This is a genomic window from Methylobacterium sp. C33D (assembly GCF_053345825.1).
Window position 1 is genome coordinate 53589 of record NZ_JBKFAV010000001.1, and the last position, 53754, is coordinate 107342.

Sequence of the window (53754 nt, forward strand, 5' to 3'; positions counted from 1 at the left end):
GAGGCAGAGTGTCGGGCGGTGCACGGAGGGGGTCTCGAGCGGGGACGGCAGGCTTGTGATCCTCGAGTGCGGCGAAATCGAGGGTTGACCTCAGCGATCAGGCCGCTCCATCCACCGGATCAGCGGCATCAGCGGGAAGATCCACGCGATGCCGAGGATCGAGTAGATCACCGCCTGAACCGCCGCCGGTGTCTCCGAGATGCGGCTGTCGGCCAGGGTCATGGCCAGCGGGCCGTAGAGGCAGACGAAGGCCAGGATGGCGAGAGTGCCGATCAGGGTCCGGGTGCGGCGGCGCATGGCTGTGTTCCTGGACCCTGTTCCCGGACTGTGCCCCTCGTTCGCGCCCCAGGCCTGGTGGCCGGCGCTGCGGGCGCGGACGGGGGACGGCTACCGTTCCGGGATCCGGTTGGCAACGCGCCCGCTGACGCGGGCTGCGGCGCCGGCGCCGTTGCTGGCCGGTCGGACATCCCCTAACCCGGGCACGGCGGGGGCATCCCGGCACCCGCGGAAGGGACGTGCATGGACATGAGTGGCGCGGGCGACCGGCGGTCGGGGGCGGTGCGAACCTGGCTCTACGTGGTCGCGGCCCTGGTGGTCGCCATGGTGGCGGTCGGCGGTGCGACGCGGCTGACCGGGTCCGGCCTGTCGATCACCGAGTGGCGTCCCGTCACGGGCGCGATCCCGCCGCTCACCGAGGCCGACTGGGCTGCCGAATTCGCCAAGTACAGGGACACGCCGCAGTACAGCATCCTCAACCAGGGCATGGGGTTGTCCGCCTTCAAGGTGCTGTACGGCTGGGAGTGGGGCCATCGCCTGCTCGGGCGGGTGATCGGCCTCGTGTTCTTCCTGCCGCTGCTCGTGTTCTGGTGGCAGGGCCGGATCAGCCGGCGCCTCGGCCTCGGCCTGCTCGGCCTCGGCGTGCTCGGCGGCCTCCAGGGCGCCATCGGCTGGATCATGGTCGCCTCGGGCCTCCAACCGGGCATGACGGCGGTGGCGCCGCTCAAGCTCGCGCTGCACCTGACGACCGCGAGCCTGATCCTGGCCGGGCTGGTCTGGCTGGCCGCGGGCGAGCGCCGCGGCGTCCTGGCCCCGGCTCCGGCCCGCCTGCGGGTAACGGCCCTGCTGCTGCCGATCCTGGTCCTGGTGCAGATCTTTCTCGGCGGCCTCGTCGCCGGCTCGCACGCCGGTCTCGTCTACAACACGTGGCCGACCATGGACGGCCAGCTCGTCCCGCCGCTGGACAGCCTGTTCGCGATCCGGCCCTGGATCGAGAATTTCGTCGACAACCACGCCCTGGTTCAGTTCGACCACCGGCTGACGGCCTATCTGGTGTTCGTCGTGGCGGTGCTGCACGCCGTCGACGCCCGGCTCACCGGCCCGCGGAGCGAGGCCGGACGGGCCACTGGGGTCGTGATCCTCGTCCTCGCGCAGATGGCCCTGGGGATCGCGACGCTGCTCCTCGCGGTGCCGCTCTGGGCCGCGCTGGCACATCAAGTGCTTGCCATGGCGGTGCTGACGATGGCCACGGTCCATGCCCGGCTCAGCCGTGGATCCGGCTTGATCGAACGCGCCGCCGCCGAGCCGCCTCTGGGCTTCGAAGGGCTCGCCGCCGGCCGGCTCTAGGCTTTCGTGCGGTGCAGCGGTCTCGCTGCGCCGCACGAGACTTTTACCGCTTTTTGTGGAACCTTGGGATAACTCCCCATCAGCAATCTGCACATGGAACGACTAAGACTTCTCAAGCTTTAAGCTGCACGCGTTGCAGGAGGCTTCAAGATGTCTCTCGCGGAGGATGGTCGACCGCTCTCCCTGACCTGGCACTACACGCCGCGGGAGATCATGGCGGATGGCGTGATCCACGGTCTCGGGGTGGTGCTCGGCTTCGCTGGCGCCGTGGCCCTGGTGGCGACCGCCGTCACGGCGCATCTCGGTCTCGGCGAGCGGGCCGCGGTGGTCGTCTACGCCACCGCCCTCCTCCTGATGCTCGGTGTCTCCGCCGTCTACAATCTCTACCCCGTCAGCCCGCGCAAGTGGCTCCTGCGCCGCGCCGACCACGCCCTGATCTACCTGATGATCGCAGGGACCTACACGCCGCTGGTCGCCCTCGTCGGGTCGGGGCCGCGCGCCTACGGGCTCCTGGCGATGATCTGGATCGTGGCGCTGATCGGGATCGCCGTGAAGCTGTTCCTGCCGGGCCGGTTCGATCGCCTGTCGATCGGGCTCTACCTGCTGCTCGGCTGGAGCGGGCTGCTCGCGTACGAATCGGTGATCGCGGCGCTACAGCCCACGGCGTTGTGGCTCCTGGGTATCGGCGGGGCCCTCTACTCGATCGGGGTCGTCTTCCACATCTGGCGGACCCTGCCCTTCCAGAACGCGATCTGGCACGGCTTCGTCCTCGCCGCCACGGCCTGCCACTACGGGACGATCTGGGCCAGCCTGAACGGCTCGCCGATGACGTAGTGTCGCGATCGATTGCGAACTCGCGCGTAAAACTCCGGTTACCGTTCCGAAGAAAAGGTCGAGTGCCGGCAATCGGCTTTAAGTTTCCCGCGACCATGGCTGCACCACAACCTGGGGACTGATATTCCCGGGAGCTGGACCGTGGTCCCGAAGACGATCGACTCTGGCATCGCGCCGCGTTACCGGATCCTGCACGTGTTCCGGGCGCCGGTGGGCGGCCTGTTCCGGCACGTCATGGACCTCGCCCGCCTTCAGGCGGAAGCGGGACATCATGTCGGCCTCGTGTGCGACGCCAGCACCGGCGGTGAGCGCGCCGCGGGCGCTCTGGCCGACCTGATGCCCAGCCTGGATCTCGGCCTGGTCCGGATCCCGATGCGCCGGAACCCGCACCCGTCGGACTGGTCCTGCCTCCGGGCCGTGGCGCAGAGGGCCGCGGAGGTCGGCGCGGACGTGCTGCACGGGCACGGCGCCAAGGGCGGTGCCTATGCCCGGCTCGCCGTCGCGGGTCCGGCGATCCGCGCCTACACGCCGCACGGTGGGAGCTACAATTATCGGCCGGGCAGCCCGCTGCACCGCCTCTACATGGGCGCCGAGGCGGTGCTCGCCCGCCGCACCGACGCGTTCCTGTTCGAGAGCGAGTACGTTGCCGGGCGCCACAGGAGCTTCGTCGGCGGCCCGGAGCGCGTGACGCGCATCGTCCACAACGGCATCGCCGAGGCCGAGTTCGCGCCGCTCGACCGCGTCGCCGAGCCATTCGACCTGCTCTATGTCGGCGAGCTGCGGGAGGCCAAGGGCCTGCCGTACCTGCTCGAGGCCCTGGCCCGGCTGCGGTCCGAGGGCCGCGTGCTGCGCCTGCTGCTGGTCGGCTCCGGGCCGGACGCCGAGATCCTTCGGGAGACCGTGGTCCGCCTCGGCCTCGCCGATGCGGTGGCGTTCGAGCCGCCGCAGGCGATCCGCTCCGTGCTGGCCCGCGGCCGCATCCTCGTCGTCCCGTCGCTGGCGGAGTCGCTGCCCTACGTCGTGCTCGAGGCCGCCGCCGCGGCGCAGCCCCTGGTCGCCACCCGGGTGGGTGGCATCCCGGAGATCTTCGGCGCGGCAGCCCACGACCTCGTCCCGTCGCGGGACGTGGCCGCGCTCGCCGAAGGGATCCGGTGTGTCCTCGACGCCGCGCCGGAAGCCCTGGCCGCGCGGACGCAGAGCCTGAGCGCCTCGATTCGCCAGCGCTTCTCCCTTGAGCGGATGGGCAGCGAGGTGATCTCCGGCTACGCCGCGGCCTTCGAGGCCCGCGCGGGGCGCCGCGATCCCGCGCCGCGGGCGATCGCCGGAGCCCGGACCGCCTGAGGACGAGACCGGCCTGAAGCGGAGCGGGGGCCTGTGCGCCGCGGTGGAAAAGGCGACGCCGCCCGCGCTCTTAAATGTTCCCACAACGCCCCGTGCCAAGCTTCCGCCGAGGCAGCGACCGCAAGGCTCGGGGGGAGCCGATCGATGAGCGCGTTCGACATCCGCGATCTTCTGGAGGCCGCCGTCCCGATGGAGGCGCCCTCGGCCCCGGCCGCGGGCAGCGTGCCCCTCGCCGAGACGGCTTCGCCCGGGCCGACGGCGATCTCGCCCGTCGTGGTGGCCGGGCTGGTGCGCGCCCTCGAGTGCACGCTGATCTTCGGCCTGGGCGCGTTGCTCCATCTCCTGATGCTCCGCAGCCGCGTCCCGTTCGGGCTGACTTACGCGGGCGCGATCGGCACGATCGCGGTCATCACCGTGACGCTGATCCAGGCGTCCGGCGGCTACCGCATCGCCGCCTTCCGGAGCTTCTTCAAGACCGCGCTCCGGCTGATCGCGGCGTGGTCGATGACCTTCCTGATGGTCGCCGCCGGCCTCGTGCTGGTCAAGGTGGCCGACCATTACTCGCGCCTCTGGCTCGCGACCTTCTTCGGCACCGGCCTCGCTGCGCTGCTGGTCGGGCGCTTCGTCCTCTTCCGCATCATCGACGCGCAGACCCGGGCGGGGCGGTTCGACCGGCGCACCGCGATCGTGGGCGGCGGCCAGCCCGCGGAGGACCTGATCGCCGCCCTGGAGACGCAGAGCGAGAGCGGCATCCGCATCGTCGGCGTGTTCGACGACCGCAACGCCGATCGGTCCTCGGACGTGGTGGCGGGGCACCCGAAACTCGGCAACGTCGACGACCTCGTCGCCTACGCGCGGCATGCCCGGCTCGACCTGATCGTCTTCACGATCCCGATCTCCGCGGAGGCGCGGATCCTCCAGATGCTCGCCAAGCTCTGGGTGCTGCCGATCGACATCCGGCTCTCGGCACACGCCGCCAAACTGCGCCTGCGCCCGCGCAGTTACTCGTATCTCGGCTCGGTCCCGGTGCTGGACGTCTTCGACCGTCCGATCGCCGATTGGGATGTGGTGGTGAAGGCGCTGTTCGACCGCTGCGTCGGCCTGATGATGCTGCTGGCGCTGTCGCCGCTCATGCTGGCGATCGCCGTCGCCGTGAAGCTGACCTCGCGCGGGCCGGTGCTGTTCCGGCAGAAGCGCCACGGCTTCAACAACGAGCTGATCGAGGTCTACAAGTTCCGCTCGATGTACGTGGATCAGTGTGACGCCGGCGCGGCCCGGATGGTGACCAGGGGCGATCCGCGCGTGACGCCGGTCGGCCGGTTCATCCGGAAGACCTCGCTCGACGAGCTGCCGCAGCTGTTCAACGTGCTCAAGGGCGACCTGTCGCTGGTCGGCCCGCGCCCGCACGCGCTGCAGGCCAAAGCCGCCAACACCCTGTACGACCAAGTGGTCGACGGCTACTTCGCCCGCCACAAGGTCAAGCCCGGCATCACCGGTTGGGCGCAGGTCAACGGCTGGCGCGGCGAGACGGACACGTCCGAGAAGCTCCAGCGGCGCGTCGAGCACGACCTCTACTACATCGAGAACTGGTCGGTGCTGCTCGACCTGCAGATCCTGCTCACGACGCCGTTCGCACTGTTCAAGACCGAGAACGCCTACTGATCGGTGTGGCCGGCACCGGGGCGGTGCCGGCCGCGGGCTCCGCTACGGCAGGGCGCCGGCCTTCTCCTTGGCCTTCATGATCGTGTCGCGGCAGCCCTGGGCGTCCCCGGACTTGTCCTGCTGGCGCGCCTGAGCGACCAGCTTCTTGGCTTCCTCCACGCCCGCGGCGGTGGGCTTCACGGCGGCGTCCGACTTGGTCAGAGCCGGCGGCGTGTCGAGCGCCTTGGGCGAGTTGGAGGACGTGGTGCCGCCGGGCGGGGTCGTGCCGGTCACCGAGGCGGCGCCGGCACTGTCGAGCCGCCGCTGCAGCGTGTCGACCTCGTCGGCGCACGGGGTCGCCAGGGCGGGCGTCGCGGCCGCCAGGGCCAGGGCTGCAACGGCGAAACGCATGATCATCGGGACGAGGCTCCACGGTGTCGGGATGCGGCCGCCGCCGCCCGCTCACGCAGGAGCGGGCGGCGGCGGTGCGGGTACCGGGGAGACGCCGGGCGAACGGGCCCGTTCCCGAGACAGGAGGCCGCATGCGGCAGCTCCGAAACGCGGCGGGCGCCCCGCGCGGCCCTCGGGCCGCGGGAGGCGCCCGCTTCTCGTTTCCGTGTACGGATCAGTACTTCCGGATGATCGGCTCCGGCGACATCGGCACCGGGTCTGCGCCGAAGGCGTAGCGGATACCGGCGTAGACCGAGAACGGCTGGGCCAAGGTGGTGGTCCGCGGATCGCTGATCCGCAGGTTGCCGGCCACCGCGCCCGGCTCGGCATAGGTGCCGAACGTCGTGTAGCGGTTGTTGGTCAGGTTGGTGATGAGGCCGAAGACCTCGAGGTTCTTCGTCACCTGATACTTCGTCTGGAAGTTCAGAACGTAGTAGGGCGGCAGCTTGCGGTTCAGGTTCGACTCGTCGCCGCGGAAGTAGGACGAGGAGAAGGCCTGGAGATAGAGGCCGAACTGCCAGTTGGGCGTGACGAAATAGTCGAACCCGGCCTTGATCTGGTGGGTCGGCACCAGCGGCACGACGTTGCCCTTGCGGACCTGGATCGCGCCGTCATCCGCGAGCGGGTTGTTGGGCGACGACAGGGTGCCGTTGAACTGGAAGGTCGCGTCGACCAGCGCGTAGTTGGCGTAGACCCGCAGGTAATCGGCCGTGTACTCGCCGCCGACCTCGATGCCCTGCCGCTGCGTCGACGGCACGTTGACGAAGTAGGCGCGGGCGGTGTTGCCGGGGGTGGCCAACGACAGGATGTCGTTGGCGAGGTCGGTGCGGAAGGCGCCGATCTTGTAGGTGATGATGCCGCCGTCATAGGTGTTCGGCAGCTGGCCGCGGAAGCCGACCTCGTAGGTCCGCCCGGTGACCTGCTTGAGCGGTGGGTCCGCCACCAGCGAGTTCGGCAGCAGGCACGGCCGGTCCGGGTTGGCGCAGGCCAGCTCCAGCGGGGTCGGGGCGCGGTTCGACTCCGAGTAGCTGCCGTAGAGGTTCAGCGCGTCGAAGAACCGGTAGGTCAGGCCGGCGACCGGGTTGATCTTGTTGAAGTAGTGCGTGCCGGTCACGTCCGGCGAGAAGCCGGTCAGGTCCTCGCTCTGGATGCGCGCGAAGTTGAGTCGGGCACCGGCGGTCAGCGACAGCCGGTCGGTCACGTCGAGCGTGTCGAGGGTGTAGAGGCCCATGTAGAGGTTGGAGCCGTTGACCGAGCTCGGCGCGATGCCGAGCGCGCCGGCGGTCCGCAGCTGCGGCGTGCCGAGGCCCGGGATGTTGCCGTAGAACGGGTTGCTCGGGTTCGTGGTGATCGACAGATCCGGGTTGATGACGCCGAGCGTGCTGGACGACTTGAACCCGTAATTGGCCGCGTCGATGCTGCCGCCGACCACGAAGCTGTTGGACAGGCCGAAGATCCGGTCGCGGTTCGCGGCCTGGAGCGAGCCGCCGAAGCCGGTGGCTTCCGTCCGGGTCGTGTCCAGCGTGCCGTACGGGATGCCGGCCCGGAACGGGATGCGCTGGTTCTGCTGACCCAGGATCAGGAACTGGTTGCGGAAGGCGAGCTGCGACTGTCCGGCCGCCGGGCTGAATCCGTCGTCCTCGAAGCAGAGGTTGCCGCGGAAGCTCGAGCGCGTGCTGCAGTTCTCGAAATTGCCGTCGTTGCCGTCGACGTAGGTCTGGCTGAAGCGGCGGAAATAGGCGTTTCCGGCCAGATCCCAGGTCGGCGAGAGGTCGACCCGGCCGGTCAGCTGGAGCGTGCCGACCTCGGTGGTGGTGGTCTGCGGGTAGGTGAAGATCGCCCGCGGGTCGCGGTGGGTGAAGTCCACCGGGGTGGCCGCGGCGGCGCCGAAGAAGCTGCGGGCGGCGAGCCCGATCAGGTGGAACTCCGAATCCTGCGAGCGGTAGCCGATATCACCGTAGAGGCGGCCGATCGTGCTCGGGCTCTGGTAGCGCCAGCCGCGGTCGTTCAGGCCGTCGCCGGTGAAGTAGAAGCTCCAGGGACCGGAGACCTTGCCGTACTCGAGGTAGCCTGCGGTGCGCGCGTCGGAGCCGCCCCAGGCCGAGATCTCGGTGCCCTGCCAGGTGAAGCCGTTCTTCATCTGGATGTTGACCGCGCCGCCGAGCGCGTTGAGGCCGAAGACCGGGTTGCCGGTGACGACGTCGATGCGCTGGATCGCCTGCGGCGGGATCAGGTCGAAATTGACGACGTCGCCGAAGGCCTCGTTGATGCGCACGCCGTTCTGGTAGACGGCCAGCCCCTGCGGCACGCCCTGCACGGGGGAGGCCGTGAAGCCGCGATAGGTGATGTCGACGCGGTTGTTGTTGCCCTGCGAGTCCGAGACGTTGATGCCGGGGGTGCGCCGGGCCAGCGTCGTGGTCAGGTTGTCGCTGGCGCGATCGATCGTGAGATCGCTCGCCGTGACCGACTCCACCGTGCTGGGAATCTTGTAGAGGGGTTGTTCGGAGCCGCGCAGCCGCACCCCGGCGCTCGGTCCAACGGAACCGGCTGGCGGCACCGGGCCGGGCCCGTTGAAGATCTGCGCCTGGCTCGAATTTCCGCCGCCGGACCCGACCGGCGACGTCGAGACGACGCTGATCTCGCCGAGCGTCACCGATTGCTGAGCCTGCACCGCCGCCGGGAGAACCGTCCCGGCGAGAACCGACGCCGACGCGACCAGGCTGCTCCGAAGCGCCCGAAGTGACATTCCCAACCCCCTCAAACCCGAACACATGCTCGTGACTGCCGAGCTTGGGTCTCTCTTGGCGGGTGCGGGGATGGCGCACAATCGGTTCAAGAACACGTGAGGCGAGTTTCGGCTTCATTTCCGGTCCGCATCGACCGAACCTCGCGTCACGTGGTTAAACAGCAACAGTTTCGATAGAGATTTCAGTCACTTAGGGATGTTCCGGCAATCCGCTCGGGATGATTTGGCAATCGCGTCCGGCGCGCCGTCAGAGCCGTGCCTGAATCAGGCGCGCGATCTCGCCGAGCCGCTGCTCCAGCAGCTGCGGCACCTCGCAGACATAGGTCAGCGACTGGCTGCGCTCCTGGAAAATCCGGCGGTCCCAGGCGAACTTCGTCTCCAGCTCATTCTGGTCCTTCGGCAGCTCGGTGGCGTCGGAGGCACTAGGCGCGTCCTTCACCTGGCTGATCTTGTCGGCCTCGTCGCGGATCCGCTCGGCCATCCGGCGCTGGCCCTGCGCGTAGCGGGCGATGCCGCCGACCACCTTGTTGCGCTCGCCGTTCAGCACCTCGAATACGCCCGCGTAGACGCGCGTCAGGGCCTTGTCCTTCGCGTCCTTGTCGGATCCGAACTTCTCCGCGAACGTGTCGAGGAGCGGTCCGACCTGCGAGAGATCCGTGCGGCGGGACGCGATCTTCTGCGCCAGGACGGCGGCGTCGTTGTCGCTGCCCCAGTCGCCGGCCGCCTCCACGTCGGGGCCGGTCCAGAACTGGCCGGGGCTCAGGGTCGCGACCTTGCGCTGGACGCAGGGCCAGTCCGGATCCGGCTTGGGCTGGGCCAGTGCGGGACCGGCGAGGATCGCGAGGCCCAGCGCCGGGCCGACGATGCGGGTCAGGAGGACGTTCATTGGGCGGACTCCATCAGGTGTTGTCGCCGGCCGGGCCGCCGCGCCGGGCCATGATGCCGCGGCCGGGGTCGTAGGCGACCACCGCCATGCCGAAGAAGGCGAGCCCCACGCCCACCACCACGGCGCAGGCGACCGGCTCGAACTGGACGTAGAGGGCGTAGCGGACGAGCTGGACGGCGTGGCTGAACGGATTCAGCTCGCAGATCCAGTACAGGGTCTCGGAGGATTCCCGGATCCGCCACAGGGGGTAGAGGGCCGACGAGGCGAAGAACATCGGGAAGATCACGAAGTTCATTACGCTGGCGAAGTTCTCCAGCTGGCGGACCAGCGAGGACAGGAACAGTCCGATCGCCCCGAGCATGAGGCCGGTGGCCAGGAAGGCCGGCAGGGCCGTCAGGTAGCCGAGCCACGGGATGTCGCTCTCCCAGAAATACGCCACGGCCAGGAACGCGTAGGCCTGCACGATCGAGACGGCGACGCCGGCGATCAGCTTGGCGAGGAGGAGGAGCCAGCGCGGGTAAGGCGAGGTCAGCAGCACCTTCATCGAGCCGACCTCGCGGTCGTAGACCATCGACAGCGACGACTGCATGCCGTTGAACAGCTGGATCATCACGGCGAGGCCCGGCACCACGTAGACCTCGTACAGCACGTAGGTCTGGTAGGGCGGCTCGATGGACACGCCGAGCGTGTTGCGGAAGCCGGCCGCGAAGATGAAAAGCCAGACCAGCGGCCGCACCAGCGCCGAGAAGAACCGCTCCTTCTGATTGAAGAAACGCAGCAGCTCGCGGCGGACGATGCCGCCCAGGCAGATCAGGTAGCCGACCGCGTCGAGCCGGCCGATCCGCTCGGCCCGATCGCGCGGCGCGGCGGCGTCGAGCCGTGTCGTGAGGGGCGTCGGATGGGTCATGCCGCCGCCCTCCCCGGCTCGGCAACCAGGCGGCGGAACGCGTCGGCGAGGGCCTCGCCGGGCCTGCCGATCCCGCCGGCGCGGCCCCGGGCGACGATCCGGCCCCGGTGCAGCACCACGGCGTCGTCGTCGTCCGCGATCTCCTCGAAGATGTGGGTCGCCCAGAGCACCGACAAGCCCTCCTCCCGCACCAGGGCGCGGACGATCGCCACGATGTCGGCCCGCGACTCGAGGTCGAGGCCCACGGTGGGCTCGTCGAGGAGCAGCAGATCGGGGCGGTGGATCAGCGAGCGGGCGATCTCGATCCGGCGCGACTGGCCGCCCGAGAGCGTGCGCACCTTGTCGTGGCGCCGGTCCGCCAGACCGACGCGGTCGAGCAACTCGCCGACGCGCAGCTTCGCGGCAGCGCGGGCGATGCCGTGCAGGCTCGCGTGGTAGAGGAGGTTCTGCTCGACAGTGAGATCGGTGTCGAGCGTGCGGGCCTGGAACACGACGCCGAGCCGGGCCAGCGCCCGAGACGGCTCGCGATCGAGGGCGTGGCCGAAGATCGAGACCCGTCCCGTCTGGTTGTTGTAGAGCCGGGTGATGACCGAGAACAGCGTCGTCTTGCCGGCGCCGTTCGGTCCCAGCAGCGCGGCGAAGTGCCCGCGCTCCACCGTGATCGAGACGTCGTCCAGCGCGGCGCGGGCGCCGAACTTGTGGCCGACATGCTCGATCAGGAGCGCCGCCGGCTCGGGGGCGCTCATCGGCCCAGCACCTTCCGGGCGTCGGCCACGGCGTCGAGGCACTCGTCGAACTCGCCCTCCTTCTGCTCCCGCTCGGCGACCCGCAGGGCCTTCTTGAGCTTCGGCACCGCCGTCTCGGGCGGGTTCAGGGCCAGCGCGTCGCGGATCATCGTGATGCCCTCGGCGCAGGACGAGGCGTCGTCGGCCGCGACGGCCGGGCCGGCGGCGAGCAGGCAGGCGGAGAGCAGGAGGATGCGCATCACTTCACCGTCAGCGTGCCGGTCATGCCCTTGGATTCCAGGCCGTGCACCGACCACGTGTAGGTGCCGGGCTTGATCGCGACGAACTCGATCGCGATCTCGCCGGGATCGTCGAACTCGAGGTGATCGGGCGGGCCGCCGCCGTGGATCTCCTTGTGCTCGATCACGATCTGGTTGAACCAGATGTAGCGAAAGAACTCCGGCGCGTAGAACTTGTATTCCTGGCGCCCCTTCGCGACGATCCGCAGCCGGTAGGCCTTCCCCGATTCCAGCGTGATGTCCTTGTTCTCAACTACGAAATCGTTGCCCTGATCGTCGCCCAGGACCAGGTCGGGCAAGTTCTCCCGCTTCTTCGTCAGGTCAAGGGCACTGGCCGGTGCCGCGGCGAGCAGCCCTGCCAGGCCGAGGGCCGCCGTTCGAAACATGCGCGTCATGTCGTGTTCCACCCTATGGCCGCTAGGTCAGCGGCCGTCCTCGCTCGGCGCCCGTAGGTCGCGCGGATCAGTTCGGCGAGATCGCCACGCCCCAGGGCAGGAGCCCGACCGGGATGCTCTTCACCACCTTCTCGGCGGCGACGTCGATCACCGAGACGTCGTTGGAGGTGCCGTTCGTGGTGAACAGCTGCTTCTGGTCCGGCGTGAAGGCCAGCTGCCAGACGCGCTGGCCGACAGGCAGGTACTTCTCGACCGCGTAGGTCTTGGCGTCGATCACGGCGACGCGGTTCGCCGGGCCCAGGGCCACGAAGGCTTTGCTGCCGTCCTTGGTGATCCGGATGCCCACCGGCTGAATCGCCTCGTCGTTCACGCTCGGGATCTTGAAGGTGATCTTCTTGATGACGCGGCGCTGGGCGACGTCGATCACGCTCACCGTTCCGCCGACCTCCGCGGAGACCCACAGGAACTTGCCGTCGGCGGTGAACTCGGCGAAGCGCGGCCGGGCGTCGACCAGCACGTTGTCGATGACCTGGAAGGTCTTCGTGTCGATGAAGTGGGCCATGTTGGTCGTCTCGGAGGTGTTGACCAGGATCTTCCCGTCCGGCGACAGGCCCATCCCCTCCGGCTCCACGCCCACCGGCACCTCGGCGAGCACCTTGTTCTTCTCGATGTCGATGATCGTGACTTGGCTGTCGTCCTCGTTCGCGACGTAGAGCGGGTTCCCGGACGCGTCGAGGATGAACTGCTCCGGATCCGGCCCGGAGCGCAGCGAGCGCACCACCTTGCCGGTGCTCGTGTCGAGCACGTCGATCCGGTCGTCGTCGCTCGCGCAGACGAACAGCTCCTTGCCATCCTTCGAGACGGTGACCCCGCGCGGGCGCCGGCCGACCTTCCACGTCGCCGTCACGGCCATCGTGTCGGTGTCGATGACGCTGACCGAGTTGCCCTTCTCGTTCGTGACATAGGCAGTGAAGGCGGCGGCCGGCCCGCACAGGGCGAACCACGCACCGAGGGCGACCCCACTCAGACATGCCTCGACGCGGCGGCTCATACGGTTTCCTTCCCTTGCGACGGCCCGGCGCCCTGGGCGGACGTTCTCGGGAGACGTTTGTAGTGCGATTCCCGCGCGTTGCGAGGGCTTTGGCCGCTCGCCATCGCCGCAGGCCGCGGACTCATCTGAACTTGCAGGTGGTCTCCGGGAGGTCGACGCCCAGCGTGTCGAGGGGCGTGCGCTGGTGCAGGAATCCCTGCTCGGGCGCGACGGAGACCAGCGCCTTGGGCTGCACCACGATGATCGCCTGCCGGAGCTGGTGGTCCCAGGGCCGGAAGCTCAGCGGCACACCCTTGTAGGCCGGCAGCGTGAAGGCGGGCTCGACGAGGTACGGCGCGATCACGGCCGGATCGTTTGTCTTCTTGGCCGTGACGGCCTCACCGACCGTCCGCACCGCGGCCCAGACTTGGTAGTCCAGCGGGCGCATCAGCCGCGAGGCGAGCCGCCGGAACCTGTTCTGGGCCTGCGCGGCGCCCCAGGTCTCCAGCACGGGCGACCAGGTCGTCGGGGTCAGCGCCTGCGTGCCGCCGACGGGCCGCGGATCGACGGTGCGGTAGGGCACGTAGTCGCCCCAGTCGCCCTCTTCGTCGGCGACGATGGCCATGTCGTAGTCGAGGCCCCGGGTGAAGACCATCGCCTCCGCCCGGGTCGGCGTGTCGCCGCGCGCCTTGGCGAGGGGCCCGAAGGTCCAGGGCTTCTCGGCGGTGATCTTCAGCGCGAACTTCCGCGCCGAGTTGCGCATCGCGTCGGCGTACGCCTTGTCGGCGTCGGTCGGGCCGACGATCAGGAAGAGCTTCCGCCAGCGCATCACCGTCAGGTACTGCGCCAGGGCGTCCGTCAGCATCGCCCGCGACGGCAGGATGTGGAACACGTTGGCGCGGCACTCGGCGCCGCGCAGGCGGTCGTCGGGCGCCCCCGCATTGAGGACGACCGCGCCCGTGTCCTTGACGGCGTCGGCCACGGCCAGGACGGCGTCGGCGGGGAGTGCCAGGACCAAGTAGCGCACGCCCTTGCCGATCAGATCCTTGGCGGCCGCTACGGCGTCCGGCTTGTCGTCGGTCAGGGCGACTTCGTCGAGGACGTAGGTCTGCTTCGTGAAGCGGCCGGTGGTGTTGTTGTCGGCGATGCCCATCTTGGCGCCGGCCAAGCCCTCGTCCTCCGGCGCCGCCTCGGCGTCGTACGAGGATGGGGCGGGCTGCGGCCGGTAGATCAGCCCGATATGGGTCTCGAGCGCCTGCGGAGCCGCGGTCTGGGCCGGCTGCGAAGCCGCGGTTGGCGCCGGTTCCTCGGCCCTCGCCGCCGCCGGGGCGAGGGCCAGCGCGAGGAAGGCGGCGCGCAGCCAGGACAGGCGCGTCTCGCGCCGCGGGGCCGTGTCGGGTGCAGGATGGTGCATGTGGGCGGCCTCTACCAGCTTCCGCTCAGGCCGCTCAACCGCGGCGTGTCGTCCCGACGTTCACGTTACCGTCGTGGGATAGGCGGGCGCGGAAGTACATTGCCAAATTGTCCCTTCGCCCGACCTATGCGGGGAACGACGCCGCCTCGGGCGGTCGAACGCCTCGAGAGGAAGCTCCCGCCGATGCGCCACACGTCTCTCCGCGCCGTGCTCGCCTGCGGCGCCGCCGCGCTGTGGGCCGCCCTGCCCGGCACCGCCAGCGCCGGCGAGAAGGCCGCCGTGTTCCCGGTCGAGCTGTTCGATCCCGGCGCCTCATACGGGACCCGGACGCGGCCGGTGGACGCCCGGAAACTCACCCTCGTCACCGACGAGCTGCGCAACGCGCTGCGCGACAAGGCCGGGCTGGAGATCGTCGACACCGCGCCCAAGGCGGACGTCGTGGCGAAGGACGGGCCGCTCTACAAATGCAACGGGTGCGCGGCGGACATCGCCAAGAGCCTGGGTGCGGACCTCGTCGTGACCGGTTATGTGGAGAAGGGGTCCGGTCAGATCTTCAACCTGAGCGTCTCGATCGCCGAGGCCGATACCGGCAAGGTGGTGCGCGGCGGGCAGGTGACGATCCGGGCCGACACAGACGATACCTGGGCGCACGCGATGCGGTGGGTGGTGAAGAACCGCCTGCTCGCCGAGCCGCTGCCCGGGAAGTCGTGAGACCGCCCGTTCAAGTCCGAGTGTTTCGTGCCCGCGTCCTCCCTCCCGCAATACCCCCGGCCCCGGCTCCTCGTCAGCGTCCGCGACCCGGCCGAGGCCGAGGCCGCCCGCCTCGCGGGCGCCGACCTGATCGACGCCAAGGATCCCGAGCGCGGGGCGCTCGGCGCCCTGGATGAGGGCGTCGTGCGCGAGATCGTCGCCCGCGTGTCCGGCGGCGCCGCGACGAGCGCGGTGGCCGACCCGGCGGCCGCGTCCATCGCCGCCCTGGCGCGGACCGGCGTCGACTGGGTGAAGGTCGGCCTCGCGCCGGCCGAGCTCCGGGACGCGGCGGCCCTGGTGGAGCGCGTCGCGGCGGCGCCGGGCCGGCTGATCGCCGTGCTGTTCGCCGAGGACGGGCCGGCGGCGCCGCACGTGCCCGCCCTGGCGGCGGCCGGCTTCGCCGGCGCCATGATCGACACCGCCGGCAAGACCGGCGCCCGCCTGCCCGACCTCGCAGGCCCCTCCGATCTCTCGGCCTTCACCGCCGCCTGCCGGGCGCACGGCCTGATGAGCGGCCTCGCCGGGTCGCTGCGGGTCGTCGATATCCCCGGACTCCGCGCCCACCGGCCGGATTATCTCGGCTTCCGCGGCGGCCTGTGCCGGGATTTCGACCGCCGCAACGGGATCGATCCCCTGCGCGTGGCCGAGGCGCTGCGCGCCCTGCGGCCCAGCCGTCAGGACGCGGCGTGACCACGGTCATCAAGATCGGCGGCAGCCTCGAGGCGGATCCGCACCGCCGCCGCGCCCTGCTGGAGGCGATCGGCGACGGCGCGCACGGGCGCTGCATCGTGGTGCCGGGCGGTGGCGCCTTCGCGGACGCCGTCCGGGCCGCGCAGGCGCGGGAGCGCTTCGGCGACGCCGAGGCCCATCGCCGGGCGCTCGACGCCATGAGCGACGCGGCCGGCATCTTCCGCGGGATCGAGCCGCGGCTCGTGCAGAGCCTGGAGCCCTGGGCGGAGACCGCGCCCGCGCGGCTCCGGGTTTGGAACCCGCGCGCGCTCCGGGCCGGCCACCCGGACATCCCCGAGACGTGGGACGTCACCTCGGACAGCCTCGCCCTCTGGCTCGCCGCGCGGGTCGGGGCGGAGCGCTGCGTCCTGGTGAAATCCGTCGACGCGCCGCCGGGCCTCGACCCCGGCGCGCTGGCCCGGGACGGGATCGTGGACGGGGCCTTCCCGGGCTTCGCGGCCGGTTTCGGGGGGACGATCGAGATCTGGGGACCGCACCGCCGCGTCGCGGTCGAGACGAGGGCCGCCGCGTGAGCACCGCCGAGCACATCGTCTTCGTCACCGGCCGCCTCGCCCGGGCGCGGCTCGAGAAGGTCGCGGCTGGGCTCCCGAAGACCTTGCACTGGAGCATCGCGGATGCCGGCGTGAAGGTCGCGGCGCTCATGACCGAGGAGATCATTTGCCGGCGGGTCGTGCTTCCCGAGGGAGCCACGCGGGTCGTCCTGCCGGGCCGGTGCCGGGCCAATCCCGAGCATCTCGCGGCGCATTTCGGCGTCCCCGTGGAGCGCGGACCCGACGAAGTGGTCGACCTGCCGGCGTGGCTCGGCCTGACCGCCCGCAAGGTCGACCTGTCCCGGCACGATCTCCGGATCTTCTCGGAGATCGTGGACGCGTCGAAGATGAGCGTCGAGCAGATCCTCGCCAAGGGGCTCGATCTCGCCGGACGCGGCGCCGACGTCATCGATCTCGGCGGCCTGCCCGATACCCCCTTCCCGCACCTGGAGGACTCCGTGCGGGCTTTGAAGAGCGCCGGCCTGAAGGTCAGCGTCGATTCCTTCTCCCGCGAGGAACTGGTCCGGGGCGCCGGCGCCGGCGCCGACTTCCTGCTGAGCCTGAACGAGGAGACCCTCGATCTCGCCTTCGAGACCGACGCGGTACCGGTCCTGGTGCCGATGCGGCCGGACGACCTGCCCTCCCTCGATCGCGCGATCGCGCGCCTGCTGAAGGCGGGTCGGCCGTTCCTGGCGGACCCGATCCTCGAGCCGATCCACCACGGCTTCGTCGACTCGATCGCGCGCTACCGCGACACCCGCGCCCGCTGGCCCGAAATCGACATGATGATGGGCACCGGCAACCTCACCGAGCTGACCGAGGCCGACTCCCTCGGCGTGACCGCGCTGCTCGTCGGCATGTGCTCGGAACTGTCGATCCGCAACGTGCTGATCGTGCAGGTCTCGAACCATACCCGCCGCACCGTCGAGGAGCACGACGCCGCCCGGCGGGTCATGTACGCGGCCAAGGCCGATTCGGCACTGCCGAAGGGCTACGGCCGGGCGCTGCTCGCCCTCCACGACAAGCGCCCGTTCGTGCAGACCGCCGACGAGATCGCCCAGGCCGCCGCCGAGGTGCGCGACCCGAATTACCGGATCGTGATCGCCGAGGACGGGATCCACCTCTACAACCGCGACATCCACAGGGTCGGCACAGACGCGATGGCCTTCTTCCCCGACCTCGACGTGGCGAGCGACGGCGCCCACGCCTTCTATCTCGGCGCCGAACTCGCCAAGGCCGAGACGGCGTGGCGGCTCGGCAAGCGCTACGTCCAGGACGAGGCGCTCGACTGGGGCTGCGCGGCCGACGCCGACGTCGAGGACGCCACAGCCTTCAAGAAGGCGGGCCACACCCGCCATTCCGGACCCGACGCGCCGCCGCCCGGCACGCGCGACGCCCGCCTCGTCGGGCCGGAGGCCGGCGCGATCCCGCCGGAGACGATCCCGGATTCCGAGGCGCGCGCCGCCATCGCGCCCGAGCGCCCGCAGGACCCGCCGGCGAAGCTGGTCTGCGGGCGCCTCGTCGCCGCCGACAAGGCGTGAGCCCATGCCGTTGATCCTCGAGACCATAGTCACGACCGTGTCCCCGGAGGGGGAACTGCACCTCGTCCCGTTCGGGCTGATCGGCGAGGCGGAGGGCTACGTCCTCGCGCCGTTCCGGCCGTCGCCGACCATCGCCAACCTGGAGGCGAATCCCTGCTTCGCGGCCTCGAGCCCGCGCGACATCCGCGTGATCGCCGGCGCGGTCACGGGCCGGCGCGAATGGCCGACGCTGCCGTGCGCGGCGATCGAGGGCCGCCGCCTCGCCGACAGTTTCGGCCACGCGGAGTTCGCGGTGGCCGCCGTCGAGGCCCACGAGACCCGGCCGCGCTTCCGCGGCCGGATGGTCCACAGCGCCGCGCACGCGCCGTTCATCGGCTACAACCGCGCGCAGGCGGCTGTCCTGGAGGCCGCCATTCTTTCGACCCGGCTCCACATGCTGGAGCCCGACAAGGTGTTGACGGAGATGGCCTACCTCGCCATCGCCATCGGCAAGACCGCGGGACCGCACGAGCGGGAGGCCTGGGGTTGGATCGAGGACAAGGTCGCGGCGGCGCTCGGCCCCGAGGCGCGCGTCCTCGATCGCGACGACCGCTGAGGGCGGGAGGAGAAGGACAAGATGAAGAAAATTACCCTGGCCCTGGCGGCCACGGCGGCCCTGGTGGCGGCGACCGCGCAGGCCCACGGCCCGACCCGGCGCAAGATCACCGAGTCGATCGAGATCAACGCCCCCGCCGACAAGGTCTGGGCGGTCGTCGGTGACCTGAAGAATGCCGACTGGATGCAGAACGTGACCAAGACCGAGCTGACCGGCGACCCGGCCGGCAAGTTCAAGCGCGTGCTGACGCTCAAGAACGGCGACCAGATTTTCGAGACCAGCAACAAGTACAAGCCCGAGGACAAGCTGTTCTCGTACTACATCGATAAGGTCGACGTGAAGGACCTTCCGGCCAACGACTACTCTGCGACGATCACGGTCGAGCCCGAGGGCAACACCAAGTCGAAGGTCGAGTGGAAGGCCGCCTTCTACCGCGGCTACATGAACAACGATCCGCCCCCGGAGCTGAACGACGAGGCCTCCGAGAAGGGCGTCGGCGACTGGATCAAGGCGAGCCTCGCCAACCTGAAAGCCAAGGTCGAGAAGGGCTCTTGAGCCCGGCCCGGGGCCGCGCGGCCCTCGCCGTCGGCCTCGTCCTCGCGGCGACTGCCTCCCGCGCCGAACCGGCCCGGGAGGCCATCGTCACCGCCCAGCTCGGCGGCGCGGTCGAGATCGTCGACCTGGCCGCCGGGAAGGTGGTGCGCCGCATCCCCGTCGACGGGGCCCCGGCCGGGATCGCCCTCTCGCCCGATCGCCGGCGCGCCTACGTCACGCGCCCGGAGGGGCACGGTCTCGCCATCCTCGACCTCGACGCCGGCAAGATCCTGTCCGAGGTACCGCTGCCCGGCGGTCCGCTCGGCGTCGCGGCCGACCCGCGGGGCGGGACGGTCTACGTGGCCGACTGGTACGGACACCGCCTGTTCGTGCTGACCGAGCGCGACGGTACCCTGGTGCCGGACGGCGAGATCGCGGTGGGCGCCTCGCCGTCGGGGATCGCCGTCAGCCCCGACGGCGCGACGCTCGTCGTCGCCAACCGCGAGGCCGACACGGTCTCGGTCGTTGACGCCGCGAGCCGACGGGAGACCAAGGTCATCCCGGTGGGGCAGCATCCGTTCGGCATCACGCTCGATGCCGCGGCGGGTCGCGCCTACACGGCCAACGTGACCGGCGACGACGTCTCGGTCCTGGATCTCAAGGCGGGTCGCGAGATCGGCCGCATCCCGACCGGCCGCCGGCCCTATGTGATCGCCCTCGCCGGGGGACGGGGCTTCGTCACGGACCAGTATGCCGGCAGCGTCACAGCCTTCGATCTCGCCACGCTCAAGCCCATCGCCGACGTCGATGTCGGCGACCACCCGGAAGGGATCGCCGCGGATCCCGACGGCCGCCTCTACGTCGCCAACTGGGGCGACAACACGCTGAGCGTCCTCGACGCGAAGTCGCTCAAGATTCTGGCGACCATCCCGACCGGCAACGGACCGCGCTCGTTCGGCACGTTCCTGCGCTGAGCGTCAGCCCGGGCGGCGCTGGGGCGCCCGGCGGTAGGCGGCCCGGGCCATCAGGAGCGCGCCGCCGACCTGCAAGAAGCCGGTCTCGCCGAGATCCGAGGGGGCCAGATGCGCCTGGATCACCAGCCGTGTCAGCGCGTTCAGCGCGAGCAACGTCAGGCAGAAGGCCGCGGCGGCGAGCAGGCTGGCGACGAACTCGGGCATGATCTCCCTCCCGTGTCGAACGGGGAGAGATTAGCAAGCCTCGCGCCAAGGCCAAGCTGTCGAGGCGTCCGGTCTCAGCGCTTACGGCTGGCGGGCGCCGGCGCCCCGGCCTGCGCGGCCGGCGTGGGGCGCGGCGTCTCGACCGCGAGCCGCTTCACCGGCCAGCCGTCGCTCCAGCGCTCCATGTCGGCGAGGCGCGGATTGTTCTTCAGCGCCGTCGCGTCAGACCCGGCGAAGGCCGCCGCGGCGGCGAGGTCGAAGGTCTTCCAGAAACCGAGATAGTCGAGCGCGTCGACCCGGGCGAGATTGATCTGCGAAACCAGGGTCTGCTGCTCGCCGGTCAGCGCCATGTCGGCGGACCAGCGGAACGGCGGCGGCTTCGCGGCATCCTTGGGCGCGTCCCTGGGCTCCGGACCGGGCTTGATGGCGCCGCCGTCGAAGGCCGTGTCCACCCCCGCCGGGGCCGCCAGGGTCGCCGTCAGGGCCGGGAAGCCGTGATCGTCCGAGAGGGCCCGCACGAAGAGCTTCCGCTCCAGCGGGACGGCGCTCGCCTCGCGCAGGAGGCGCTTGGCCGCGAGATCGGCGGCGCGGGTGTCCTTGTCGCCGACCATGGTCACGATCACCGTGGCGGGATCGATCGTCGACAGGTCGGCGAGGGCGATGCCGCGGGATTTCGGACCGCTGGCGATGCCGCCGGGCGTCACCGCGAAGATCAGCTTCGGCACCGGAAGGCCCTGCGCCTTGGCGGCGGCCGCCAGATCCATGGCGAGCGGCGCCCCGGCGAGGTGGCCGATCATGGCGACGCGGCCGAGGTCGGGCTTGGCCTCGCCGTCCGTCGCGATCTCGGCGAGGGCCGCCTTGACGAGGGATTCGGCGATGGCAGGGGCGTCGGCCGGGCGGGTCCGGTTCACCTCTTGGAAGCGCGGGTAGAGGACGAGCCAGCCCTGGCGGACGAGATGATCGATCCAGCCTCCGTAGCTCTGCGGATTGACCGCACCCCATCCGTGCAGAAAGATCGCGACCGGACGCCCCGCCTCGGGCGCCGCGCCCGCGGCGTAGAATGCGTAGGTGGAGGCGGTGCCGCGTCCGAGCAGCCGTTTGGTCACCGTCGCCTTGCGGTCACCGACACCGCCCGCGCCATCGGCGGGCTGGGCCGGCGGCGTCGCCGCCTGAACGGACACGAGACCGGCCAGGGTCATGATCGCGGCGGCGGCGAGCGATCCGCGAAGAACTGTGAGACGCATCCAGGACTCGACTGAGAGACGCACTGCGTCGGCAGGTCAGAATGCGCTGAATAGCAGATTCTTTCGTCTTGGCGACCCGCTGGCCAGTCTCCCGTTTGGCTCGGCGGTGGAATCTATGCGTGGCTGCAGCCAGCAAGACCAGGACGGTCGAGCCGTCGCGCCAGGGCCGCCAGATCGGCCGGAACGTCGCGATCCGCGGCACCGTAGACGCTGAGCAGACCCTCGCGGACCGTGTCGAGAACGGCGGATTCCACCGTGTCCCGCGCGCCGGGTTTACGGAGAGAATCGGCATGATTGGCTGGGACAATCTTCATGGCGGCGTCGTGGATCAACTGCACTGGGCAAGTCCGGGCGCGGCGCGCTCCGGAGTGCCGTACAACTGAGAGGCCGCCTCAGGTTTCCAACCCGGACGGGATAATTTTGCCGCCCGGTCCGATAACGGACGGTCCGGAACCCGTGGAGGGCCGGCCCGCGGCCTGCTCCACCCAGGCGAGGATATCCTCGGCGCGCCAGGGCTTCGGGATGAAGGTGGCGGAGACGCGCAGGTCGCTCGGCTGGTCGCCCGCATCCCCCGAGGTGAGGAGGACCCGCACGCGCGGCCAAGTCACGCCGATGATCCGCGCGAGCTCGAAGCCGCCGATCGGGCCCGGCGTGCGCACGTCCGAGAACACGACGCTGACCTCGTCGGCGCGATCGTTGAGGATCGCCAGGGCCCGATCGGCTGTCTCGGCCTCGATCACCGTGAAGCCGGTATCCTCCAGCAGCGTGGCCGCCAGGAAGCGCTCGTCGGGCTGGTCCTCCACGACGAGGATCACGGGCTTCTGGCCAGGCTGTACCGAATCGCTCATGGACCAGGACACTCTACAGGGGCTGAACGGCGGTCGCTTCGATCGGTTCAACGCCCGAGCGCCGCGAAGGGCCAGACCCGCGCGGGCACAGATCCTCCTTGGATCCTTGCACGATTGTGAAGTTGTGGCCGTGTCTTGAGTAACACAGCCGACGCGGAACGCGCCCGATCGGGCGTCTTGATGCGTCTAATTCAGCCGACACCGTGCGACTTCAGGAAGGCCAGCGCGCGCGCCCAGCCGTCCTCTGCGGCCTCGCGGCGGTAGCTCGGACGGTAATCCGCGTGGAAGCCGTGCGGCGCGTCCGGGTAGATCACGAGCTCGACGCTCTTGCCCGCGGCCGTGGCGCGATCGCGCGCGCCTTCGACAGCTGCCACGGGGATCCCGGTATCGGCCCCGCCGTAGAGTGCGAGGAGCGGCGCGTGGATCTCGGCCGCCACGTCGCCGGCGGTGCGCGGCTGGATGTCGGTCCGCTCGCCGCCGATCGGCCCGTACCAGGCGACGGCCGCCTTCAGGTCGCGACGATGCGCCGCGTAGAGCCACGCGTCGCGCCCGCCGCGGCACCAGCCCATGACGCCGAGGCGGTTCGGGTCGCCCTTCGCCGCCGAGGCCGCCCAGGCCACCGTCGCGTCGAGATCGCCGATCCACTGCGCGTCCGGCGTCTTCGCGATGACGTCCCGGATGATCTGCTTGGGATCCGACATGGTCGAGAGATCGCCCTGGCGCGCGTAGAGCTCCGGGGCCACGGCACAGTACCCGGTCTTCGCGAGCCGACGACAGATGTCCTTGATGTACTCGTGGACGCCGAAGATCTCCTCGATCACCAAGACGATCGGGAAGGGGCCGGCGCCCTCCGGAACCGCCCGGTAGGCCGGCATCGGGCCGTCCGCCGCTGGGATCTTCACCTCGCCGGCCTCGATGCCCGCGCTGTCGGTGTGGATCACCTGGGCCTCGACGCGGGTGGTCGCGAGCGTCAGGCCGCTCATCAGGCTCGTCATCACGAAGCCCCGCCGCGACAGCGGCGGCGTGATCAGCCCGTCGAGTCCGGCCCGGTCGTGATCCGCCATGGTGCTCTCTCCCTCGTTCCGAGGATGAGGGCTAGCCGCGCGCGCCGGCCCCGGTCAAATCGCCCGCCGTCGTCTGGTCCTCAGGCCCCCGCAGCCGCCAGAGCTCGGACCGGCCGCGGGAAGGGCGCGCGCGCTGGCTCGGCGATCTCGCGCGGCTTCAGCATGTCGCCCAGGCTGACGAAGCTCTCGGCGGCCGGCGAGATCACGGCGCGGATTCCGTAACCCAGCGCGAAGGAGCGGATCAGGTCGGCGTCCCGCGGGATGCCGAACCGGTCGAGCGCGGCGAGGAATGCCTCGCGGAACAGACTCGGCCGGCACCAGCGCTTCTCGGCCATCTGCAGCGGCCAGTCCCAGAGCCCCTCGGCCCGGCGCATCGCCAGCGCGGTGCGGGCGATGAAGTAACCGGTCTGGCGGTGCTCGATCCCGTCCGCCTGCACCGACCAGTCGTCGTTGCCGAACAGCTCGACTTCAGCCGCGTTGCCCATCGGGTCCTCCGCCCTGAACCTGCCTTCCGGCGCGCCGGAACATTGCCGGAACATTGGCGCGGAACACGGCGGGGGTCAAGCCGCTTGTTCCCGGTGCGTTCGCGAATCCCCGGGCAGGACCTCAGCGCGCCTTGAACATGGCGTGCTCGATCCGGTCGCCGGGAGCGATGCCGAGCTTCGCCGCGGTGCCGGCGTTCAGCTCGAGCACCGCCACGACCGGGCCGCCCGACGGGATGATCGCTGTCGAGAGCGGCTCCGTATCGGCGGCGATCCGGCTGATCGTCCCGTCGGGACGGATGAACACCATGTCGAGCGGCAGGTAGGTGTTCTTCATCCACATGGTAACGGGCTGGTCCTGCTCGAAGTCGAACAGCATGCCGTGATCGGCCGCCATGTGCCGGCGAAACATCAGACCGCGGGCCCGCGCGGCGTCGTCGCGCATCACCTCGACGTCGAAGCGCTTCGGCCCGGCCTTCGTGACGATCGTCAGCGGCTCCGACTTGGCCGCAGAGGCGCGGGCGGCCGCCTGCGCCACAGCGGCGGGGGCCGGGACGATCGCGGTCAGGGCGAGGCCGGCGATGGCGACCGCGCGGGCCGTGCGGTAAAGAGATCTCACAGGCTGATGCCTCTCGTGGGATGGCGCGCGGACCCCGGGCCCGCCGCCCGGTGATAGACGACGTTGCGCGCGATGGGAATCCGGTGCCGGATTTTCTGAGGTCGGGCAATAAGATAGGGCGCGCCAAGCCGGTCCGGAGAGCGGTGTCAGTGGGACGCGGGCATCGCCCCGTCGATCAGCCGCACCTCCGCCGCCATCACGCCCTTCGAGCCGTCGCCGTATCGGACCAGGACCGACTCGCCGGGCTTCAGCTCGGCGATCCCGTAGCGGCGCAGCGTCTCCATGTGCACGAAGATGTCCGGCGTCCCGTCGCCGCGGGTCAGGAAACCGAACCCGCGGAGCCGGTTGAACCACTTCACAACGGCGGTCTCAAGGCCGCTGGTCGGTGTCACCGTGACGTGCGTGCGCGGCATCGGCAGTTCGGACGGGTGCACGGCCGTCGCCTGATCGAGGGAGATGACCCGGAAGGCCTGCCAGCCGCGGGGGCGCTCCACGGCCTCCACGACGATCCGGGCGCCCTCGCTGGCGGCCTGATAGCCGTCGCGCCGCAGGCAGGTGACGTGGAGCAGGATGTCGGGCGCGCCGTCGTCGGGCACGATGAACCCGAAGCCCTTGGACACGTCGAACCACTTGATGCGGCCGGCCACCTCGACGAGCTCGAGCGCCTCATCCTCGTGCTGACCCGTGTCGCCGGTTCGGGCGACAATCCCCCGCTCGGGGTTCTCCGGCCCGGATCCGCGTTCGTCAGACATGGCCGAGCAACCTACACCGAATCACGCCGCGCGCTCTCCCGGCAAGATTAACGAAGTCCTGATATCCGGGAAGCCCATTTGGCCGGCAGAACAGTGCCGCCAAGTTGCAATCTTGGCCGGAGGAGGCCGAGCCGCAACAGTCGATCGGTCGCAGGCTCCGGCGAAACTGGCGTTTAAGCGTCGGGGCGGCCGAGCGTTTTCCTGAGCCCGAGTCTCCCTCCCCGTCCGCCCGTGCGCGTCCCGACGGCGTTCACGTTTCCGAGAGCTGGCGCAGCGGCGTCAGGCCCGATCGAGGCGTCCGGCGCAGCGCGCGATGGAAAGGCCGGTCCCGACATGGTTTGGGTGCACCATCATGTCCGTTGATGTCACGCTCGACCGCCCCGTCGCCGCACCGCCGGTCGCACCCGCCTCGCCGAAGCGCCGCCTGCCGGTCATCGACGCGGCCCGTGCCGCGGCCCTGCTGGCGATGGCGAGCTATCATACGCTCTGGGATCTCGGCCATCTGCGGCTGACTGCCGAGAACTACGCGCTGACGCCGGCGGGACGGGACGTCGCCGAGACGATCGCCGGCAGCTTCCTGGTCCTGGTCGGCGTCGGCCTCGTGCTGATGAACGGTCGCGGCGTCCGGCTCCGGCCGACCCTCCTGCGGCTCGCGCGGATCGGCGGGGCGGCGCTCCTCGTGACCCTCGGCACCTGGGTCATGTTCCCGGACGCCTTCGTGTTCTTCGGCGTGCTCCACTGCATCGCCGTCTCGAGCCTGCTCGGACTGCCGTTCCTATTGCTGCCGGTGCCGGTCACCGCCCTCGCGGCCGCGGCCGTGCTCGCCGCGCCGCACGTCGTGCACGCGCCCGTCCTCGACGCGCCGGCCCTGTTCTTCCTGGGCCTCGGCTCGGTCATGCCGCGGACGAACGATTACGTGCCGCTCTTCCCGTGGTTCGGACTGGTGCTGGCCGGGATCGTCCTGGGTCGGCTGGCGTTGCCGCGCCTTGCCCGTTCGCGGCTGGGAGCCTGGGCGCCGCGGACGCGGCTCGGCCGCACCGCCACCTTCGCGGGCCGCCACAGCCTCGCGATCTACCTGATCCACCAGCCCCTGCTGCTCGCGCTGCTGACCGGTCTCGTCACGGTGATCGGCGCCAATCCGCGCGCCGGAGTGCGGGCGTTCCGCGCCGACTACGTGACGATCTGCGCGCGTACCGGCGGCGAGCCGCCGCTCTGTCGCATCGCGGCCCGCTGCACCTCGGAGGCACTGCTCCGGGAGGACCTGTTCCGGGAGGATGGCCGCCCCTTCAGCGGGACGGAGCGCCTGCGCGCGCAGGCGATCTCGCAGGGCTGCTACGCCGCCCTGGAGGCCGCCGCGCGCTCCGCGCGCTGACGGCCGGCGCCGGACCGCCAGGGTCCGGCAGCCTCGCGGACCGGATCAGTCCTTGGCGCGCTCGACGTAGGACCCGTCGGCCGTCATGACGACGACGCGGGTGCCGGCGGCGATGTGGGGCGGCACGGTGGTGCGCACGCCGTTCGACAGGGTCGCCGGCTTGTAGGACGACGACGCGGTCTGGCCCTTCAGCACCGGCTCGGTCTCGGAGACCTCGAGCGTGACGCGCTGGGGCAGCTCGATGGTCAGCGGGACGCCGTTATGGACCGAGAGCATCACCGCCATGCCCTCCTGGAGATACGGGGCGGCGTCGCCGACCACGTCCTGCGGCACCGCGATCTGCTCGTAGTTCTCGGGGTTCATGAAGTGGAACCCCTCGCCGTCGCTGTAGAGGAAGGTGTGCTCGCGATCCTCCACGAAGGCGCGCTCGACCTGCTCGGTCGTCCGGTAGCGCTCGGACACCTTCACGCCGTCCGTGATCCGGCGCATGTCGAGCTGGGTCACCGGAGTGCCCTTGCCGGGGTGGATGTTCTCGGCGAACAGGATCACGTAGAGCTTGCCGTCCTTCTCGACGACGTTGCCCTTGCGGAGCGTTGAGGCGATCACCTTCACGGAATTGCGTCCTGCATTGACATGGGGGTCGGCACGCGCCAAGCGCGGGCGCTGCATCTCGGACCCCGCCACTATCGCATCTGCGCCGCGGTTGCCAGCGGGCGGGCACGAGCCGTCGATGGCAGCCGGCGTCGGCCGCCGCGCGTGCCCGCGGTCCGGAGCCAGTCAGGGCCGAGGATGAGAGTGCTCCAGAAAGCGACGCGTCCCGGTCCGAGCCGGCCCATCAGGATCCCGCGCGGAGGCCGGTCGTGACCGGCTCGGGCTCCCCCTGGTGGTCGGTCGGTCGCCACGCCGACCGGCGTCCGGCGCTGCTCCTGCGCAACCGCATCCTCGCGGCGTTCCGCGCGTGGTTCGCGGACCGCGACTTCGTCGAGGTCGAGGCCGCCTGCCTGCAGGTCTCGCCCGGCAACGAGGCGCATCTGTCGGCCTTCGCCACGCAGGCCGTCGGCGCGAGCGGCGCCCGCACGCCGCTCTACCTGCACACCTCGCCGGAATTCGCCTGCAAGAAGCTCCTGGCCGCGGGTGAGACGCGACTGTTCAGCGTCGCGCGGGTGTTCCGCAACCGTGAGCGCGGGCCGCTGCACCATCCCGAATTCACGATGCTCGAGTGGTACCGGGCCGGGGCGCCCTACACGGCGCTGATGGCGGATTGCGCCGACCTGCTCGCGGGCGCGGCCGAGACCGCGGGCGCCCGCCGCTTCAGCTTCCGCGACCGGGAGACCGACCCCTTCGCCGAGCCGGAGCGCCTGACCCTGGCCGAGGCCTTCGACCGGTTCGCCGGGATCGACGTCCTGGCGAGCGTCGCGCCGGGCGGCGAGACGGACCGCGGGGCCCTGGCTGCCGCGGTCGCGGCCTCCGGCCTCCGGGTCGCCCCGGACGATACCTGGGCCGACCTGTTCTCCCGCGTCCTCGTCGCGCGGATCGAGCCGCATCTCGGCCTCGGCCGACCGACCATCCTGTGCGAGTACCCGATCAGCGAGGCTGCCCTGGCCCGGCCGGCGCCGCACGACCCGCGCGTGGCCGAGCGCTTCGAGATCTACGCTTGCGGCGTCGAGCTGGCCAACGCGTTCGGCGAGCTGACCGACCCGGCAGAGCAGCGCCGCCGGTTCGAGGCCGAGATGGCCGAGAAGCAGCGCGTCTACGGCGAGCGCTACCCGCTCGACGACGAGTTCCTCGCGGCGCTCGCCGTCATGCCGGAGGCGTCCGGGATCGCGCTGGGCTTCGACCGCCTGGCGATGCTGGCCTGCGGGGCCACCCGGGTCGAGGACGTGATCTGGACACCCGTGGCGGAGACCCGGCCATGAACCGGGTTCTTCGGAGCGCGGACGACCTCGTCTCCGCCGGCCTGATCTCCGGGGCGGAGGCCGAAGCCCTCGGCGCCGTGCTCGCGCGCTACGCGGTCTCGGTGACGCCCGACATGGCCGAGCTGATCGACCCGCAGGATGCCGAGGATCCGATCGGCCGCCAGTTCGTGCCTCGAGCCGCGGAGGCCGTCGCGACGCCGGAGGAGCGCGCCGACCCGATCGGCGACGCCGCCCACGCCCCGGTGACCGGGATCGTGCACCGCTACCCGGACCGGGTGCTGCTGAAGCCGCTCCACGTCTGCCCCGTCTACTGCCGCTTCTGCTTCCGCCGGGAGATGGTCGGGCCCGACGGGCTCGGGACGCTCACCGACGCCGAGCTCGACACCGCCCTCGCCTACATCGCGCGGGATCCGCGGATCTGGGAGGTGGTGCTCACCGGCGGTGACCCGTTCGCGCTGTCACCGCGCCGCCTCAACGCGATCGCGGAGCGCCTCGCAGCGATCCCGCATGTCCGGGTCATGCGAATCCACACGCGCGTGCCCGTCGTGAAGCCCGATCTCGTCTCCGTCGCCCTCGTCCAGGCGCTCAAGCGGTTCGGGCGGGCCGTGTTCGTCGCCGTCCACGCCAACCATCCGCGAGAATTCACCGCCGCCGCCAGCGCCGCCTGCGCGCGGCTGGTCGATGCCGGCATCCCCCTGGTCAGCCAGTCGGTGCTCCTGCGCGGCGTCAACGACGCCGCCGCGACCCTCGAGGCGCTGATGCGGATCCTCGTCGAGAACCGGATCAAGCCCTACTACCTCCACCACGGCGACCTGGCCCCCGGGACGGCCCACCTGCGCACGGAGATGGGCGAGGGGCAGGCGCTGATGCGCGCCCTGCGCGGGCGCCTCTCCGGTCTCGCCCAGCCGACCTACGTGCTCGACATTCCCGGCGGTCACGGCAAGGTACCGATCGGGCCGGGCTACCTGCGCGACACCCCCGACGGGGTGCGCGTGACCGATCCGGGCGGGCAGGACCACCCCTACCCGCCGAAGTCGTGACGGAGAATCCTCGACCATGCGCAGGCTTTGGGGCCGCCTCACCTCGGTGAACGTGCAGAAGGCGGTGTGGGGGCTCGACGAGGCGCGCCTGCCGTACGAGCGGGTCGAGGCCGGCGGCGCCCACGGGGTCGTCAACGATCCCGGCTACCGCACGATGAACCCGAACGGCCTCGTCCCGACCCTGGAGGAGGACGGCTTCGTCCTCTGGGAATCCAACGCCATCCTCCGCTACTTGGCCGCGGTGAGCCCGGCCCTGGCCCTGCCGGCGGATCCGAGGGCGCGCGCCCACGTGGAGCAGTGGCTCGACTGGCAGGCCACGAGTTTCACGCCGGCCATGCGCGACGCGTTCTGGCAGCTCTACCGCGCGGCCGAACCGGACCGCGGCCTGATCGCTGCCTCGATCGAGAAGAGCGAGGCCATGGCGGAGATCCTGGACCATCACCTCGCGGACCGGACCTACGCGGTCGGCGACAGCTTCAGCATCGCCGATATCGCCCTCGGCTGCGCGGCGCATCGCTGGCTGAACCTCCCGGCCGAGCGGATCGAGCGTCCGGCGCTGCATCGCTGGTACGAGCGGATCGCGGCCCGGGCGGGCGCCGCCCGGGCGCTCGGCGAGCCCGTCGCCTGACGGCCCCGCGGGCACTCCGAGCCTTGCCGGCGCGCCCGCGCGATCCACCTTCCCCGACCGCGCCGCCCGGACCGGGACCGGCCTTTCACGGAGCCCTCCATGGCGATCGATCCGACCCTGCGCGACGCGCTCTCCGCCGTGACCCCGGCGAGCCTCGCCCGCGCCCTGGCGCGGGCCGGGGTCAAGGCCTGCACCCCGCACGGTCTCTCGGCGCGTGACAGCGGGACCGTGGTCGGGCCCGCCTACACGATCCGGATGATCCCGGCCCGTGACGATGCCGCGGGCGATCTCGCAGCGGCCATCGAGGCCGTCCCCGAAGGCGCCGTGGTGGTCATCGATGCGGCGGCGTCCGCTCTCGCCCTGCCCTTCGGTTCGATCCTGGCAGCGCGCCTTGCCCAGCGCGGCGCCGTCGGCCTGATCACCGACGCGGCCCTTCCGGACGGGGTCGGGCTCCCCGCCTGGTGCCGCCCGGCCGCGGCCACCGGGTCGTTGGCCCTGGTCGGTACGCAGGAGCGCGTCGCCTGCGGCGGTGCGGCCATCCATCCCGGCGATATCCTGGTCGGCGATTCAACCGGCCTCGTCGCGGTGCCGGCGGCGCTCGCCGAGCGCGTCGCCCTCGAGGCCGTGGAGCAGCAGCGCCTCGATCTCTGGATCCAGCGCGAGGTCGAGCGCGGCGCCGACCTCGCGAGCCTGCTTCCGCCGGACGCCGCGGCGCTGGCCCGGTTCGAGGCCGAGACGAAGCCGGCCTGAGCCCCGTGTTCTTCCCCGCCTCGAAGGTGATCTTCTTCCTGATCACCCCGTCGAATCTCTGCATCTTCGCGATCCTGCTCGGGATCGCCGTCGCGGCGGTGACGCGCTGGCGGAGAAGCGGTCTCGGTCTGGCGCTGCTGGGCACCCTCCTGCTCGGTGCGGCCGGACTGGCGCCCCTCTCGGACGTGGCCCTGATCCCCCTCGAGGAGCGCTTCCCGGCCTATCCGGATGACGGCCCGGCCCCGACCGGGATCATCGTGCTGGGCGGCGGCATCGAGGCGGGCCTCTCGGAGGCGCGGCGTCAGATCGTCGTCAACGATGCCGGGGAACGGCCGATCTATCTCGGCGACCTCGCCCGGCGCTTCCCGGCGGCGCGACTGGTCTTCTCCGGCGGCAGCGGCTTCATCGCGGGCGGCATGGCCGAAGCCGACATCGTGAGCCGGCAGGCGGACGTGATCGGCGTTCCGCGGACGCGCCTGATCCTGGAGAATCGCTCCCGCAACACGCACGAGAACGCCGCCTTCTCGGCGGCCCTGGTCCATCCGAAGCCCGGCGAGCGCTGGCTGCTCGTGACGTCGGCCTGGCACATGCCCCGGGCGGTCGGCTGCTTCCGCCAGGCCGGCTTCACGGTGGATGCCTTCCCGGTGGATTACCGGACCCGCGGCTGGAGCGACGTCGCCCATTTCCACGGTTTCGCGTCGGACGGGCTGCTCCAGTTCGACCTGGCCGTGAAGGAGTGGATCGGCCTCCTCGCCTATCGGCTGTCCGGCTACACGCCGGACTGGCTGCCGGGCCCGGATCCCGCGGGCGCCGAGCCCGCGCCGGAGGCCGGCAGCGACAGGCGGTAGATGCCGCGGAAATCGTCAGGATCCACGGGCTTCCCCTTCCGCAGGATCGCGATCCGCCCCGCCTGGGCGAGCCGCACCGCGACCCGTCGCACGGGCTGCATCAGCGGGCCCCAGCCGTCCGGGTGCGGGCCGCCGAGGGCCCGGGCGACCTCCGACGGGCAGACGGTCTTGTCGGCACCGCGCTCGGCCACGAGGTGCAGCATCGTCGCCTCGATCGCGGCGTCGTCGGGGCGTGGGTCGGTCATGTGCGGGCCTCCTCGGCGGGCGACAGGAGTGGGGCATCGAGCGGTCCCTCGTGGGGCCCCTCCCCGGCCTCCAGGAGCGCCTTGCGGATCTCTGAGGCGAATTGGCGACGCCACATGATGATCACGACCGCGGTCGTCGAGACGAACAGCACGTAGGGACTGATGAACCAGCCGAGATAGGCGAGCGCAAAGAAGAACGCGCGCTGTCCGCGGGCGAAGTGACGGCCGGCGCTGACGTTCATGGCCGCGAGCCGCCGCACCGCCCGCAGCATCTCGACCTCGCTCGTGCCGGAACCCTTGTGCGGGACCGCGCCGAGCAGGATCGCCGTGTAATTGAAAAGCCTGTAGGCCCAGGCGAATTTGAAGAAGGCGTAGACGAAGATCAGCGCGAGCCCGGCAACCTTCAGTTCCCAGGTCAGGCGGTTGGCCACCGTCCCGAATGGCAGCGTGGCGAATAGGTTCAGGACGTCGTCCCCTGAGCGCGACAGGGTGAGGACCGAGCCCAGGGCGATGAGCGAGGTCGAGGCGAAGAAGGCCGTGCCGTTCTGCAGCGAGGCGTTGATCTGCGTGTCGACCACCCGGTTGTCGCGGCCGATGACCTGGCGCGCCCAGTTGGCCCGGTGCCCGTTCATGATCTGGCTGAGGGAGACCATCCTGCCGCGCAGCCGGCCCACCGACAGGCCGTAGGCGATCCACGCGAGGATGAAGTAGAGCAGCGCCGCGAGATCGAGGTGCGAGAAGGCGGCGCTGCCGGCGGACAGGTCGGTCATGGTCTCCGGATGGCGGATACGCGAGGGGGCGGTCCGCCATATCAGCCCGCGGGCGCGCGCTGAACCCGCGTCGCCGGATTCAGTCGTGCAGGATCCGGAACGCGCCGGCGGTCGGCACGTCGCCGCCGTCCCGCGCGGCCACGTCGTCCACGCGCGCGCCGGGCGGGCCCGACCGGCACAGGGCCTCCATCTCCGCCACGGCCTCCGGCGGGCCGCTGAAGACCGCCTCGACCGAGCCGTCGTCACGGTTGCGCACGGAGCCGGAGAGGCCGCGGGCGCGGGCCTCAAACTGCGTCCAGGCCCGGTATGACACGCCCTGCACGCGACCGGTGACGATGACGGAGATCGTCCGGGTCTCACTCATGCGGGCGCGGTCTCGTCTGACGGGGCCCGCCCCGGGTGGCGCGGGCCGGAGGTGTGTTACTCGGCCGCGATCGGGCGACGGACGCCGGAACCCAGGGCTTGGCTCCGCGTCGCGCCCGTGCGGACATGGGTGGAGTAGAGCATCAGGCCGGTGAAGGCGATGCCGCCCACGATGTTCCCGATCAGCGTCGGGATCTCGTTCCAGAGCAGGTAGTCCATGACCGTCAGGTGGCCGCCCATGAGGATCGCCGACGGGAACAGGAACATGTTCACCACCGAGTGTTCGAAGGTCATGAAGAAGAACACCGTGATCGGCATCCACATGGCGATGACCTTGCCGGGAACCGAGGTCGACAGCATGGCGCCGATGACGCCGGTCGAGACCATCCAGTTGCACAGCATGGCGCGCACGAAGAGCGTCAGCATGCCGGAGGCTCCGTACTTCTCGTAGCCCAGGGTGCGGGCCTCGCCGATGCCGGCGATGAGCTTGCCGACCGCGTTCGGTTCGGTGGCGAAGCCGAAGGTGAAGACGATCGACATCATCACCGCGGTGGTCAGGGCGCCCGCGAAGTTGCCGAAGAAGACCAGCACCCAGTTGCGGGCGACGCCGGCCACGGTGACGCCGGGGCGCTTGTCGATGAGGGCGAGCGGGGTGAGCACGCAGACGCCGGTGAACAGGTCGTAGCCGAGCAGGTACAGCATCGAGAAGCCGACCGGGAACAGCAGCGCCGCGACCAGGGGCTGTCCGGTCGTCTGGTTGATGGTCACCGCGAAGGCGGCGGCGAGCGCCAGGATCGCGCCGGCCATGTAGGCCCGGATGAACGTGTCCTTGGTAGCCATGAAGACCTTCGCCTCACCGGCATCGACGGCCTTCTTCACGAAATCGGCGGGCGCCAGATACGACATGCACAACTCTCCCTCGCGGGCGCACGCCGATCGTCGTTGACCGACGGGCGCGCCGCGCAATCGCGGATGGCCGGACGGGCGCGGTGCTGCCGCTCGCCCTCCAGCTCGATCGTGGACAAGCATGTCGCGTACCAACTGCGCGGCGTTCAGGCGGGCAGCCCGCGCGCCCAGGTGCCGAGTTCCCGGATGTAGACGGGCGGCAGCTGCGCCGCGTGCGCCGCCGCGACGACCGCCTCCAGGTATCCCGGCCTCGGACGGCCGGGCGCGGTCGAGCATCCGCGATAGATCAGGGCACGCTTGACCCCCTCCCCGGTGCGGACCGGCAGCGCCGCCTTGGTGTAGAGGCCCCCGGCGACGCCCTCGAAGCGGTCGAGGGCCGGGATGTCGTCGGGCGCGAGTTCCCAGAGCACACCCCAGACGGTGCGCCGGGGATCGGGCACGACGGACGCGTAACCCTCGCGCATGATGATGAAGCGGTGGTTCGGCAGATGTCCGCCGCTGATCAGCCGCGAAACCGGGCAGCGCAGCGCCATCGCGGCGGCGTCCATGTTGGCGCCGTAGGCGAAATAGAGGGGCATGCAGCCGCGATTCGTCGGCCGAGCTTCGGACTTATTGACCCGACTCGCGCTCGTCCCGCTGCACAGACCACTCGTTCGCCCGCATCGCCGCATAGGCGAGCGCGAGCGTGATGGCGGGGATCACGAATGTCACGAAGATCTCGCCCGAACTCATGGTCTGATGCTCCGAAGCACGCGCCTCCCGATCCAATGTAAGCCCATCGCCGCGCAAAGCCAGATCGCCGCGAAGAAGGCGGTCGCCGGCCGTAGGACCGGAGCATTCGCGATCCCGAAGCTCATGGCGGTGATCGGCGTGACGAAGCCGATCACCGCGAAAGCGACCGCGATGTTGTTCAGCGCCGTCGCTAGCAGCTTGGTCTGCTCGTTGTGAACCGCAGTCCCGGCTCCGACCGCGACGCGCGCCCCGCGATCAGGCGAATTCCAGGATCACCGCGTCGACGGCGAGGCTGTCGCCCTCCTTGGCGTGGATCTTCCCCACCGTCGCGTCGCGCTCGGCGCGGAGGACGTTCTCCATCTTCATCGCCTCGACGACCGCGATCGGCTCGCCGTTCTTCACCTCCTGGCCCTCGGTGACGAGGATCTGCTTCACGAGGCCGGGCATCGGGCAGAGCACCTGCTTGCCCGAGCCCGCCTGCTCCTTCACCGGCATCAGGGCGGCGAGTTCCGCCTCGCGGCGGGTGTAGACCCTGGCCTCGGCGGCCGCGCCCGCGTGCTGCAGGAACACGCCGTTGAGCAGGCTGCGCACCTGGATCGCCACGCGCTCCGAGCCGATCGTGCCGATCCAGACCGGCTCGCCCGGCCGCCACGCGCTGGCCACGGTGAGCGCCGTGCCGTCGTCGCGGGTCACGAGGATGTCCTCGCCCTCCGGCTCGACCGTCACCGGGAAGGAGTGCCCCGCCAGGATCACCACGCGCTCCCGCTCGAAAGCGAACAGGCCGGGCGCGCGCATCTGCCCGGAGATGCCGCGCTTGCGCTGGTTGAGCTTGTGGTCGATCGCCGCCGCCGCCGCCATCATGCGGATCGCCACCGGGCCGGCAGGCTCCGGCGCCGTGAAGCCCTCGGGGAATTCCTCGGCGATGAAGCCTGTGGACAAGCGGCCTTCCTGCCAGCGCGGATGGGCCATCAGCGCCGAGAGGAACGGGATGTTGTGGCGGATGCCGTCGATGGCGAAGGCGTCGAGGGCCTCGCCCTGCGCGGCGATCGCCTCGGCCCGGGTCGGCGCCCAGGAGACCAGTTTGGCGATCATCGGGTCGTAATGGATGGCGATCTCGCCGCCCTCCTCCACGCCGGTATCGTTGCGGATGATCGCCGTGCCCTGCTGGCCCTCCTCCGGCGGACGGTAGGTGGTCAGCCGGCCGATCGAGGGCAGGAAGTTGCGGGTCGGGTCCTCGGCGTAGACGCGGCTCTCCACCGCCCAGCCGTTCAGCTTCACGTCGTCCTGGGTGATCGGCAGCTTCTCGCCGGCCGCGACCCGGATCATCAGCTCGACGAGGTCGAGTCCGGTGATCATCTCGGTGACCGGATGCTCGACCTGCAGACGGGTGTTCATCTCCAGGAAGTAGAAGGACTTGTCCTGCCCGGCGACGAACTCGACCGTGCCGGCCGAATCGTAGTTCACCGCCTTGGCGAGCGCGACGGCCTGCTCGCCCATCTTTCGGCGGGTCTTCTTGTCGAGGAGCGGCGACGGCGCCTCCTCGATCACTTTCTGGTTACGGCGCTGGATCGAGCACTCGCGCTCGCCGAGGTAGACGACGTTGCCGTGCTTGTCGCCGATCAGCTGGATCTCGATGTGGCGCGGGTCGGTGATGAACTTCTCGATGAAGACGCGGTCGTCGCCGAAGGAGGAGGCTGCCTCCGACTTGGCGCGGGCGAAGCCCTCGGCCACCTCGTCGCCCGAGAAGGCGATGCGCATGCCCTTGCCGCCGCCGCCGGCGGAGGCCTTGATCATCACCGGGTAGCCGATCTCGTCGGCGATCTTCCTGGCGTGCTCGGGTGATTCGATCACGCCGAGGAAGCCCGGAACAGTCGAGACCTCGGCGGCGGCCGCCGCCTTCTTCGACTCGATCTTGTCGCCCATGGCGGCGATGGCCCCCGGGTTGGGGCCGATGAACACGATGCCGGCGGCCTCGAGCGCCTTCGGGAAGGCCTCGCGCTCGGAGAGGAAGCCGTAGCCGGGATGGACGGCCTGGGCGCCGGTCCTCTTGCAGGCCTCGACGATCTTCTCGATCACGAGGTACGATTCGGAGGCGGCAGCGGGCCCGATATGCACGGCCTCGTCCGCCATGGCGACGTGCACGGCGTCGCGATCGGCATCCGAGTAGACCGCTACGGTCTTGATGCCCATCCTCCGGGCCGTCTTGATCACCCGGCAGGCGATCTCGCCCCGGTTGGCAATCAGGATCTTGTCGAACATCGCTGGCGCACTGCTTTCGAGATCGCCGGATTGCGCACCGGCTTGACTGTCCCGATAGATCAGTTGCGTCGCGGACGGAAGCTGCGCCTTGGTCTGAGGTTCAGGCGGCCAGGGCGAAGGTCATGCGCGGGGCCTCGACCGTGTCGCGGACGCGACGGTTGGCCTCGAGGGCGAAGGCGACCAGTGATTCGGCGCTGCTCTCGGCCTCGCGGACGACTTCCATGGCGATCCGGGCACCCACGGCGCTCGGGCCGTCGCGGCCGCTGAGCGAGGCGGCGAGCCACGCGGCGACGTCGCGGTCGATGTAGCCGGTCGGGCGCGAGCCCCACACCGCGAAGTCGACGACCGAGGCGACCAGGAAGTCGGCGAAGGCGTCGGAACCGATCACCGCCCGCTCGAGGGCGATCAGCAGGTCGGCCTCCTCGCGGTTCATAAGGCCGTCCGGGAGGACCTCGCGCTTCAGGACGAGCAGATCCTCGTCGCTGATCGTGCCGGCCGAGACAGCATGGTTGCAGAACTGTTGAACGGAAATGGTGGTCATGATCGCCTGCCTCCTCGACCTTTGTTGCGGTCGGCTCTAGTCCCTGTGTGTCTTCAACTTACGGGACCGCTCCCCTTCCAGAGGTTAATGGCGAGATCTGAACGGAAGTTCAGGTAAACACCCCCCGAGCAAGCAGGCTTATTGGGACGTTGACCGGTTGCGTTACCGGACGATGACCGTCGCCCCGACGGGCACCCGGTTGTAGAGGTCGACCACGTCGATGTTGCGCATCCGGATGCAGCCGGAGGAGACCGCCTGGCCGATCTTCTCGGGCTCGTTCGTGCCGTGGATCCGGTAGAGCGTGTCCCGGCCGCGATCCGACAGGTACAGGGCGCGGGCGCCGAGCGGATTCATCGGGCCGCCCTGCATGGCGTGGACGTGCGGCCAGCGCCGGATCATCTCGGCCGGCGGGTTCCAGGCCGGCCACTCCGCCTTGCGGTCGATCCGGGCGGTGCCGGTCCAGCCATACGCCTCGTCGCCCACCGACACGCCGTAGCGCATCGCCCGGCCGTTCGGCAGGACGAGGTAGAGCTGGCGCTCCTTGGTCTCGACCACGATCGTGCCGGGCGCTTCCCGGGTCGGGTCGGCGATCTCGTAGCGGGCGAAGTGCGGATCGAACTCGGCCTCGGGCACCAGGGCCATGTACTCGGCGTCGCGGGCCGAGAGCGCCGGATCGGGCACGCCCTTGAAGGTGCAGCCCGCCAGCAGCAGGGCGCAGCCGAGTACCGAGATGATGCGCATGTCCCCGCCTCGAAGATCGTCGCGGCCGCGGACGGAGCGCGAGGATCGCTGATCCGGGTCCGTTCCGTGGAAGAATCACGCAACCATAAGGGGGCAACGGCACCCCGCCGTAGTCCGCGCGTTGGGCCCGTGGCACATTGCCGGCTCCTGTTGCCGCTGCGCGACAGGCGAGCATCCCGGGAGCGACCCTCGTGACCACCCTCTACGTGAGCCATCCCGCCAGCTTCGATCACGAGGTTCCCGAGGGGCATCCGGAGCGGCCGGCCCGGATGCGCGCGGTCGAGCGGGCCCTGGAGGACGAGCGCTTCGCCGGCCTCGTGCGGGCCACGGCGCCCCGCGGCGAGATCGAGGCCGTCACCCTCGCGCACCCGCGCGAGTACGTGGACGCGCTGGTGGCGGCGGTGCCGGAGCACGGCATGGTCGGCATCGATTCCGACACGATCCTGTCGGCGGGCAGCCTCGAGGCGACGCTGCGGGCCGTGGGCGGCGGGATGCACGCCGTCGACGCCGTCGTCGGCGGCGAGTGCCGCAACGCCTTCGTGGCCATGCGCCCCCCCGGCCACCACGCCGAGCGGACCCGCGCGATGGGCTTCTGCCTGTTCAACCACGCCGCCATCGCGGCCCGCCACGCCCGGCAGAAGCACGGCGCCGAGCGGGTGGCCCTGGTGGATTGGGACGTCCACCACGGCAACGGCAGTCAGGACATCTTCTGGGACGACGCCTCGGTGCTCTACTGCTCGACCCACCAGATGCCGCTCTATCCCGGAACCGGATCGCCGTCCGAGCGGGGCGAGAAGGACACGATCGTCAATGTCCCGTTGCGGCCGAACGACGACGGCGAGGTGTTCCGCGAGGCGTTCGAGACCGGCATCCTCTCCCGCCTGGAGACGTTCCGGCCGGACGTGATCGTGATCTCCGCCGGCTTCGACGCGCATCGGCTGGACCCGCTCGCCAACCTGCGCCTGGAGGCCGAGGATTTCGGCTGGGCGACTCGCCGCCTGATGGACTTGGCCGAGCGCTGCGCGGGCGGCCGGGTCGTCTCGATCCTCGAAGGCGGCTACAGCCTCGAGGGGCTTGGGAAGTCGGTGGCCGCCCATGTCGACGCGCTGATGGGCCGCTGACGGGGCGGCGTTGCGGTCGTGCGGCGGCACGCGATACTCGGCGCTTCGGAGGAGATCGCTGCCATGCCGCCACGGAGCCGACCGAGCCCGTCACTGCGGAGCATTTCCGTCTCGACCGCGGGCCTCGGTCGATGACGCTCGCGGGCTTCCTGACCTACGCGCTGGCCCTCGGGGTCGCCGCGGCGATCCCCGGGCCCGGCGTCGTCGCCCTCGTCGCCCGGGCTCTGGGCTCGGGTTTCGGCGCCGCGATGGCCTTCTCGCTCGGTCTGATCCTCGGCGACCTGACCTATCTCGCCGCCGCGATCTTCGGCCTGTCGCTGATCGCGGAGGCGCTCGGGGCGGTCTTCGTCGTCGTCCGCTACGGCGCGGCACTTTACCTTGCCTACCTGGCGTTCCGGCTCTGGCGCGCGGCCGGAGCGGCGGCCGGGGTCGGGGGTCAATCGCGGGACCGGCCGTTGACGAGCTTCGTCGCGGGGCTGACCATCACCTTGGGCAATCCGAAGACGATCGTCTTCTACCTCGCGATCCTGCCAACGCTCGTGGATCTGCGCGGCGTCACGGCGGCGGATTGCGTCACCCTTGTCGTCATCACGGCCGCGATCCTCTTCGCCGTGATGACGCCCTACGCGGCGCTGGCGGCGCGGGCGCGCGAGTCCCTCCGGCGGCCGGCCTTTCGCGCGAGGCTGAACCGCGGCGCCGCGGCGATCATGGCCGGCGCAGCGGTCTGGACCGTCCTGCGCCGCGCCTGACCGGGGCTCCCTTCCGGGTCTCAGGCCTCCAGGGGCTCGTCACCCAGGAGCTCGATACCGAAGCCCGAGAGGCCGACATAGGAGCGGGACGAGGTGGCGAGGTTGCGGATGGAGACCACGCCGAGATCGCGCAGGATCTGGGCGCCGAGCCCGACCTCGCGCCACTGCCGCGCCCGGAGCGCCTCCGTTCCCTCGTCGGTGACGCTCTTGACGGGGACACCCGCGGTGCCGTCACGGAGATAGACCAGAACGCCGCGCCCGGCCGCCGCGAAGCGCTTCAGCACGGCGTCGATCTGCGCGCCGCCGCCGATCACGTCGGCCGCGACGTTGGAGCGGTGCAGGCGCACCAGCACGTCGCGGCCGTCGCCGATCTCGCCCATCACGAACGCGAATTGCTGGATCGACTCGAAGGGCGTCGAGAAGACGTAAGCGTTCAGGTCGCCGTGGTTCGAGCGCACCGGGAAATGTCCGACGCGCTCCACCAGACGATCGCGGGCCTGCCGATAGGCGATCAGGTCGGCCACCGAGACCTGCTTGAGGCCGTGCGTCTCGGCGAAGGCCTCGATCTGGGGCCCCTTCATGACGGTGCCGTCGTCGTTGGCGAGCTCGCAGATCACGCCCACGGGCGGCAGCTCGGCGAGGCGGCACAGGTCGACCGCGGCCTCGGTATGGCCCGAGCGCATGAGCACACCGCCGTCGCGGGCGATCAGCGGGAAGACGTGGCCGGGCCGTACGAAATCGCCGGCGCCCATGTTGCCGTTGGCCAGCGCCCGCACGGTGTTGCAGCGCTGCTCCGCCGAGATGCCGGTCGTCAGCCCGTGCTTGACGTCGACCGTGACCGTGAAGGCCGTGCCCAGCGGCGCGTCGTTCGACGCGACCATCGGGGCGAGGTGCAGGCGCCGCGCCTCGCTCTGGGTAATCGGCGCGCAGACGATGCCGCAGGTGTTGCGGATGATGAACGCCATCTTCTCCGGCGTGCAGAGCGAGGCGGCGACGACGAGGTCGCCCTCGTTCTCGCGGTCGTCGTCGTCGGTGACGACCACGATCTCGCCGCGGGCGAAGGCCGCGATGGCCTCGGTGACGGTGCAGTGGGGCACGGGCATTCTCAGGTCGTTGAGGCGAGGGCCAGGATCAGGGCTGCTGCCCGACCTGCCCGCGATGGCGCAGATAGTGATCGGCCAGCACGCAGGCCATCATGGCCTCCGCGACCGGTACGGCGCGGATGCCGACACAGGGATCGTGCCGGCCCTTGGTGACGAGATCGACCTCGCTGCCGTCGCGGGTGACGGAGCGGCGCGGGGTCAGGATCGAGGAGGTCGGCTTCACGGCGAAGCGCACCACGACCGGCTCCCCGTTGGAGATGCCGCCCAGGATGCCGCCCGCGTGGTTCGCCAGGAAGCGCGGCCGGCCGCCATTGCCGGCCCGCATCTCGTCCGCGTTGTCCTCGCCGCGCAGGGCCGCCGCCGCGAACCCGTCGCCGATCTCGACGCCCTTCACGGCGTTGATCGACATCATCGCGGCGGCGAGGTCCGCGTCCAGCTTGCCGTAGACCGGCGCGCCGAGGCCGGGCGGCACGCCCTCGGCCACCACCTCGATCACGGCGCCGACCGACGAGCCGTCCTTCCGGAGCCCGTCGAGATAGGTCTCGTAGAAGGACGCCGTCTCGGCATCGGGGCAGAAGAACGGGTTGCTGCCGACCGCGTCCCAGTCCCAGCGGGACCGGTCAATGGCGTGCGGACCCATCTGCACGAGGGCCGCCCGGATGGTTACGCCCGGGATGACCTTGCGCGCCACCGCGCCGGCCGCGACCCGCGCGGCGGTCTCACGCGCCGAGGATCGGCCGCCACCGCGATAGTCCCGGATACCGTACTTCACGTCGTAGGTGTAGTCGGCGTGGCCGGGGCGGTAGCTGTCGCGGATCTCCGAGTAGTCCTTCGAGCGCTGATCCGTGTTCTCGATCATCAGCGCGATCGGCGTGCCGGTGGTGAGCTGGCGGCCGCCGGTGCGGTCGTCGGCGAAGACGCCGGACAGGATCTTGACCTGATCGGGTTCGCGGCGCTGCGTGGTGAAGCGCGACTGGCCGGGCTTCCGGCGATCCAGCTCCGCCTGAATCTCCTCGGCCTCCAAGGGCAGGCCGGGCGGGCAGCCGTCGACGACGCAGCCGAGCGCGATCCCGTGGCTCTCGCCGAAGGTCGTGACGCGGAACAGGTGGCCAAAGGTATTGTGCGACATGGCGCGGCTGCCTTAGCGCGGGAGCGGCGAGGGCACAAACGCGGCCCTTGCAGGGCGGCCGGGCAGACCCGCGCGAGGCGACGGGCCGGAGCGGCCGGCATCCTCACCGAGCCTTCGGCGAACCGGGCAGATCGAGCCCGCCCCGCGCCTTGAGCGCCCGGTACGCCGCGACCGCCGCCGCGAGATCTCGGTGCAGCCGGCGCTCATCGCCGAGATCGGCGAGGGCATAGGTGAGGCCGAGGATGTGGGCGGCCTCGTAACCCTCCGGCAACGCGCCCACGCTGCCGAGGGCGATCGTCGCGTTCGGCAGCGCTTCGGCGAAGTCCGACAGCCGCGTCCTGAGCGCGGCGCCGCTGGCGCGGAGATGGGCACCGGCCGCCGCCGGACCGTGCTCGCGGATCGCAGCCACCGTCCCCTGCACCAGCGACAGATGCACCGCCTCGCGGTGCGCCGGGAACAGGTAGACGAGGTAGTAGCCCCGCGTGGCGCTGGTGGTGACGGCGGGATCGAACACGGCGATCCAGGGGATCGCGGCCCAGCGGCTCCCGCGCCCCGGGCTGCCCTTCACCAGGAACGGTCCGTCGATCGGCTCCAGGGCGGCGCGCAGCTCGTCCGGCGCACCCCTGCGGATGACGGCGGCGAGCGGGTGGCCGGCGGGCGGTTCGAGCCGGGCGAGCGGGTATTCCTCGACGATCCGCCGGAGCGCGTAGCCGAGGCTCACGGCCGCGCCAGCACCCCGCCGGTGATGGCCTCGCGCACCCCGGTGGTCGACGGGAAGGTGATCGGCAGGCCCCGGAGCGAGCGCACCGCCAAGTACGCGAAGGCCTGCGCCTCAAGGTAGGCGGAGGACCAGCCGATCGCGTCCGCGGTCGTGATCTCGGCGCGCAGGTGGTAATTCAGGAGACGTACCAGCTCGCCGTTGCGGGCGCCGCCGCCGGCCACGATCCAGCGGGTCGGGACCTCGGGGGCGTGGTCGAGGGCGCGGGCCACGGCCCGCGCCGTGAAGGCCGTGAGCGTCGCGGCGCCGTCCTCGGTGGAGAGCTGACCCGCGAGCTTGTGGGAGAACCAGTTCCGGTCCAGCGATTTCGGCGGCTTGCGGAAGAAGAACGGGTGGGTCAGGAGCCAGGCCAGCAGCTGCTCGTCCGGGCGGCCCCGAGCCGCCGTTCGCCCGCCATCGTCGAGATTCTTGCCCTCGCGCTCCTGCATCCACTCGTCGATCAGGGCGTTGCCGGGACCGGTGTCGAAGGCGATGACGCCGCCCTTCGAGTCGATCAGCGTCGCGTTGGCGACGCCGCCGATGTTGAGGATGCCGAAGGGCCCGTCGAAGCCCGACGCCTCGGCGAGCGCCTTGTGGAAGACCGGCACCAGCGGCGCCCCCTGCCCGCCCGCCTCGATGTCGGCGCGCCGCAGGTCCGAGACGACCGCGATGCCGAGCCGGGTCGCCAGCGCCTGGCCGTCGCCGATCTGGATCGAGATCCGCTGGTCCGGACGGTGGATCACGGTCTGTCCGTGGAAGCCGATCACGTCGATCTCGGAGGCAGTGAGGCCGTGCTCCTCGAGGAAGCGCTCCACGGCCTCGGCATGGGCCAGGGTGACGAAGGCCTCGGCCTCCGGCAGCCGCCCGGGCCGATCGCCGGGATGGAGCACGGATTCGGCGTCCTTGGTGGCGGCGCGCAGGAGCGCCTTCTCGTCGTCGGCGTAGCCGCGGTAGCCGGTGGGTCCGAGCGGTTCGAGAAAGTTGTTGGGCCCCTTCACCACGTGGACGCGCTCGCCGTCGGTCTCGATCAGCGCGATGTCGACGCCGTCCAGCGAGGTGCCGCTCATCAGTCCGATCGCGCGCATCATCGCCATGCCGTGCTGCCCCGTGCCTTTCGGCCAACGCCCTGCTAAGAGCGCGCCGTATCCTGAACCCAGCGCGAGCTAGCATGCGGGGCCTCGGCCTGTCGCGCCAGCGCGCGACCCGAGATGGCATCCATGACCGCCGAGAGCTTCGCGCCGAAATCCGACTTCCTGCGGATCCTGACCGAGCGCGGCTATATCCACCAGACCTCGGACCTCGCCGGCATCGACGCCGCTGCGCTGGAGGGTCGGCTGACCACCTATGTCGGCTACGACTGCACGGCGCCCTCGCTCCATGTCGGGCACCTCCTGTCGATCATGATGCTGCACTGGCTGCAGGCCACCGGCGGCAAGCCGATCGCCCTGATGGGCGGCGGCACGACTCGGGTCGGCGATCCGTCCGGCCGCGACGAGACCCGCAAGATCCTCACCGTCGAGCAGATCGACGCCAACAAGGCCGAGATCCGCAAGACCTTCGACCGGTTCCTGCGCTTCGGCGAGGCGGCCGGCGACGCCGTGATGGTCGACAATGCCGAGTGGCTGACCAAGCTCAACTACATCGAGATGCTGCGCGACGTCGGCCGCCATTTCTCGGTGAACCGCATGCTGTCGATGGACAGCGTGCGCCTGCGCCTGGAGCGCGACCAGGAGCTGTCGTTCCTCGAATTCAACTACATGATCCTCCAGTCGTACGACTTCGTTGAGCTGAACCGCCGCTACGGCTGCGTCATGCAGATGGGCGGCTCGGACCAGTGGGGTAACATCGTCAACGGCATCGATCTCGGCCGCCGCATGGGCACGCCGCAGCTCTACGCCCTGACCTGCCCGCTGCTGACCACGTCGTCGGGCGCCAAGATGGGCAAGACCGCGGCCGGCGCCGTCTGGCTCAACCCGGACATGCTGAAGCCCTACGATTACTGGCAGTTCTGGCGGAACACCGAGGACGCGGACGTGGCCCGCTTCCTCAAGCTGTTCACCCTGCTGCCCACGGCGGAGATCGCGCGCCTCTCCGCCCTCGCCGGCTTTGAGATCAACGCGGCCAAGACTGTGCTTGCCACCGAGGCCACCGCGCTGATGCACGGCCGCGAGGCCGCGGAGGCCGCCGCCGAGACCGCCCGCAAGACCTTCGTCGAGGGGACGCTCGCCGCCGACCTCCCGAGCGTGACCGTGCCGTCAGCGACCCTGGAGGCCGGGCTCGGCGTGCTGACAGCCTTCGGACCGGAGGTCGCCAAGCTCGTGCCCTCGACCAGCGAGGCCCGGCGTCAGATCAAGGGCGGCGGCCTGCGGGTCAACGACGTGCCGGTGACGGACGAGAAGGCGGTCCTCGGCCAGAGCGACGTGACCGCGGACGGCGTGATCAAGCTCTCCTTCGGCAAGAAGCGGCACGTGCTGCTCCGGCCGGAATAGGCCCCCCGAGACTTCGACGACGGACGGCCCGCGTGAGCACAGCCCGCATCTTGGTGATCGACGACGAGCCGCCGATCCGCCGGCTGCTCCGGACTGGTCTCGGGACGCAGGACTACGCGGTCATCGAGGCCGCCGACGGGGCCGCGGCCCTCGCCGCCCTGGAGGCGGGTGGTGTGGATCTCGCGATCCTCGACCTCGGCCTGCCCGACATGGCCGGGCACGCGCTCCTGGCGGCGATCCGCGAGCGCTGGCCCGACCTTCCGGTCGTGATCCTGTCGAGCCGCGACGACGAGCGCGGCAAGGTCGAGGCCCTCGATCTCGGCGCCGACGACTACGTCACCAAGCCCTTCGGCATGAACGAGCTGCTGGCGCGCATCCGCACGGCCCTGCGCCACCGCCTCGCCATGCAGGGGGAGCGGCCTGTCTTCCGTGTCGACGACCTCTCGGTCGACCTCGTCCGTCGCGTCGTCCGGGTGGGCGATCGCGAGGTCAAGCTGTCGCCGCGGGAATACGAGTTCCTGCGCGTGCTGGTGCAGCACGCCGGCAAGGTACTGACCCACGCGCAGCTCATGCGCCACGCGCCGGCCTCGTCGGATCCGCAGTACCTGCGCGTCTACATCCGGCAGCTGCGCCAGAAGCTCGAGCCCGATCCCGAGCGCCCGAGCTACCTGCTCACCGAGACCGGCGTCGGTTACCGCCTGCGCGCCCCGGACTGATCCCGGCGCGCCGTCTCAGGGCTCCAGCCCCTCTTCGACGCGCCGCGCGGCGCGCAGCTTCTCGACTCGCGCCACCGAGAACACCGAGGCCTCGTAGAGGAGCAGCATCGGGACCGCGAGCGAGAGCTGCGAGATGACGTCCGGCGGGGTCAGGATGGCCGCGGCGACGAAGACCAGCACGATCGCGTAGCGGCGCTTCTCGCGCAGGAACGCCGCGTCGATGATCCCGATCTGGCCGAGCAGCGTGAGGATCACCGGCAGCTGGAAGGCTATGCCGAACGCGAAGATCAGCGTCATGATCAGTGACAGGTACTCGTCGACCTTCGGGAGCAGCTTGATCGTCGGCTCCCCGGCGACGCCCACCTGCTGGAGCGACACCGAGAATTTGATCAGCAGCGGCATCGCGAGGAAGAACACCACGAGCGCGCCGAGGATGAAGAAGATCGGCGTGGCCACGAGGTAGGGCAGGAACGCCTTCCGCTCGTTGCGGTAGAGGCCGGGCGCCACGAAGGCGTAGATCTGCGTGGCGATCACCGGGAAGGCCAAGAAGGCGGCGCCGAAGACGCTGAGCTTGATGTTGGTGAAGACCTGCTCGAGGAAGTGCGTGGCGATCAGCTCGGCGTTCTGTGCACCCACGATTGAAACGTATGGGTAGACCAGCACGTTGTAGATGTCGCGCGAGAAGAAGAAGCACGCGAAGAACATCAGCACGAAGGCGATCAGCGACTTGATCAGCCGCGCGCGCAATTCGATCAGGTGCTCGAGCAGGGGCGCCCGGGACGCCTCGATCTCGGCCTCGTCCGCCTCGCTGATCATCGGGCAGCCGTGCCGTTCTTGGATTCTTCAGCGGCGGGGTGTGCGGCGGACGGGTCGGGCGGAGGGCCGAACGGATCGTCCACCGAGCCGGGCACGGGCAGGGGCGCCTCCGCGACCTCGGTCGCCGCACCACGGTCCGACGCGCCGGCCGGCGTCACCGGATGCGTCTCGGCGGCGTGAGGCGCCGCCGCGGCTTCCTGCTCGGCCCTCAGCTGCGCCGTAGCGTCGGCCAGCGACCGGGTCTCGACTGGGGGAGTCTCGGGGCTGGGCATCTCCGGACCCATCTTCTCCGGACCCATCTTGGCCCGGCCCTCGACGGCGCCCTTCAGCTCGTCGCGGATCGTCTGCACCGGATTGAAGGTCGAGCCCGCCGTGCGGACGGTGTTGCGGATGCCGTCGACCTCGCGCCGGACGTCGTCGAGTTCGGCCTCGCGGATCGCCTCGTTGAACTGCATCTGAAACTCGCCGGCCATGCGGCGCAGCTTCGTGGTGATCTGGCCGACGGTGCGCAGCGCCTTCGGCAGATCCTTCGGCCCGATGACGATGAGGGCGACGCCGCCGATCAGCATCACCTCGCCCCAGCTCATGTCCAGCATGTCGTCGACGGTCCTGCTGCCCCGAGATCCGGCACGGCGGCCGGACCCCGTCAGGCTCTACACGAGCGCGCGCGCTCTGACAGTCCTACAGTCAAGCTCGCCGTCAGACCGGCTTGCGCTCGCCGCCGGGGATATGGTTCGCCGGGATCGCGGTGCCGGGGCTCGTCTCGGCAGCGTGCGGGATGGTACGGACCGGCTCCGCCGAAGGCGGCGCGGCCTGCGCCGCCGGCGGGGTCTCGTCCTCGGCCATGCCCTTCTTGAAGGCCTTGATGCCTTTCGCGACGTCGCCCATCAGGTCGGACACCTTGCCGCGTCCGAAGAGCAGCATCACGATGACCGCGACGATGACCCAGTGCCAGATACTCATGCTGCCCATGGCAACCTCCTGCGGGCGCCCCGAAGATGCGGGAGCGTGACGCCACGTCCGGTTGAGGATTTCGGGGCGAACCTAGGGATCGCGCCGCCCGAACACAAGCAGAGGCGATGCCACGGCCGGTGGAAGGCCGCGATGGAACGCCGCGCGGTGTCTCCGGTCAGGCGGCGGCGAGGGCCGCGGCGAAGCGGTCGCGAGCTTCCGCGACGTCGAGCTCGTCACCGGCGGGATCGAGACGTGCCAGCGCGGCGGCGGCGCGCCGCGCGGCCGCGCCGGTCAGTTCAGGCGCCGCCTCGGCCACGGCCTGCATCTCGTCGCGCGCGCCGTTGCAGTGGAGGCCTATGTCGATCCCCGCCGCGAAGGCGCGCTCCGTCCGGTCGCGGAACGTGCCGGTCAGCGCGTGCATGGACAGGTCGTCGGTCATCAGCAGGCCGTCGAAGCCGATGGCGCCGCGGATGATGTCGCGGATGACGGTCGCCGACTGGGTGGCCGGCCGGTCGGGGTCGATGGCGGTGAAGACCACGTGCGCGCTCATCGCCATCGGCAGGTCGGCGAGCGCCCGGAAGGTCCGGAAATCCTGCCCCGCGAGATCCGCGCGGGTCGCGTCGACCACCGGCAGGCCGTGGTGGCTGTCGCAGGTGGCGCGCCCGTGCCCGGGAATGTGCTTCATCACCGGCAGGACACCGCCGGCCATCAGGCCCTCGGCGACGGCACGTCCGATCTCGGCCACCCGCTCCGGGCTCGTCGCGTAGGCGCGGTCGCCGATGATGTCGTGCGACCCCGGCGCCGGCACGTCGAGGACGGGGGCGCAGTCGACGTTGATCCCGACCTCGGCGAGGTCGTGCGCCATCAGCCGCGCCCCGAGGCGGGCGACCGTCGCGCCGCTGCCGTTCAGGCGGCCGTAGCGGCCGCCGGCCGGGTAGGCCGGCCAGTGGGGGGGGCCCATGCGCTGGACCCGGCCGCCCTCCTGGTCGATCAGGATCGGCGCCCGATCGGAGCCGACGCAGTCGCGGAGCGCACCGGTGAGGGCGCGGACCTCCGCGGGGGTCCCGATGTTGCGCTTGAACAGGATGAAGCCCCAGGGCTTCACGTCTCGGAAGAAGGCCCTCTCGTCCGCCGTGAGCGACGGGCCGGTGCAGCCGAGGATCAGGGCACGGGAGGTCATCTGGAACGGCTCGGGAACTGCTCGGTGGCGGCGCGAAGACGGCGCGAGAACGGCGGCGGAGCCGCCGGGCGGCGCGAATCGATGGCGGCAGAGTCGGGCGGGAACGGGGAGCCGGCAAGACTAAACCGCGGCCCTGGGGCGCGGGCCGGATCGTTCGCTCCGACCGTGTTGCCGGGGGGACTCGGTCGGACGGGCGGCGCGGATCTCCGCGGACGGGCACGCCGTCCCGTCCGCGAGGTGCCGTCAGGCGGTCAGTTCTTGGCCACGAAGCACTGGCCGCCCGCGCCCTGCAGGGCGCTGCACAGGCTCGCGGCCTGGGCCTTCTCCAGCGGTCCGACGCGGACGCGGTAGATCGTCTTGCCGTTGACCTCGGCCTGCCGGATCAGCTCGGGCTTGCCGGCGAGCTGCGCGTACTTGGCCTGCATCTGGCGGAACGCGGCCTTGGCCTCGGCGGCGGAGCTGCGCACCCCGAGCTGGACCGAGAAGCCGCTCACCGGGCCGGACTTCACGGCGTCGTCGTCGGTGGTGGTGCTGGCGGTGGTGTCCGGCGCGGCCGCTCCAGCCGGCGCGACGGCGGCGATGCGCTGGGCGGCCTTCGGCGGCGGCTTGACAGCCACCGGCTTGGGCGCCGGCTGCTCGACCGCGGCTTCCGGCTGCGCGTCGACGGGCGTGGCCGTGGCCGCCGGCATGGCTGCGGCGGTCTGGCGGACGGACCTGGACTTCGGGGGCGGCGGGGCGGGCGGCTCGTCGCTCGGCAGGACCATGGTGGGGATCGGGGCCGGCCCGGCATCGGCGGCCTGCTGCTCGCGCGGCGGCGGCGCGGGCGGCGCCTCGGGCTTCACCGCGACGGTGCGGACCCGGCGCGGCTCGCCGAACGCCTCGAACGGGCCGTTGCCCGGCGTGGTGCCGCCGGGGGCGCCGTTCGGCTGCGACGGGCCCTGGGCCACCCTGGCGGCCTCGGCGACGTCGAGGGGCTGCTCCTCGCGGTTCACGATCTTGATCTGGCCATCCTTCTTGCCCTTCGGATCGTAGATCTGCCGGTTCTGATCCGGGATCTCGACACCGTCGGCGACCTTCGGTGCGACCTTGAGGGGCGTGGAATCGGCCTGGACCACCGGCACGCCGCCGTGGCCCGAATTGCTCAGGCCCTTGTAGGTGAGCGCCCCGGTGACCGCGAGCGCCACCACGGCGACGCCGGCCCCCACCGAGACGAGCCGCCGCCGCGGATTGGCGCGCCGCAGCGCGCGGCTGTCCGCGTACGTCTCCTCGTCGCCGGTCGAGGTCGGGCCGCCCTCGGGGGCGTAGCCCGCACTCTCGCGGTGCGTGTCCTGCTCCACGGAGGCGAGATACTGGTCGAACGCGTCGGCCGGGGTAGCCTTGGCGGCCTCCGGAGCGAAGCTCGGCTCGACCCGCGTATTCCAGCCGGTCTGCTGCGGCGCGGCGGGCGCCACGGCGCGCATCTCGTCGCGGGCGGCGAGCAGCGCCCGGAATGGATCGTCCTGGCCGACGATGCGGGCGAGTTCCGCCAGCGGGTCGGCCTTGCCGGCCGCCTGCGGCGCTTGGTCCTTCTCCTGACGCAGATCGCGCGCGAGGGCGTCCAAATCGACCTGAGCGCGCGAAGCGTTCGTCATGGCAGCATCCTCACATCAACGCCGAAGACCGGCCCGATGCTTCGGGCCTATCGCATCTCGTCCGGCGCGGTCACACCGAGAATCGCAAGTCCGGCCGCCAGCGTGCTCCGCAGAGCTTCAACGAGCGCCAGCCGGGCCCACGTCGACTTTCGGTCGGTTGCATTAACAAACCGTAATTGCGGCAAGTCTTTGCCCTTGTTCCAGAAACTATGCAGCGCGGAGGCCAGTTCATAGAGATGGAAGGCGATCCTGTGGGGCTCGTGCGCCAGCGCGGCGGATTCGAGGACCCGCGGGTACTGCGCGATGAGGCGCATCATCTCGATCTCGCCCGGGTCGCTCAGCACGGCGAGGTCTGCGTCGGCGGCCAGGGCGGCGGCCGAGAGGTCGGCGTCCGGGAAGGCCTCGCGCGCCTGCCGCTGCACCGAGCGGACGCGGGCATGGGCGTACTGGACGTAGAAGACCGGGTTGTCCTTCGTTTGCTCCACGACCTTGGCGAGGTCGAAATCCAGGGTCGCGTCGTTCTTCCGGTACAGCATCATGAACCGGATCGCGTCGCGGCCGACCTCGTCGATCACGTCGCGGAGGGTCACGAACTCGCCGGCCCGCTTGGACATCTTGACGGGCTCGCCTGCGCGCAACAGCCGCACGAGCTGGCAGAGCTTGACGTCGAGCGTGGCCTGGCCGTCGCTCACCGCCTTCACGGCGGCCTGCATGCGCTTCACGTAGCCGCCGTGATCGGCGCCCAGGACGTCGATCAGCTCGGTCGCGCCGGCGAGGTACTTAGCCCGGTGGTAGGCGATGTCGGAGGCGAAGTACGTGTACGAGCCGTCCGACTTCAGCAGCGGCCGGTCGCTGTCGTCGCCGAATTCCTTCGTGCGGAACAGCGTCTGCTCGCGGTCCTCCCAGTCTTCCGGCAGCTGACCCTTGGGCGGCGGCAGGCGCCCCTCGTAGACGAGGCCCTTGGCGCGCAGCTCCGCGAGCAGGGACTTCACCGCCCCGCTGTCCTGCAGCGTGCGCTCGGAGAAGAACACGTCGTGGCGGATGCCGATCGCCGCCAGATCTGCCCGGATCATGTCCATCATCATGCCGAGCGCGGTCTCACGGACTGCCGGCAGCCACTCCGCCTCCGGCTTGTCGAGCAGCGCGCGGCCGTGGGTCTCGGCCAGCGCGGCACCCACCGGCATCAGGTAGTTGCCCGGATAGAGGCCCTCCGCGATGGCGAAGGGCTCGCCCAGGGCCTCGCGGTAGCGCTGGAAGGCCGAGCGGGCCAGCACGTCGACCTGAGCGCCGGCATCGTTAATGTAGTACTCGCGGGTCACTTGCCGGCCGGCGGCGGCGAGCAGGTTGCACAGGGCGTCGCCGAACACCGCGCCGCGGCCGTGGCCGACATGCATCGGCCCCGTCGGGTTCGCCGACACGTACTCCACGTTGATCGGGCCGCCGGGCAGCTGCGCGCGGCCGAACGCCTCCGGCGCCGTCAGCGCGTCGCGCAGGACCGCGTGGAAGATCGCGGGGTCGAGCCGCAGGTTGATGAAGCCCGGCCCTGCGACGCTCGCCTCGACGATCCGCGGGTCCGCGCGGAGTTCCGCCGCCAGGGCCTCGCCGAGCGCCTTCGGGTTGGTCCGCGCTTCCTTGGCGAGCACCAGGGCGGCGTTCGTGGCGAGATCGCCGTGCGACGCGTCGCGGGGCGGCTCGACCACCACGCGGCCCAGGTCGAGGCCCTCGGGCAGGTGGCCGGCGCGGGTCAGCGCCTCCACGGCCTCGCGCACGCGCGCCTCGAACAGGGCGAAGATGTTCATGGGTCTCGATCTCGCTCGCGCGGGGGTCTCGTCGCCCGGCCCGTCCGGCCTGCGCCCGCACCGGCGGTCTAGCAAGGGGGCGGGAGGGTGTCACGGCGCCGACCCGCGCGCCGGCCCCGCCGAATCCGCGGTCGCGGAGTCGGTCCGCTAACCACGTGCGCGCCGCCGCCGCGTTATCCCGCGCGACGATTACGGATCGCCCAGTGTCCGTCTTGTCTCGCCCGAGACGAAGCAGTGTCATCGGAGTCGATCGTGAGCAGGCCGATCGCGGAGTTACTGATGAAGACCTTGACGATTGCGGGTACGGCGCTCTGCGCCCTCGTCCTGGCCGCGCCGAGCGCGGAGGCAGGCGGCTTCCGCGGCGGCGGATTCCACGGTGGCGGGTTCCGCGGCGGTTTCCGGGGCGGGTACGGCTATCGCGGCGGCTACGCGGCCCGCGGCTTCTACGGGCGCGGCTACGGATACCGCGGTGGCTACGGTCGTGCCCTCGGCTACGGGCTGGCCGGCGCGGGGATCGGCCTCGGGCTCGGGCTCGCCGCCGGGAGCGTCTACGGCGGCTACGGGTATGGTGCCTACGGCTACGGCTACCCGGCCGCCTACGGCGGTTACGGCTACGGCTATCCCGCCGCCTATGGCGGCTACGGTTACGGCGGTGGCTACGGCGGGTGCTACGGCAGCTTCACCTGCGGCTGCGGCTGCTGATCCGAACCGCCCCGCGCCGGGCCCTTAGGGCTCGGCGAGGGGCAGCCCTCGGCTGGGCAGCTCCCAGTGCAGGTCCGGCGTCGTCGCGTGGAGCTTGCGGTGCGCCAGGACGGCGTAGGTGTCGGTCATGCCGGCGATGTAGTCGGCGACCCGGCGGGCGACCCGGGCCTCCGTGGCCCCGTCGAGACCGGCGCTCCACTCCTCCGGCATCCGGGACGGCACCGCTGTGAACGCCGCGAACAGGTCGTTGACGATGGCGTCGGCCTTCTTCCGCACCGCGACCACGCCGGGATGCCGGTACATCCGCTCCCACAGGAAG

General features: G+C 70.8%; 63 protein-coding genes (2 of these 63 running past the window's edge). 24 read left to right on the forward strand and 39 right to left on the reverse strand.

Annotation, left to right across the window (positions count from 1 at the left end):
- A protein-coding gene (locus ACLBXO_RS00310) for a hypothetical protein (protein WP_331318108.1) crosses the window boundary here: on the reverse strand, positions 1-24 show its 5' portion. Its footprint begins 342 nt before the window's first position; only the first 24 of its 366 coding nucleotides appear in the window; the start codon lies at positions 22-24; the stop codon falls past the left edge of the window.
- 66 nt (positions 25-90) lie between these two features.
- A complete protein-coding gene (locus tag ACLBXO_RS00315; protein ID WP_331318106.1) occupies positions 91-297 on the reverse strand; it encodes a DUF2842 domain-containing protein in 207 nt (68 codons plus the stop codon).
- A 222-nt stretch (positions 298-519) separates the two neighbouring features.
- Here ACLBXO_RS00315 and ACLBXO_RS00320 point away from each other — a divergent pair, with 222 nt between their 5' ends.
- The 4 genes from ACLBXO_RS00320 (at position 520) to ACLBXO_RS00335 (ending at position 5460) form a co-directional block, all read left to right on the forward strand.
- Entirely contained in the window at positions 520-1623 is a 1104-nt protein-coding gene (locus ACLBXO_RS00320; RefSeq protein ID WP_447684132.1) for a COX15/CtaA family protein, read from the forward strand.
- A 150-nt stretch (positions 1624-1773) separates the two neighbouring features.
- Complete coding sequence (gene trhA, locus ACLBXO_RS00325) at positions 1774-2457, forward strand: PAQR family membrane homeostasis protein TrhA (RefSeq protein ID WP_331318102.1); 684 nt, start codon at positions 1774-1776, stop codon at positions 2455-2457.
- Positions 2458-2598: 141 nt separating this feature from the next.
- A complete protein-coding gene (locus tag ACLBXO_RS00330) occupies positions 2599-3798 on the forward strand; it encodes a glycosyltransferase family 4 protein (protein WP_331318100.1) in 1200 nt (399 codons plus the stop codon).
- Between the two features lie 144 nt (positions 3799-3942).
- Positions 3943-5460: an undecaprenyl-phosphate glucose phosphotransferase gene (locus ACLBXO_RS00335; protein WP_331318098.1), complete on the forward strand. Its 1518-nt coding sequence runs from the start codon at positions 3943-3945 to the stop codon at positions 5458-5460.
- Positions 5461-5502: 42 nt separating this feature from the next.
- Here the strand turns inward: ACLBXO_RS00335 and ACLBXO_RS00340 are convergent, their stop codons facing one another.
- From ACLBXO_RS00340 to ACLBXO_RS00380, 9 genes are all read right to left on the reverse strand, one after another.
- Positions 5503-5856, reverse strand: a complete 354-nt coding sequence (locus tag ACLBXO_RS00340; protein ID WP_331318096.1) for a hypothetical protein — start codon at positions 5854-5856, stop codon at positions 5503-5505.
- A 208-nt stretch (positions 5857-6064) separates the two neighbouring features.
- On the reverse strand, positions 6065-8635 hold the full coding sequence (locus ACLBXO_RS00345; RefSeq protein WP_331318094.1) for a TonB-dependent receptor: 2571 nt from the start codon (positions 8633-8635) through the stop codon (positions 6065-6067).
- Between the two features lie 247 nt (positions 8636-8882).
- Complete coding sequence (locus ACLBXO_RS00350; RefSeq protein WP_331318093.1) at positions 8883-9521, reverse strand: hypothetical protein; 639 nt, start codon at positions 9519-9521, stop codon at positions 8883-8885.
- A 13-nt stretch (positions 9522-9534) separates the two neighbouring features.
- On the reverse strand, positions 9535-10428 hold the full coding sequence (locus ACLBXO_RS00355) for an ABC transporter permease (protein ID WP_331318092.1): 894 nt from the start codon (positions 10426-10428) through the stop codon (positions 9535-9537).
- Positions 10425-11174, reverse strand: a complete 750-nt coding sequence (locus ACLBXO_RS00360) for an ABC transporter ATP-binding protein (RefSeq protein WP_331318091.1) — start codon at positions 11172-11174, stop codon at positions 10425-10427. The genes ACLBXO_RS00355 and ACLBXO_RS00360 overlap by 4 nt, the downstream gene beginning before the upstream one ends.
- Positions 11171-11413: a hypothetical protein gene (locus ACLBXO_RS00365; protein WP_331318090.1), complete on the reverse strand. Its 243-nt coding sequence runs from the start codon at positions 11411-11413 to the stop codon at positions 11171-11173. Before ACLBXO_RS00365 ends, ACLBXO_RS00360 begins: the two co-directional genes overlap by 4 nt.
- Positions 11413-11847: a hypothetical protein gene (locus ACLBXO_RS00370; protein ID WP_081636452.1), complete on the reverse strand. Its 435-nt coding sequence runs from the start codon at positions 11845-11847 to the stop codon at positions 11413-11415. Before ACLBXO_RS00370 ends, ACLBXO_RS00365 begins: the two co-directional genes overlap by 1 nt.
- 67 nt (positions 11848-11914) lie before the next feature.
- Positions 11915-12898 carry a YVTN family beta-propeller repeat protein gene (locus ACLBXO_RS00375; protein WP_331318089.1) on the reverse strand — a complete coding sequence of 328 codons (984 nt, stop codon included), beginning with the start codon at positions 12896-12898 and terminating at the stop codon, positions 11915-11917.
- A gap of 121 nt (positions 12899-13019) precedes the next feature.
- Entirely contained in the window at positions 13020-14291 is a 1272-nt protein-coding gene (locus ACLBXO_RS00380) for an ABC transporter substrate-binding protein (RefSeq protein ID WP_331318088.1), read from the reverse strand.
- A 183-nt stretch (positions 14292-14474) separates the two neighbouring features.
- On the opposite strand from ACLBXO_RS00380, the gene ACLBXO_RS00385 reads away from it, so the two are divergent.
- From ACLBXO_RS00385 to ACLBXO_RS00415, 7 genes are read left to right on the forward strand one after another with little or no spacing between them, the layout of a single operon-like run.
- The gene (locus ACLBXO_RS00385; protein WP_331318087.1) at positions 14475-15002 is read left to right on the forward strand and encodes a DUF3280 domain-containing protein; all 528 of its coding nucleotides are present in this window, start codon (positions 14475-14477) and stop codon (positions 15000-15002) included.
- A 27-nt stretch (positions 15003-15029) separates the two neighbouring features.
- Entirely contained in the window at positions 15030-15731 is a 702-nt protein-coding gene (locus tag ACLBXO_RS00390) for a (5-formylfuran-3-yl)methyl phosphate synthase (RefSeq protein WP_447684133.1), read from the forward strand.
- On the forward strand, positions 15728-16303 hold the full coding sequence (locus tag ACLBXO_RS00395; RefSeq protein ID WP_331318085.1) for an amino acid kinase family protein: 576 nt from the start codon (positions 15728-15730) through the stop codon (positions 16301-16303). Before ACLBXO_RS00390 ends, ACLBXO_RS00395 begins: the two co-directional genes overlap by 4 nt.
- Positions 16300-17862, forward strand: a complete 1563-nt coding sequence (locus ACLBXO_RS00400; RefSeq protein WP_447684134.1) for a DUF6513 domain-containing protein — start codon at positions 16300-16302, stop codon at positions 17860-17862. Before ACLBXO_RS00395 ends, ACLBXO_RS00400 begins: the two co-directional genes overlap by 4 nt.
- 4 nt (positions 17863-17866) lie before the next feature.
- Entirely contained in the window at positions 17867-18457 is a 591-nt protein-coding gene (locus ACLBXO_RS00405; RefSeq protein ID WP_447684135.1) for a DUF447 domain-containing protein, read from the forward strand.
- Between the two features lie 21 nt (positions 18458-18478).
- Positions 18479-19012: an SRPBCC family protein gene (locus ACLBXO_RS00410; protein WP_331318079.1), complete on the forward strand. Its 534-nt coding sequence runs from the start codon at positions 18479-18481 to the stop codon at positions 19010-19012.
- A complete protein-coding gene (locus ACLBXO_RS00415; RefSeq protein WP_447684136.1) occupies positions 19009-19965 on the forward strand; it encodes a YncE family protein in 957 nt (318 codons plus the stop codon). Before ACLBXO_RS00410 ends, ACLBXO_RS00415 begins: the two co-directional genes overlap by 4 nt.
- A gap of 3 nt (positions 19966-19968) precedes the next feature.
- On the opposite strand, the gene ACLBXO_RS00420 is transcribed toward ACLBXO_RS00415, so the two are convergent.
- Positions 19969-20169 (reverse strand): hypothetical protein, encoded by a 201-nt coding sequence (locus tag ACLBXO_RS00420; protein ID WP_331318076.1) that lies wholly within the window; start codon positions 20167-20169, stop codon positions 19969-19971.
- Between the two features lie 74 nt (positions 20170-20243).
- Complete coding sequence (locus ACLBXO_RS00425; RefSeq protein ID WP_447684137.1) at positions 20244-21413, reverse strand: alpha/beta hydrolase; 1170 nt, start codon at positions 21411-21413, stop codon at positions 20244-20246.
- 119 nt (positions 21414-21532) lie between these two features.
- Between ACLBXO_RS00425 and ACLBXO_RS00430 the strand changes: the two genes are divergently transcribed.
- Positions 21533-21796, forward strand: a complete 264-nt coding sequence (locus ACLBXO_RS00430; RefSeq protein ID WP_447684138.1) for a hypothetical protein — start codon at positions 21533-21535, stop codon at positions 21794-21796.
- A 9-nt stretch (positions 21797-21805) separates the two neighbouring features.
- Here the strand turns inward: ACLBXO_RS00430 and ACLBXO_RS00435 are convergent, their stop codons facing one another.
- From ACLBXO_RS00435 to ACLBXO_RS00455, 5 genes are all read right to left on the reverse strand, one after another.
- Complete coding sequence (locus tag ACLBXO_RS00435) at positions 21806-22261, reverse strand: response regulator (RefSeq protein ID WP_012319685.1); 456 nt, start codon at positions 22259-22261, stop codon at positions 21806-21808.
- Positions 22262-22452: 191 nt separating this feature from the next.
- Entirely contained in the window at positions 22453-23325 is an 873-nt protein-coding gene (locus ACLBXO_RS00440) for a dienelactone hydrolase family protein (protein ID WP_331318071.1), read from the reverse strand.
- Positions 23326-23405: 80 nt separating this feature from the next.
- Complete coding sequence (locus ACLBXO_RS00445) at positions 23406-23810, reverse strand: hypothetical protein (protein ID WP_331318070.1); 405 nt, start codon at positions 23808-23810, stop codon at positions 23406-23408.
- Between the two features lie 121 nt (positions 23811-23931).
- The gene (locus tag ACLBXO_RS00450; protein ID WP_447684139.1) at positions 23932-24426 is read right to left on the reverse strand and encodes a DUF192 domain-containing protein; all 495 of its coding nucleotides are present in this window, start codon (positions 24424-24426) and stop codon (positions 23932-23934) included.
- A 146-nt stretch (positions 24427-24572) separates the two neighbouring features.
- Positions 24573-25178 (reverse strand): cold-shock protein, encoded by a 606-nt coding sequence (locus ACLBXO_RS00455; protein ID WP_331318068.1) that lies wholly within the window; start codon positions 25176-25178, stop codon positions 24573-24575.
- Between the two features lie 352 nt (positions 25179-25530).
- On the opposite strand from ACLBXO_RS00455, the gene ACLBXO_RS00460 reads away from it, so the two are divergent.
- Complete coding sequence (locus ACLBXO_RS00460; RefSeq protein ID WP_447684140.1) at positions 25531-26550, forward strand: heparan-alpha-glucosaminide N-acetyltransferase; 1020 nt, start codon at positions 25531-25533, stop codon at positions 26548-26550.
- A gap of 45 nt (positions 26551-26595) precedes the next feature.
- Here ACLBXO_RS00460 and efp read toward each other — a convergent pair whose 3' ends face one another.
- A complete protein-coding gene (gene efp / locus ACLBXO_RS00465) occupies positions 26596-27219 on the reverse strand; it encodes an elongation factor P (protein ID WP_331318654.1) in 624 nt (207 codons plus the stop codon).
- A gap of 191 nt (positions 27220-27410) precedes the next feature.
- Between efp and epmA the strand changes: the two genes are divergently transcribed.
- The 5 genes from epmA (at position 27411) to ACLBXO_RS00490 (ending at position 31732) form a co-directional block, all read left to right on the forward strand.
- Positions 27411-28466 carry an EF-P lysine aminoacylase EpmA gene (epmA, locus tag ACLBXO_RS00470; protein ID WP_447684141.1) on the forward strand — a complete coding sequence of 352 codons (1056 nt, stop codon included), beginning with the start codon at positions 27411-27413 and terminating at the stop codon, positions 28464-28466.
- Positions 28463-29506 carry a lysine-2,3-aminomutase-like protein gene (locus tag ACLBXO_RS00475; RefSeq protein WP_331318063.1) on the forward strand — a complete coding sequence of 348 codons (1044 nt, stop codon included), beginning with the start codon at positions 28463-28465 and terminating at the stop codon, positions 29504-29506. The genes epmA and ACLBXO_RS00475 overlap by 4 nt, the downstream gene beginning before the upstream one ends.
- Positions 29507-29522: 16 nt before the next feature.
- Positions 29523-30134: a glutathione S-transferase family protein gene (locus ACLBXO_RS00480; RefSeq protein ID WP_447684142.1), complete on the forward strand. Its 612-nt coding sequence runs from the start codon at positions 29523-29525 to the stop codon at positions 30132-30134.
- 99 nt (positions 30135-30233) lie between these two features.
- On the forward strand, positions 30234-30884 hold the full coding sequence (locus tag ACLBXO_RS00485) for an RraA family protein (RefSeq protein ID WP_331318060.1): 651 nt from the start codon (positions 30234-30236) through the stop codon (positions 30882-30884).
- Between the two features lie 5 nt (positions 30885-30889).
- Positions 30890-31732: a YdcF family protein gene (locus tag ACLBXO_RS00490; RefSeq protein ID WP_447684143.1), complete on the forward strand. Its 843-nt coding sequence runs from the start codon at positions 30890-30892 to the stop codon at positions 31730-31732.
- Here the strand turns inward: ACLBXO_RS00490 and ACLBXO_RS00495 are convergent.
- The 6 genes from ACLBXO_RS00495 to ACLBXO_RS00520 all read right to left on the reverse strand — a co-directional run bounded on the left by ACLBXO_RS00495 (position 31654) and on the right by ACLBXO_RS00520 (position 34748).
- Positions 31654-31977, reverse strand: coding sequence for a DUF3253 domain-containing protein (locus tag ACLBXO_RS00495; protein ID WP_447684144.1), 324 nt, complete (start codon positions 31975-31977; stop codon positions 31654-31656). The genes ACLBXO_RS00490 and ACLBXO_RS00495 overlap by 79 nt on opposite strands.
- Entirely contained in the window at positions 31974-32747 is a 774-nt protein-coding gene (locus ACLBXO_RS00500) for a DUF599 domain-containing protein (protein ID WP_331318056.1), read from the reverse strand. The genes ACLBXO_RS00495 and ACLBXO_RS00500 overlap by 4 nt, the downstream gene beginning before the upstream one ends.
- Positions 32748-32826: 79 nt before the next feature.
- A complete protein-coding gene (locus tag ACLBXO_RS00505) occupies positions 32827-33111 on the reverse strand; it encodes an acylphosphatase (protein WP_331318055.1) in 285 nt (94 codons plus the stop codon).
- Positions 33112-33167: 56 nt separating this feature from the next.
- Entirely contained in the window at positions 33168-34016 is an 849-nt protein-coding gene (locus ACLBXO_RS00510; RefSeq protein ID WP_331318054.1) for a formate/nitrite transporter family protein, read from the reverse strand.
- A gap of 146 nt (positions 34017-34162) precedes the next feature.
- Positions 34163-34594 (reverse strand): gamma-glutamylcyclotransferase family protein, encoded by a 432-nt coding sequence (locus ACLBXO_RS00515; RefSeq protein ID WP_447684145.1) that lies wholly within the window; start codon positions 34592-34594, stop codon positions 34163-34165.
- A 31-nt stretch (positions 34595-34625) separates the two neighbouring features.
- A complete protein-coding gene (locus ACLBXO_RS00520; RefSeq protein ID WP_331299137.1) occupies positions 34626-34748 on the reverse strand; it encodes a hypothetical protein in 123 nt (40 codons plus the stop codon).
- 6 nt (positions 34749-34754) lie between these two features.
- Between ACLBXO_RS00520 and ACLBXO_RS00525 the strand changes: the two genes are divergently transcribed.
- Complete coding sequence (locus ACLBXO_RS00525) at positions 34755-34964, forward strand: hypothetical protein (RefSeq protein ID WP_447684146.1); 210 nt, start codon at positions 34755-34757, stop codon at positions 34962-34964.
- Between the two features lie 39 nt (positions 34965-35003).
- Here the strand turns inward: ACLBXO_RS00525 and ACLBXO_RS00530 are convergent, their stop codons facing one another.
- The 3 genes from ACLBXO_RS00530 to ACLBXO_RS00540 form a co-directional block, all read right to left on the reverse strand.
- Complete coding sequence (locus tag ACLBXO_RS00530) at positions 35004-37007, reverse strand: acetyl/propionyl/methylcrotonyl-CoA carboxylase subunit alpha (protein ID WP_331318050.1); 2004 nt, start codon at positions 37005-37007, stop codon at positions 35004-35006.
- Between the two features lie 100 nt (positions 37008-37107).
- On the reverse strand, positions 37108-37548 hold the full coding sequence (locus ACLBXO_RS00535) for a hypothetical protein (protein WP_331318049.1): 441 nt from the start codon (positions 37546-37548) through the stop codon (positions 37108-37110).
- 162 nt (positions 37549-37710) lie between these two features.
- The gene (locus ACLBXO_RS00540) at positions 37711-38289 is read right to left on the reverse strand and encodes a L,D-transpeptidase (protein ID WP_029357405.1); all 579 of its coding nucleotides are present in this window, start codon (positions 38287-38289) and stop codon (positions 37711-37713) included.
- A gap of 191 nt (positions 38290-38480) precedes the next feature.
- Between ACLBXO_RS00540 and ACLBXO_RS00545 the strand changes: the two genes are divergently transcribed.
- Together ACLBXO_RS00545 and ACLBXO_RS00550 are read left to right on the forward strand one after the other, a co-directional pair.
- The gene (locus ACLBXO_RS00545) at positions 38481-39410 is read left to right on the forward strand and encodes a histone deacetylase family protein (RefSeq protein WP_447684147.1); all 930 of its coding nucleotides are present in this window, start codon (positions 38481-38483) and stop codon (positions 39408-39410) included.
- 131 nt (positions 39411-39541) lie between these two features.
- Positions 39542-40159 carry a LysE family translocator gene (locus ACLBXO_RS00550; protein ID WP_331318045.1) on the forward strand — a complete coding sequence of 206 codons (618 nt, stop codon included), beginning with the start codon at positions 39542-39544 and terminating at the stop codon, positions 40157-40159.
- A 20-nt stretch (positions 40160-40179) separates the two neighbouring features.
- Here the strand turns inward: ACLBXO_RS00550 and ribB are convergent, their stop codons facing one another.
- The 4 genes from ribB to ACLBXO_RS00570 form a co-directional block, all read right to left on the reverse strand.
- On the reverse strand, positions 40180-41256 hold the full coding sequence (gene ribB / locus ACLBXO_RS00555) for a 3,4-dihydroxy-2-butanone-4-phosphate synthase (protein WP_331318652.1): 1077 nt from the start codon (positions 41254-41256) through the stop codon (positions 40180-40182).
- Between the two features lie 34 nt (positions 41257-41290).
- A complete protein-coding gene (gene aroC / locus ACLBXO_RS00560) occupies positions 41291-42391 on the reverse strand; it encodes a chorismate synthase (RefSeq protein WP_331318044.1) in 1101 nt (366 codons plus the stop codon).
- Positions 42392-42494: 103 nt separating this feature from the next.
- Complete coding sequence (locus ACLBXO_RS00565; protein ID WP_447684148.1) at positions 42495-43112, reverse strand: DUF3578 domain-containing protein; 618 nt, start codon at positions 43110-43112, stop codon at positions 42495-42497.
- Entirely contained in the window at positions 43109-44242 is a 1134-nt protein-coding gene (locus tag ACLBXO_RS00570; protein ID WP_447684149.1) for an anhydro-N-acetylmuramic acid kinase, read from the reverse strand. The genes ACLBXO_RS00565 and ACLBXO_RS00570 overlap by 4 nt, the downstream gene beginning before the upstream one ends.
- Positions 44243-44365: 123 nt before the next feature.
- Here ACLBXO_RS00570 and tyrS point away from each other — a divergent pair, with 123 nt between their 5' ends.
- Complete coding sequence (tyrS, locus tag ACLBXO_RS00575; protein ID WP_447684265.1) at positions 44366-45637, forward strand: tyrosine--tRNA ligase; 1272 nt, start codon at positions 44366-44368, stop codon at positions 45635-45637.
- Between the two features lie 32 nt (positions 45638-45669).
- Positions 45670-46353 (forward strand): response regulator transcription factor, encoded by a 684-nt coding sequence (locus ACLBXO_RS00580; protein ID WP_331318039.1) that lies wholly within the window; start codon positions 45670-45672, stop codon positions 46351-46353.
- Positions 46354-46368: 15 nt separating this feature from the next.
- Here ACLBXO_RS00580 and tatC read toward each other — a convergent pair whose 3' ends face one another.
- The 6 genes from tatC to argS all read right to left on the reverse strand — a co-directional run bounded on the left by tatC (position 46369) and on the right by argS (position 52733).
- Positions 46369-47169, reverse strand: a complete 801-nt coding sequence (gene tatC / locus ACLBXO_RS00585) for a twin-arginine translocase subunit TatC (RefSeq protein ID WP_331318038.1) — start codon at positions 47167-47169, stop codon at positions 46369-46371.
- Positions 47166-47765 carry a Sec-independent protein translocase protein TatB gene (gene tatB / locus ACLBXO_RS00590; RefSeq protein WP_331318037.1) on the reverse strand — a complete coding sequence of 200 codons (600 nt, stop codon included), beginning with the start codon at positions 47763-47765 and terminating at the stop codon, positions 47166-47168. Before tatB ends, tatC begins: the two co-directional genes overlap by 4 nt.
- Before the next feature lie 103 nt (positions 47766-47868).
- Entirely contained in the window at positions 47869-48141 is a 273-nt protein-coding gene (locus ACLBXO_RS00595; RefSeq protein WP_331318036.1) for a twin-arginine translocase TatA/TatE family subunit, read from the reverse strand.
- Positions 48142-48298: 157 nt separating this feature from the next.
- Positions 48299-49303 (reverse strand): beta-N-acetylhexosaminidase, encoded by a 1005-nt coding sequence (gene nagZ / locus ACLBXO_RS00600; RefSeq protein WP_447684150.1) that lies wholly within the window; start codon positions 49301-49303, stop codon positions 48299-48301.
- A 251-nt stretch (positions 49304-49554) separates the two neighbouring features.
- Positions 49555-50934, reverse strand: a complete 1380-nt coding sequence (locus tag ACLBXO_RS00605) for an SPOR domain-containing protein (protein ID WP_447684151.1) — start codon at positions 50932-50934, stop codon at positions 49555-49557.
- A gap of 47 nt (positions 50935-50981) precedes the next feature.
- On the reverse strand, positions 50982-52733 hold the full coding sequence (argS, locus tag ACLBXO_RS00610; protein WP_447684152.1) for an arginine--tRNA ligase: 1752 nt from the start codon (positions 52731-52733) through the stop codon (positions 50982-50984).
- A 279-nt stretch (positions 52734-53012) separates the two neighbouring features.
- Between argS and ACLBXO_RS00615 the strand changes: the two genes are divergently transcribed.
- Positions 53013-53435 carry a hypothetical protein gene (locus tag ACLBXO_RS00615; protein ID WP_447684153.1) on the forward strand — a complete coding sequence of 141 codons (423 nt, stop codon included), beginning with the start codon at positions 53013-53015 and terminating at the stop codon, positions 53433-53435.
- Positions 53436-53459: 24 nt separating this feature from the next.
- Here ACLBXO_RS00615 and ACLBXO_RS00620 read toward each other — a convergent pair whose 3' ends face one another.
- Positions 53460-53754, reverse strand: the final stretch of a protein-coding gene (locus ACLBXO_RS00620) for a deoxyguanosinetriphosphate triphosphohydrolase (protein WP_447684154.1). The gene runs 956 nt beyond the window's last position; only the last 295 of its 1251 coding nucleotides appear in the window; its start codon lies beyond the right edge, outside the window; it ends in the stop codon at positions 53460-53462.

Bases quoted from the DNA above. Each gene is read 5' to 3' on its own strand.
- ACLBXO_RS00445 (WP_331318070.1), bottom strand. From the start codon at position 23,810: ATGGGCAACGCGGCTGAAGTCGAGCTGTTCGGCAACGACGACTGGTCG.
- ACLBXO_RS00405 (WP_447684135.1), top strand. From the start codon at position 17,867: ATGCCGTTGATCCTCGAGACCATAGTCACGACCGTGTCCCCGGAGGGG.
- ACLBXO_RS00320 (WP_447684132.1), top strand. From the start codon at position 520: ATGGACATGAGTGGCGCGGGCGACCGGCGGTCGGGGGCGGTGCGAACC.
- efp (WP_331318654.1), bottom strand. From the start codon at position 27,219: ATGCAGCGCCCGCGCTTGGCGCGTGCCGACCCCCATGTCAATGCAGGA.
- ACLBXO_RS00525 (WP_447684146.1), top strand. From the start codon at position 34,755: ATGCTCCGAAGCACGCGCCTCCCGATCCAATGTAAGCCCATCGCCGCG.
- ACLBXO_RS00475 (WP_331318063.1), top strand. From the start codon at position 28,463: ATGAACCGGGTTCTTCGGAGCGCGGACGACCTCGTCTCCGCCGGCCTG.
- ACLBXO_RS00345 (WP_331318094.1), bottom strand. From the start codon at position 8,635: ATGTCACTTCGGGCGCTTCGGAGCAGCCTGGTCGCGTCGGCGTCGGTT.
- ACLBXO_RS00365 (WP_331318090.1), bottom strand. From the start codon at position 11,413: ATGCGCATCCTCCTGCTCTCCGCCTGCCTGCTCGCCGCCGGCCCGGCC.
- tatC (WP_331318038.1), bottom strand. From the start codon at position 47,169: ATGATCAGCGAGGCGGACGAGGCCGAGATCGAGGCGTCCCGGGCGCCC.
- ACLBXO_RS00340 (WP_331318096.1), bottom strand. From the start codon at position 5,856: ATGATCATGCGTTTCGCCGTTGCAGCCCTGGCCCTGGCGGCCGCGACG.
- aroC (WP_331318044.1), bottom strand. From the start codon at position 42,391: ATGTCGCACAATACCTTTGGCCACCTGTTCCGCGTCACGACCTTCGGC.
- ACLBXO_RS00460 (WP_447684140.1), top strand. From the start codon at position 25,531: ATGTCCGTTGATGTCACGCTCGACCGCCCCGTCGCCGCACCGCCGGTC.
- ACLBXO_RS00615 (WP_447684153.1), top strand. From the start codon at position 53,013: ATGAAGACCTTGACGATTGCGGGTACGGCGCTCTGCGCCCTCGTCCTG.
- trhA (WP_331318102.1), top strand. From the start codon at position 1,774: ATGTCTCTCGCGGAGGATGGTCGACCGCTCTCCCTGACCTGGCACTAC.
- ACLBXO_RS00540 (WP_029357405.1), bottom strand. From the start codon at position 38,289: ATGCGCATCATCTCGGTACTCGGCTGCGCCCTGCTGCTGGCGGGCTGC.
- tatB (WP_331318037.1), bottom strand. From the start codon at position 47,765: ATGCTGGACATGAGCTGGGGCGAGGTGATGCTGATCGGCGGCGTCGCC.
- ACLBXO_RS00595 (WP_331318036.1), bottom strand. From the start codon at position 48,141: ATGGGCAGCATGAGTATCTGGCACTGGGTCATCGTCGCGGTCATCGTG.
- ACLBXO_RS00435 (WP_012319685.1), bottom strand. From the start codon at position 22,261: ATGAGCGATTCGGTACAGCCTGGCCAGAAGCCCGTGATCCTCGTCGTG.
- ACLBXO_RS00355 (WP_331318092.1), bottom strand. From the start codon at position 10,428: ATGACCCATCCGACGCCCCTCACGACACGGCTCGACGCCGCCGCGCCG.
- ACLBXO_RS00495 (WP_447684144.1), bottom strand. From the start codon at position 31,977: ATGACCGACCCACGCCCCGACGACGCCGCGATCGAGGCGACGATGCTG.
- nagZ (WP_447684150.1), bottom strand. From the start codon at position 49,303: ATGACCTCCCGTGCCCTGATCCTCGGCTGCACCGGCCCGTCGCTCACG.
- ACLBXO_RS00455 (WP_331318068.1), bottom strand. From the start codon at position 25,178: ATGTCTGACGAACGCGGATCCGGGCCGGAGAACCCCGAGCGGGGGATT.
- ACLBXO_RS00480 (WP_447684142.1), top strand. From the start codon at position 29,523: ATGCGCAGGCTTTGGGGCCGCCTCACCTCGGTGAACGTGCAGAAGGCG.
- ACLBXO_RS00530 (WP_331318050.1), bottom strand. From the start codon at position 37,007: ATGTTCGACAAGATCCTGATTGCCAACCGGGGCGAGATCGCCTGCCGG.
- ACLBXO_RS00550 (WP_331318045.1), top strand. From the start codon at position 39,542: ATGACGCTCGCGGGCTTCCTGACCTACGCGCTGGCCCTCGGGGTCGCC.
- ACLBXO_RS00420 (WP_331318076.1), bottom strand. From the start codon at position 20,169: ATGCCCGAGTTCGTCGCCAGCCTGCTCGCCGCCGCGGCCTTCTGCCTG.
- ACLBXO_RS00380 (WP_331318088.1), bottom strand. From the start codon at position 14,291: ATGCACCATCCTGCACCCGACACGGCCCCGCGGCGCGAGACGCGCCTG.
- ACLBXO_RS00485 (WP_331318060.1), top strand. From the start codon at position 30,234: ATGGCGATCGATCCGACCCTGCGCGACGCGCTCTCCGCCGTGACCCCG.
- ACLBXO_RS00570 (WP_447684149.1), bottom strand. From the start codon at position 44,242: ATGGCGATGATGCGCGCGATCGGACTGATGAGCGGCACCTCGCTGGAC.
- ACLBXO_RS00425 (WP_447684137.1), bottom strand. From the start codon at position 21,413: ATGCGTCTCACAGTTCTTCGCGGATCGCTCGCCGCCGCCGCGATCATG.
- ACLBXO_RS00385 (WP_331318087.1), top strand. From the start codon at position 14,475: ATGCGCCACACGTCTCTCCGCGCCGTGCTCGCCTGCGGCGCCGCCGCG.
- argS (WP_447684152.1), bottom strand. From the start codon at position 52,733: ATGAACATCTTCGCCCTGTTCGAGGCGCGCGTGCGCGAGGCCGTGGAG.
- ACLBXO_RS00510 (WP_331318054.1), bottom strand. From the start codon at position 34,016: ATGTCGTATCTGGCGCCCGCCGATTTCGTGAAGAAGGCCGTCGATGCC.
- ACLBXO_RS00605 (WP_447684151.1), bottom strand. From the start codon at position 50,934: ATGACGAACGCTTCGCGCGCTCAGGTCGATTTGGACGCCCTCGCGCGC.
- ACLBXO_RS00505 (WP_331318055.1), bottom strand. From the start codon at position 33,111: ATGAGTGAGACCCGGACGATCTCCGTCATCGTCACCGGTCGCGTGCAG.
- ACLBXO_RS00350 (WP_331318093.1), bottom strand. From the start codon at position 9,521: ATGAACGTCCTCCTGACCCGCATCGTCGGCCCGGCGCTGGGCCTCGCG.
- ACLBXO_RS00410 (WP_331318079.1), top strand. From the start codon at position 18,479: ATGAAGAAAATTACCCTGGCCCTGGCGGCCACGGCGGCCCTGGTGGCG.
- ACLBXO_RS00360 (WP_331318091.1), bottom strand. From the start codon at position 11,174: ATGAGCGCCCCCGAGCCGGCGGCGCTCCTGATCGAGCATGTCGGCCAC.
- ACLBXO_RS00535 (WP_331318049.1), bottom strand. From the start codon at position 37,548: ATGACCACCATTTCCGTTCAACAGTTCTGCAACCATGCTGTCTCGGCC.
- ACLBXO_RS00515 (WP_447684145.1), bottom strand. From the start codon at position 34,594: ATGCCCCTCTATTTCGCCTACGGCGCCAACATGGACGCCGCCGCGATG.
- ACLBXO_RS00315 (WP_331318106.1), bottom strand. From the start codon at position 297: ATGCGCCGCCGCACCCGGACCCTGATCGGCACTCTCGCCATCCTGGCC.
- ACLBXO_RS00335 (WP_331318098.1), top strand. From the start codon at position 3,943: ATGAGCGCGTTCGACATCCGCGATCTTCTGGAGGCCGCCGTCCCGATG.
- ACLBXO_RS00370 (WP_081636452.1), bottom strand. From the start codon at position 11,847: ATGACGCGCATGTTTCGAACGGCGGCCCTCGGCCTGGCAGGGCTGCTC.
- ACLBXO_RS00440 (WP_331318071.1), bottom strand. From the start codon at position 23,325: ATGGCGGATCACGACCGGGCCGGACTCGACGGGCTGATCACGCCGCCG.
- ACLBXO_RS00520 (WP_331299137.1), bottom strand. From the start codon at position 34,748: ATGAGTTCGGGCGAGATCTTCGTGACATTCGTGATCCCCGCCATCACG.
- ACLBXO_RS00500 (WP_331318056.1), bottom strand. From the start codon at position 32,747: ATGACCGACCTGTCCGCCGGCAGCGCCGCCTTCTCGCACCTCGATCTC.
- tyrS (WP_447684265.1), top strand. From the start codon at position 44,366: ATGACCGCCGAGAGCTTCGCGCCGAAATCCGACTTCCTGCGGATCCTG.
- ACLBXO_RS00375 (WP_331318089.1), bottom strand. From the start codon at position 12,898: ATGAGCCGCCGCGTCGAGGCATGTCTGAGTGGGGTCGCCCTCGGTGCG.